The organism is Hymenobacter aranciens, from assembly GCF_030580865.1.
GTDB lineage: Bacteria > Bacteroidota > Bacteroidia > Cytophagales > Hymenobacteraceae > Hymenobacter > Hymenobacter aranciens.
In genome coordinates this window covers 1-57,671 of the sequence record NZ_JAUQSY010000006.1, presented here as the reverse complement: position 1 = coordinate 57,671, position 57,671 = coordinate 1, and the positions used below count along the sequence as shown (strand labels likewise).

Sequence of the window (57,671 nt, the reverse complement as noted above, 5' to 3'; positions counted from 1 at the left end):
TGTAGGTTAGCTGGTAAACGCCGCCCCGGTTATTGGTACTGGGCGGTGTGAAAAAGCCGCCGGGCGTGACGCCGGGGCCGCTCCAGGTGCCACCGCCGGGGCTTTGGCCGCTGAGTTGAAATGCTTGAATAAAGCTGGCGCAGAGTGTAGTATCGGGTCCGGCCACTACGGTAGGCGTAGCCGATACCACCACTTGCTGGGTAATGGTGCCGCTGCCCACAATAGTATCGCACACCGTGTAGGTGAGCAGGTGAGTGCCGGGGCCAGCCGCAGCCGGGTCGAAGCGCCGGCCCGTCACGCCGCGCCCACTGTAGGTGCCACCAGCCGGGCTGGCCTGCATTTCCACGGCCAGCCCGGCATTGCACTGGTCGGCAATGGGAGGGAAGGCCATTGTGGCCGGCGGAATGACGGTGTAATTGACCCGCAGCACGGCCTGGCAAATGCCGGTGGTAGCAACCGTGTACGTTAGCGGATAGACGCCAGGCCCTACGGCGGTGGGCGTAAACTGGTAGCCGCCTCCCGGTGCCGCTTGCACCCCCGTTCCGCTCCAGACGCCCCCGGCCGGGGTGCCGCCCAGCGCCACCGGTCCGCCTTCGAGGCATACGGACCGGCGGGGGCCCGGACTGGCCACGGCGGGCTGAAAATCGATTTTAAAAGCCGCATTGTTGCAGTTCGGGCTGCCATTAGTGGCCGAGTAGTAGCCGGCTCCGCTGGGCGTGGGGAAGCCTTGCCCGCCGCCGCAGCTGGCGCACACGGCCTGATATACCACCCCGCGCTTATCGAAGCGCGAGGTGCCGCCGTCGACGTGTTCGCCGCGTGAGCCAAGCTCGCCGAAGAAGGTCGCATACTCCAGCGTCCGCAGGCCGGGCGTAAACTCGGCCAGGTAGAAGTCGGAGCCGTCGGTATCGGGCTGCCCGGCGTCGGGCGTGGTGGGCAGGGCCGCGATGTTGCCGCCCAGGTATCCGTCGTTGACGTTGCCGCCCCAACCGGCCACGTACACCCGCTCGCAGTCATCCACCAGAAAGGCTGTGGGCACGAGAACGCCGCTGCCATCGCGCTGCCCAAAAGTGGTGCTAAAAACACTGGCCGTGAGGTCGGGGTGCAGCTTCTGGATAAACATTGAGCCATTGGCGTTGCCGTAGAGGCCCAAGGTGCGCGGAAAAGCGCCCATCGTTTGCCCAAACACATACGGGCTGCCGTTGCCATCGAGCTGCAGCAACTGGGCCTGGTCGTAAGCAGTAGTGCCTAAGTAGGTGGCTGCCTGCTGGGTGCCCGCCGCATCGTAACGAACCACAAAGCCGTCAATTTGGCCTTGGTAGCCAGTGTGGTAGGCGCCTGCTGAAGTGCTTAGGTTCGGGCTGTTGGTGCCGCCGCTGGCAAACACCCGGCCCTGCCCGTCAACCTGCACCGAGTACAGCGCGTCGCTACCGCTGCCGCCTACGTAGCTGGCCCAGGTCATGGTGTTGAGCGCGGGCGGCAGTTTGCACAGAATGCCGTCGAGGCCGCCGTGGTAGGCGCGGGGGCCGCTGCTGGGCGCGCCCGGGAAATTGGGCGAAGTAGTGTTGGAAGCCACGAACACATTGCCCGCACCGTCGAGCAGCACGTCGCCCCGGAAAGCATCGCCGTAGTTCACGGCCAGGGCCGAATGGCCTTCCTGCACCCCGTCGTTGCCGCTGCCGCCCAGAAAAGTGCTGGCCTGCAGCTGGCTGCCGCTGGCATTGAAGCGCGTCACGACGAGGTCGGAACCGTTACGCAACGAAAGTTCCGGGTTAGATGAGCCAAAGGGTTCCAATCGGGTGCCGCCCCCAAAGCTCCGCGATAGTGCGCCGCCCGTAGTCGGGTAGTCGGCCGAGCTGGTGCTGCCCAGCAGTACCAATTCGCCCTGCGCGTTGGTTACTAGGCTGTGCGGAAACTCGGTGTTGCCACCGCCCAGGTAGCTGGCCCACACCCGGGATGCCGGCCCGCGGGCCGTGGTGTTGTATTTGATAAGCGCAATGTCGCAGAGAGAGCCAAAGTTGCTGTCGAATGCGCCATTGTTGGTTGGGAAGCCCGGGCCGAACACGATGCCGCCCGAGTACATGTTACCCTGCTGGTCATAGGTGGCCGTGTAGCCCCAGTTGTCGGCCGTCGAGCCGGTGTAGCTCGAAAACACCACTACCGGGTCGATGGTCAGGGCGCGCTGCTTGTCGTAGGTGCCCAGTGCAAAGCTGACGGTCTGACCGTTGAGCACGTAGCGGCAGGCCACGTGCTGGCGCTGGCCGCTGGCGCTGGTTTGCCAGGCGCGGGGCGCCAGCTCAGTCACGGTAGCCACCGATGTGCTGATAATTAGATTACCCTCGCTATCCAGACGTAGGTCGCTGGTACCCTCGTAGCGCAAGGCAATGCGGGCCGGATTTGCCCGGGGTGACAGCAGAAAATCGTACTCCAGGCGTTGGTCAGTGTTCTCGTACAGCTGCATGTCGATGCCCGGCCACACGCCGCCGTAGCGCAGCCGCCGGAAGCTGGGTACTTGGCTGGCCCAGCGCCGCTCGTCGCTGCCCAGGAAGTAGTTGCGCACTTCTGCCGTCGGGGTTTCGGCCGTGAGGCGCGGCTTGGCGGCGCCGTGCTCGAAATGCACGGTGTAGGCGTGGCCCGCCACGCGGCCGTCTGCTTTCGCAGCTTGCTCCTTGGCGTGCTCGCCGGGGTGGCGGTAGGCATCTGATGATAGCAGGCTGTAGGTGAGAGCATTATTTTGCAGAAACAGCCGCCCGCCGGGCATGGCGGCCGCGTAGCGCACCGGCGCCTCCCACTGGCCTTTGTTGGGAATGAACTCCAGACTGAGCGCTGCCGGCGCCGTGGCCCGGGCCGAAACAACGCCGAGCAGCAGCAACAGGCCACTCATCAGAAAACGGGCCCCGGCCCGGTATTCGCAAGGAAAAGGTAGATGCATAGAAACGCGGTGGCCGCAGTGAACTACTGATACTAAGAAATATACTAACCTGACTCGAAACAGCCGCCTAACGTTGCCTCGGGCAGCAGGGCAACCCACGACCGACAAAATTCGTGCAACAAATGTCGGCCTTTTGTTTGTCCTGTTCTTGCCCGGGCCCCGGCTTACCTTTGTGGCTGTCCGTTGCTAGTGCCGTGCGCCGCTCTTTCGCCCTCAAAATTACCTTTCTGATGCTGGCCTGGCTACTGGTAGCCATTGCCTGCCAGCAGATTCCGGCCAGCCTGTTCTGGCCGGCCCTGTTTGGGGCGCTCACGGTGCCGCTGGCGCTGCTGGGCACGGCCGCGCTGGCACTTTATTGGCTGCGGCGCAACTGGCGGGTGGCGCTGCTGCCGCTACTGGCGCTGCTGCTGTGCTGGCCGCACGTGCAGCGCGGGCTGGCCCTGCACCCGTTCCGCTGGGTGTCGGCCCAGGTCGATGCGAAGGCCTTGGAAAACGCGCCCATCGGGCAGATGCCCGGCTTCCTGCCGCCGGTGGCGGGCAGCGTACGGCTGCTGTCGGCCAACGTGCGCATCTTCAACGTGTACGCTCAACTGCGTGACCCCGATTATACGTCCTCCAAAGGCTTCATCCGCTGGCTGGCGGCCAGCCCGGCCGACGTACTCTGCCTTCAGGAGTTTTACCACGAGCCCCAGGGCTCGCGCGAAAACGGCCAGGTATTCCGGGCCGTTGAGCATCTGGGAAAAGCCAGCGGCCGGCAGGCCTTCGTCTCGAAAACCCTCACCAACCGCATCGGGGCCGAGTTCGGTTTGGCCATCTTCTCGCGCTACCCCATCGTGCGGCGCGGCACGGTGAGCTTCGGGCAATTGTCTCAAAATCACGCCATGTGGGCCGACCTCGCCCGCCCGCACGATACCATCCGCGTCTTCAACCTGCATCTGCAAAGCATGAGCCTGGACGAAAACGACATCGTGGATGCCGCCGGCAGCCGCGCGGGGTTCCAGCGCAAGGGCCGGGGCCTGCTGCGCCGCTTCCGCAACGGCGCCGTGGCCCGCGCCACCCAGATTGATACCGTGCTGGCCCGCGTGGCCCGCTCGCCCTACCCCGTGCTGCTGGCTGGCGACCTCAACGACCTGCCCTACTCCTACACCTACGACCAACTGGCCGACCACCTCCAAAACGCCTGGGCCACCGTGGGCATGGGCATCGGCAGCACCTACAACGGCAAGCTGCCCTTCCTGCGTATCGACCAGCAGTTTGCCGGGGCCGAGTGGGAGGTGCTGGGATGTCGGGTGCACCGGGAAATCCCCTGGTCCGACCACTTTCCGGTGGAGGCGCAGTACCGGCTGCGCTGAAAGCTTGAGCCAGGGCTGGTTGTCGTCGTCGTCAGAAATTAATCAATCGGCTTGAGCAAAAACGGGCGCTGGGTTGTTGCGTTTTTTCTGCTGCCTTATTTCACGGGACCAATGCCACCGCGTAGCGCGCCGGCCCCGCTACCTTTGTACCATGTCGCTTTCGCTTTATAATACGCTTACCCGCAAAAAAGAAGAGTTTCAGCCCCTGCACCCGCCCCAGGTGGGCGTGTATCTGTGCGGCCCCACCGTGTATAGCGAGGCCCACCTGGGCAACGCCCGCGGCCCGGTGCTGTTCGACGTGCTGACCCGCTACCTGCGCCACCTCGGCTACACCGTGCGCTACGTGCGCAACGTGACCGACGTGGGCCACCTCGAAAGCGACGCCGACGAAGGCGAGGACAAAATGGCCAAAGCCGCCCGCGCCCGCCAGCTGGAACCCATGCAGATAGCCCAGCACTACGTGAACCTCTACCGCCAGCACATGCTGGCGCTGGGCTGCCTGCCGCCCGATATCGAGCCCCAGGCCAGTGGCCACATTATCGAGCAAATCGGTATGACCCAGGAAATTGTGGCCAACGGCCTTGCCTACGAAGTCAACGGCTCGGTGTATTTCGACGTGCCCCGCTACAACGAGCACCAGCGCTACGGCAAGCTCTCGAACCGCAATATTGAAGACCAGCTGGCCGGCACCCGCGACACCCTGGCCGGCCAGGATGAAAAGCGCAGCCCCCTGGATTTTGCCCTCTGGAAAAAAGCCTCGCCCGAGCACATCATGCGCTGGCCCTCGCCCTGGGGCGAAGGCTTTCCCGGCTGGCACCTCGAATGCTCGGCCATGAGCCGTAAGTATTTGGGGGATATGTCGGACATCCACGGCGGCGGCCTTGACCTGATGTTTCCGCACCACGAGTGCGAAATTGCGCAAAGCCAAGGCAGCCACTCGCACACCGACGAGGCCCGCGTGTGGATGCACCACAACCTCATCACCGTGAACGGTACGAAGATGAGCAAGTCGCTGGGTAACTTTGTTTTGCTCGGCGATATGTTCAAGCAGGCTACTGGCGGGCTCTCGCAGTCCTACTCGCCGATGGTGGTGCGCTTTTTCCTGCTGCAGGCGCATTACCGCTCGCCTGTCGACGTGAGCGACGAGGCCCTGCAAGCTGCCCGCAAAGGCTACCGTAAGCTGATGAACGGCCTGCGCCTGCTCGACAAGCTGGAAGCCGAAAGCCTGTCGAGCGACGTAATCCGCGACCGTACCGTGAACCCCATTGTCAACGGCCACGAACCCGACACCGCCGCCGGCGACGCCGAGCTGCGCAAGCTCACGGCCGACATCTTCGTGGGCATGGACGACGACCTGAACACCGCCCGTGCCATCGCCAGCTTGTTCAACTTGCTGCGTAAGTTCAACGCCCTCACGGCCAGTGTGGCGGCTATGGCCACCGTGTCGGCCCCGGCTATGGCCGAAGCTGCTACGGCCTACCGCGCCATGGTCAGCGACATCCTGGGTCTGCAAGACGAGCCCCGCGCCAATGCCGAGCAGCTACTGGCCCTCACCCTCAGCTTTTACAACGAAGCCAAAGCCACCAAAGCCTACGACAAAGTCGATGAAATCCGGGCGGCCCTCAAAAGCCAGGGCATCGTCATCAAAGACACCCGCGCCGGCGTCGAGTGGGCCTACAGCGAAGAATAAAACGCCTCCACAATCCTAAAAAACAGTCGTCCGGCTCCCCCTCTCCACCAGAGAGAGGGTCGGGGGGTGAGGTTTCACCGTCCGCGCCACATTGCCTGCCGCATGAAACGCATATTCCGCTTCCTTCCGGCCGCGCTGGCCGCCACCTTCCTCCTCACCGCCTGCCCGAGTACAAAGGACACCGAAAAGGCCACGACCACCACCGCCGAAGCGCCCCTGCCCAAAGCCCCGGTGTTCAACGCCGACTCGGCCTACGCCTTCACCGCCAAACAGGTGGCTTTCGGCCCCCGTGTGCCCAATTCTAAGGCCCACGTAGCCTGCGGCAACTGGCTGGTGAATAAGTTTAAAGGCTGGGGCCTGACGGTGAAAGAGCAACCTTTCGAGGCCATGGCCTTCGACGGCACCATGCTCAAGGCCCGCAACATCATTGCCCAGTACCAGCCGCAGGCCGCGCGCCGGGTAGCCATCTTCGCGCACTGGGACACCCGCCCCTACGCCGACAACGACCCCAAAAATCCCAAAGCACCCCTCGACGGGGCCAGCGACGGGGCCAGCGGCGTGGCCGTAGCCCTCGAAATGGCCCGCATCCTGGCCGCCCAAACCGACAGCCTCGCTCCCAACGTCGGCGTCGATTTCATTCTCTTCGACGCCGAGGACTGGGGCTACGACAGCGGCACCCAGCAAGGCCAGAAAAACCTGCTCGAAGGCAGCGGCGACTCCTGGTGCCTGGGCTCGCAGTACTGGGGTAAGAATCTGCTACCGGCCAATTACAAAGCCGAATACGGCGTGCTGCTCGACATGGTAGGCGCCAAAAACGGCAAGTTCAGCCGCGAAGAGCTGTCGCGCAACAACGCCCGCCCGGCCGTCGATAAAATCTGGAATACCGCCGCCCGCCTCGGCTACACCGACTTCTTCCTCTTCCAGGATTCGCCCGGCATCACCGACGACCACGTCTACACCAACGAGGCCGGCATCCCCACCGTCGATATCATCGACCACCTGCCCTACGGTAACGAATATTTCCCGGCCTACCACCACGCCACCACGGATAATATGGACATCATCGACCGCAAAACCCTCAAAGCCGTGGGCCAGACCGTGACCCAAACGCTCTACGTCGAGTAACCCATAGTTCAATTCGCCAGTTGTTTATCGTCAAAAAAACCGCTTGACCCCGTCGGGTCGGGCGGTTTTTTCGTATACTGTCCAGGCTTTCATCCTACTGTTTTGCGCAATTCTTCTCCTGCTCTGCTTCACCTAAGCTGGCTAACGGTAGTTTTACTGTGGCTTGGAAGCGGCATGACTAGCGCGCAGGCTACTCCGCTAACCACCGCCAGCCAGCGGTCGGCCCACCAGCAGCGGCCGTCGCTGAAATTGCCCGCCTACGGCTTCCTGCCCGAAGCCATTACCCCCGAAAGCCCGGCTGTTCATTGCCTTGAAATGCCGGTAACAGGTTCGTCAGCAACTGTCTGCAGCCTGGTACTGCCAGAGTGGTGGCGTAGTTGGTCGCTGTATGGTTGCCAGCTGGCAGAGGGCCATCCAATGCGCTCGTTAGCCACGCACCAGCGGTGCCTATTACGTGTGGCTTTGTCACCCCAGGCTCCTTAGCTGCGGCTTGCTTTCATCCGCCGGCTTCTTGGCTTCGAGCCAATAAAGCCGTGCCATCACCGCTCTCAGATGCGGCGGTGGTAATATGAGCAGGTACCCTGCTGCCTGCCCGCAATTTCCCAGGCTGCTTAAAAATGACGTGTTAATGCCTTCTATTGAACAATCTACATCCGAACAATCTCCCGCTGCTACCAATCGGCAGGAACCCATTCTGGAGCTCAACAAACAGCCTGTACAGGTGCCCTTCGGCGAGAAATCCTTCTTCACCGGCTGGGACCTGCGCCGCAAGCTGGTGCAACTGTCCCTGCTGGTAGCCTCCGTGTTCTCAGCAGCCTTGGGCCTCAAAGGCTTCCTGCTACCCAACGATTTTATTGATGGCGGTGTCACGGGTATGTCGCTGCTGGTCACGCATGTTACCGGCCTGCCATTGTCCCTGTTGATTGTCGTCATCAACATCCCATTCGTGATAATGGGCTACTTCCAGCACGGTCGTGGCTTTGCCCTGCGCACGCTGGTCGTCATTCTGGGTTTGGCCCTCGTGCTGCTGGTCATTTCCTTTCCCACGCTTACCCAAGACAAACTGCTCATTGCCGTGTTCGGCGGCTTCTTCCTGGGAGCGGGCGTGGGCCTGGCCATGCGCGGCGGCGCCGTGCTCGACGGCACCGAGGTGCTGGCCGTGTACATCAGCAAGCGCACGCCGCTCTCTGTGGGCGACATCATTCTGCTTATCAATATTCTCATCTTTGGCGTGGCCGCTTGGCTGCTCTCTGTCGAAACGGCCCTCTACTCCATCCTTGCCTACCTTTCGGCTGCCAAAACCGTCGATTTTCTCATCGAAGGCATCGAAGAATACACCGGCGTCACCATTATTTCCTCGCGCAGCGAAGAAATCCGCCTCATGGTCACCGAGAAGCTCGGCCGGGGCGTCACGGTGTATGCCGGGAAGCGCGGCTACGGTTCCCGCGGCCACATGCGCGACACGGTAGATATTATTTTCACCGTCGTCACCCGCCTGGAAGTCACGCAACTCACGGCTGAAATCAATAAGATTGACGCCCGCGCTTTCGTAGTGATGCACAGTGTGCGCGACACCAAAGGCGGCTTGGTGAAGAAACGCCCGCTGCATTAGCCCATCTATTCCGCAAGGACGTGTACCCCGAATTGAGAATTCGGGGTACATATTCTATAACTTCCCCGCCCCTACATCCACCGCATCGGCCAGACTGCTGCCGCTGTCTGTCACGGTCAGCCGCACCACGCGGCCTACCACCACGGCCCCGTTCTCCGCCTCGTGGCCGATGGGGAACCCGTAAGCGACTGGAAAGTCGTAGAGTTGCGCATAACGGTCAATCACATCATAAGCCGTGGCGCCAAAGGGCACGGCATTATCGCGCATCAGCGAGAAGTGACCCACTACCAGCCCCGCCAAGCCCGCCAGCTGCCCACTCCGGTGCAAGTGTAGCATCATGCGGTCGATGTGGTAGAGGTATTCGTCCAAATCTTCCAGAAAAAGAATGCGGCCTACAAAGCTCACCTGCGAAGGCGTGCCCGTGAGGGTGTGCAGCAAGCTCAGATTGCCACCCACCAACTCGCCCGTAGCCGTGCCGAAGCGGTTGTGCGGCATAGCGGGCGCTTGGTAGTTAATGACTTCGCCAAACAGCGCCCGGCGCAGGCTTTCCACTGCCATTTCGCCGCCAGCCTGGCCGAAGAGCACCGCCATCACCCCGTGGATGCTGGCGTAGCCCAGCCGCAGCAGATGACAGTTGAGCACCGTAATGTCGGAAAAGCCTGCTATCCACTTGGGCTGTTGGGCAAAACGCGAGAAATCCAGCTCGTCAACAATACGGGCAGTACCGTAGCCGCCCCGGGCGCAGAGAATAGCGTGAACGTTGGGGTCGTCGAGCTGCCGCTGGAAATCGCGGCGGCGCAGCTCATCGTCGCCGGCAAACTGATGGAAGTCGCTGGCAATACTTTCACCCAAGGTTATTTCTACGCCCCAATCATTCAAGATATTTTGGGCGTGCGTCAACTCTTCGGCCATAATCTTGCGGGCGGTGCTGACGATGGCCACGCGCTGGCCGCGCTGCAGAGAAGGAGGGAAGTGGAGCGACATAAGCTTGGACAAAGCGGAAACACAAATAAAAGCAGCTACCGATTAGCGGCGCAGAAATATTCTGTCAACCGTCGCACTTTACTGCGTCCTGCATGACAGTTACCTTCACCCCGGATGCAGCGAGAACTCCATAAACGAAAAAAACCACCCCGAAACGGAGTGGCTTTTCTCACCTTTTTTCTGCAAAAAAGTACCTAGAGACTAGGTATCGTTAACACCTGACCTATTTCAATTCGGTCAGGGTTATTACCGATGATGGCCTTATTGGCCTCGTATATCTGATGCCACTTGGCGCCGTCGCCGTAGTGGTGTTTGGCAATTTTGGAAAGCGTGTCACCGCTCACAACTGTATACGTATTGGAGTCAGGTTTGGTTTCGCCGGTGCCGAAAAAATCTGCGTCTTTTCCGGTAGTTGCCGGTTTTGGTGCTGATTCAGCGGGCTTTGTCTCGCCTTTGTCGCTAAGAAAATCAAAGAGTCCCATGGGTTCGAATCGGATTGGAGAAGTGAATTCAACAAAACCACCACCCTATCGGCGGCTGCTTCGAGCCATTTTACGGCCGCAAGTTAGTAATGTTTTGTTATAAACTCTTTTTTTTTCTCACCGTAAGCTCCGGTGTCGATACGTATCGGCAGTAATTCTCACTCAAATCAGCGCTTACACCGATGAAAACCCAGCTTTTTTCTCCGTTTCGCCAGTTTGCAGCTTTTCTGCTGCTGCTTTCCCTTTTCACCGTGGCCTGCGGTAGCGACAAAGGAAAAGTGGAAGGCGTGAACATGCTCTACGGCACCGACCATAAAGTGTGGAAAACCCACAAAGAAGTTGACGCCACTGGCGACAAGGTGAAACAAACCGACGCCCAGGAAGACCAGGAGCTGCACATTTTTGCCAATGGCAATTACACCATGACCAATGGTGGTGGCGGTTCTGTCTCGGGCAAATACACGTTTGACCAGGCTGGTAAAACCATTGCTTTCACTCCCGAAGGCAGCGCCACGCAGAATGTGTTTAACGTGGAAACGTTGACGGATGACAAGCTGACGCTGAAGTCGGCCGCCGGCGCGGCCCTGATGCTGGAGGCAGAGTAAGCTTCGCGGACTTGCCACAAAAAAGGAGCCCCGCACCGAACTGGTGCGGGGCTCCTTTTTTGTGGCAAAACTTCGTATTGCTCGTTGGCCTAGCAACCCTTCGGCAGCGCATATGGGCGGCTGAAAACGCGGGCTACCCAGCGTGGCAGGAAGATGCTGCCCAGCACCAGATACAGATAATAGGTGACGACGCGGTAGAGCAGCACCATGAAGCTGGTGAGCGTGGCTGTGCCGATGAACTTGCCGAAGAAGGTGGGGAACGCCCCTTCGGCAATGCCGGCGCCACCGGGAGTAATGGCTACCAGCAGAATGACTTTGTAAGTGATATTGCGGGCGAAGATGAAGAGGAACTCGTTGGTGTCCATCGGCACAAAGGCGGCGATGAGGCAGCCGATGATGGCGTAGCGGGCCGTCCAGACGAAAGCGGTGCTGAGGGCGGCGCGCCACCAATAACCGGGGCCGTTGCCGCGCAGCTGGGCCGAGGCCTCCACCATTTCCTGGCCGTGGCGGTAGGCGCTGCGCTGCCAGCGCCGCAGCACGGGCAGCGAAAACAGCCGCACCAGAAAACGCCGCACCGAATGCGGATTGACGAACAGGGCGTACATCATCAGCCCGGCGTAGGCGGTGACACCCACGTAGCTGAAGATAAAGGCGTAGCGTAAGGAAGCGATGAAGGTGCTTTGCAGGGCCTCGTGGGGGTAGAGGCCTTTGCCGGCAATAAGCACTACCAGCGGCACCATCAGCACGTAGTAGAGGTTGTCGAGCAGGGCAGTTACCATCACGTAGGCCAGCGACTTGCCTAGGGGAATGCCTTCCTTGTTAAGGATGAAGGAGGCCACAGCGGTGCCGCCCACGGCGGAGGGCAGCACGCAGGAGGCAAACTCCCAAATCATAATGACGTCGAGGCTCTGGCGGTAGCTCAGCTCGCGCTCGGCAATGTGGCGGATGCGGTAGACGTAACCGGCGTCGCGGGCAAGTAGTACCAGCAAAGTCACGAGTAGCCATTCCCACCGGGCGTTGGCCAGGGGGGCGAGGTCGCCGGGCTTATAGCTGCGCCAGAACATGAAGCCCACCACCGCCAGGCCAATGACCACCGGCAACAGAATGCGCGAAGGGCTGAAGCGCTGCAGGAAGCTGGCTTCGGAGCTTTCGGGATTGGTGGGCAGGGGATTATCGGGCATAGGAGGAAGGACGGCCAGCGCAAAGGTACGGGCCCGCCGCCTGGCCGGTTAGGGCCGGCCGCCGGGGCTGCCGGCGGGCGTGGTGCCGCCCGGCGTGGTAGTGCCGGGCGAGGGCGTGCCCAGCGGGGCCGGAGTAGCTGGTTGATTTGATGGCGTCGTGGGTGTGCTGGGATTTACGGTGTTCGGGGCGGCCGTGCCGGGCGTGGCGGTCGAGTCGGCGGGCACAGTGGCGGGGCTACTACCGGTGCTATCGACTGGCATGGCGGGCGCTACAGGTGCACCGGGGCGGCCAGCGGCACCGGGCGCGGCGCCAGCAGGAGCACCAGCCGGAGCACCGGCGGGGCGGGCACCAGCGGGCGGCCCGCCGGCCGGGCGACCACCGCCCATGCCACCACCGGGAGCACCACCACCGCCGCCCATGTCACCATCGCCGCCTTCCTTGAGGTCGTCGTTTTTGATGCTCTTTTTGGGGCCGCTGCCACCTTGGGCGGCTGAGAGCTGGCCGATGCGGTAGCTAAAGTTGATTTTAAAACTCAGGTTGTTGAGCACCGAGCGGCTGCTCTGGTCGAGTAAGGGCGACACGAGGTCGGTGCGAATGACGATGCCGTTGGTACCGAAGAAGTTTTCGGCCCCGAAACCGATGCTGCCGCGCTTGTTGGCGAAGTCGCGTTTCACGCTGAGGCTGTAGATACCGAAGCCGCTTTGGTCGCCCTGCAGCTGCACCTGGCGGCCCCGGTAGAAGCTGAACAGCTGCAAGGCCCAGACCGGCGTGATGTTATAGGAGCCGAACAAACGGCCGGCCATCACGAAACCCTCGTTGCTGGCGCGGAAATTCGCGTCGCTCGCGTTGTTGTCGAGCATGGCGTAGTAGGCATCGACCCCGCCGCTGAGGTTGAATTTGGCGTTGCTGGTGTTGAAGAATACGCTGCCGCCATAGGCGTTTTCCTGGCCGATATTGTCGTAGGTGGTGCGAATGGTGTCGACGCCGCGCACCGTACGCACGGCCTGGATGGAACCGGTAGTGTTGCGGACAAAGGTGCTGAAATTCAGATTAACGCGTTTGACGGCAGTGCTGTAGCTCAACTCGTAGTTGTTGGTGTATTCGGGGGCCAGTAGCGGGTTGCCCTGCGTAATGTTGAGCGGGTTGGCGGCCTGGCGGTTGGGGTTGAGAAACTGGAGTGAGGGACGCTGAATGCGGCGGTTGTAAGCTAGCTTGATGGTGTTGCCGGTTTTGGCGAAGCGGCGCGAGAGGTTGAGGCTGGGCACCAGCACGCCGTAGTCGGGAATATCAACGGCCGGGCTGTTGGCGAAATCGGCGGTGATGGTAGTGTACTCGTAGCGCAGGCCGGGCTTGAGGGTGAAGTTTTTGGGCAAGCCTAGCGTGTAGGCCACGTAGCCGGCGGCCACGTTCTGGTTGTATCTAAAGTTGTTGGACAGCGAGGCGCCGACGATGGGCGTGTAGTCGCCGGTGGCACCAGCCGTGAGCGTGGTGTAATCCGAATTCACGCGGCGCAGGATGTCCTTCACGCCCATTTCCAGAATCTGATTTTTGCCGATGGGATTCTGGTAGTCAAGCTGGGCGGTGTATTCGGTGTTGTCGCTGGGGTTGTCGTTGCGCAAACGGCTGCTCAGGCTACGGGAGTCGTAGTCAAAGATGTTATTGTAAAACGAGTTGTCGCGGTCGTTGCGGCTGTACAACGTTAGCAGGCTGATTTCGTGCTGCGGCTTCTCGAAGCTATGGGTGTAATTGAGGCTGGCGTCGATGGTGCCCGAAAAGTCGTTCACGTACACATCGCGCAGCGAGGCGTTGCGGAGGGTGCCAGTTGCGTCGAGGCCGTCATAGCTCAGCGTCGTGAGGCCGTCTTGGTACGTCTTATTGCTGCGGGTGCCGTATGACAGCGAGCCCGTCAGCGAGTTATGCTTATCGAAATCGTAGTCCATCCCCAGCGTGTAGCGCCCAAACAGCATTTCGGTACGCGTATCCGCGTTTTGCAGAGTCGTTGAAACGTCGCCGCTACCCAAGCTGCGCGTTATCTGCTTGTTGCTGAATTCGCCGGGCATATTGTAGCCAGCCCGGCCGAAGCCGCCCAGCGTGAGGCCCAGCTTGCCCTTGCGGTAGCTGCCATTGAGGCCTAAGTTGCTGCCGCGCAGGCCGGCGCTGAGGTCCACGCCCAGGGTGGCGCCCTGCAGCGGGTTGCCCTTGGTGATGATGTTGATGATGCCGCCCGAGCCTTCGGCATCGTACTTGGCCGAGGGCGAGGTGATGACTTCCACCGTCTTAATCTGGTCGGCGGGGATTTGCTTCAGCGCGTCGGCGATGCTGTTGGCGGCGATGGTCGAGGGCTTATTGTTAATCAGCACCCGGATGTTGCTGGAGCCGCGCAAGCTCACGTTGCCGTCGAGGTCCACGCTGAGCAGCGGCACGCGCTTGAGCACGTCGGTGGCGTCGCCGCCGCGGGTGGTCTGGTCGTTTTCGGCATTGTACACGGTGCGGTCGACCTTCTCTTCGATGAGCGGCTTTTGGGCAATGACGACCACTTCGCCCAGAGCCTTGGCGGCGGTGGCCAGGGTGAGGTTGCCCACGTTGGTGTTGCCGCCAGCGGTAACCACCACGTCGGGGCGGCGCAGGGTCTGGTAGCCGAGGAAGGTGACTTCGAGCGTGTAGGTGCCAACGGGTACGCCCGCCAGCACAAACTGGCCGTCGTCGCCGCACACACCGCCGTTCACGGGCTTGTTGGTGGCGGGGTCGAGCAGACCCACCGAGGCGTAAGAAACGGGCTTTTGATTGCTGCCATCGAGTACAGTGCCGCTGATGCGGCCCGCGGCGCGCGAAACGGCCGGGGCGCCGGGCAGGGCCGCCGGGCGGCCGCTGGGCTGGGCCTGGGCTGGGTTAAAAACGCTGAAAAGAAGTAAAAAAGCCAGAAGCTGGGTAAGGGAGCGCATGGAACGGAAAATAAGAACACAAAGGTCCGGCGCAGGCAACGGACATGCGCCCCCATAGTCGTCCAAATAGCCAGAATGTTGCGGAAGGACGGATAAAAAGGAGGATTTTAAGGAAGTATCGGCTGCTTTTATCGACTTAAACTGCCGGGCTTGTACCGGGGCACAACCGCCCGACGTTTGCTGTCGTACCTTTGCCAACCGCTTGCGCAGTCAGGCGGTTACCCGCTGCCCCCCTATTTTCGCCCGATGATTATTGAACCCGGCCCGCTCCTGGCGGCGATTGACTCGCCCGATGACCTTAAGAAGCTCAGCCCCGAGCAGTTAGTGCAACTCAGCGGGGAGCTGCGCGAGTTCATTGTCGACAGCGTCAGCATCTACGGCGGGCACTTCGGCGCCTCGCTGGGCGTGGTGGAGCTGACCGTGGCCTTGCATTACGTCTTCAATACGCCCCACGACCAGCTGGTGTGGGACGTGGGCCACCAGGCCTACGGTCATAAAATTCTGACCGGCCGCCGGGATAAATTCCCGACCAACCGCCGCTACCACGGCATGTCGGGGTTTCCGAAACGCTCGGAGAGTGAGTACGATGCCTTTGGTGTAGGCCACAGCAGCACCAGCATTGGGGCGGCGCTGGGCATGGCGGTGGCGTCAGATTACAAGGGCGAGAAAGACCGGCAGCACATCGCCGTGATTGGCGACGGGGCGATGACGGCGGGCATGGCGTTTGAGGCCATGAACCAGGCCGGCGTACTCAACAATAACATGATTGTCGTGCTCAACGACAACTGCATGAGCATCGACCCCAATGTGGGCGCACTCAAGGAATACCTCACTGACATCACCACCTCGCGCACCTACAACAAGGTGCGCGACGAGCTGTGGAACGTGCTGGGCAAGCTTTCGAAGTTCGGCCCCAACCCGCAGCAGATTGCCCGCAAAGTGGAGGCCGCCATGAAGGCCACGCTGCTCAAGCAGAGCAACCTGTTTGAGGCGCTGAAATTCCGCTACTTCGGCCCCGTGGACGGCCACGACGTGCAGCATCTCGTGGCAGTGCTCAATGACTTGAAAACCATCCCCGGCCCCAAGCTGCTGCACTGCGTGACGGTGAAGGGCAAGGGCTACGAGCTGGCCGAAAAAGACCAGACCCTGTGGCACGCGCCGGGCTTGTTCGACAAAATCACGGGCGAGATTTACAAGAAGGTGCCCAGCACGCCGCAGCCGCCGAAGTACCAAGACGTGTTCGGCCACACGCTGGTGGAGCTGGCCGAGGCCAACGATAAAATCATGGGTGTGACGCCGGCCATGCCCTCGGGCTCGTCGCTGAACATCATGATGGCCGCCATGCCCGACCGGGCTTTTGACGTGGGCATTGCCGAGCAGCACGCCGTGACGTTTTCGGCCGGATTGGCTACGCAGGGGCTGGTGCCGTTCTGCAATATCTACTCGTCGTTCATGCAACGGGGTTACGACCAGGTGGTGCACGACGTGGCTTTGCAAAATCTGCACGTCGTATTCTGTCTTGACCGGGCCGGGTTTGCCGGAGCCGACGGGCCGACGCACCACGGCTGCTATGACTTGGCCTACATGCGCTGCATCCCCAACATCGTGGTGGCGGCCCCGATGAACGAGCAGGAGCTGCGCAACCTGATGTACACCGCCCAGCTGCCCGAGAATGCCGGGCCGTTCAGCATCCGCTACCCGCGCGGGGAGGGCGTAATGCCGCAGTGGCGCACGCCGCTGCAGCGCTTGGCCATCGGCACAGGCCGGGTGGTGCGCGAGGGCGAGGAAGGCGGCGTGGCCGTGCTCAGCATCGGCCACATCGGCAACTACGCGGTGAAAGCCACCGACGCGCTGGCCCTCGAAGGCATGGACGTGGGCCACTATGACATGCGCTTCTGCAAGCCGCTGGACGAGGAAATGCTGCGCGACGTGGCCCGCCGCTACCGCGCCATCGTGACCGTGGAAGACGGCTGCCTGCCAGGCGGCTTCGGCTCGGCCGTGCTGGAGTTTCTGACGGACCACGGTTTCCACCTGCCGGTGCGCCGCCTCGGTATTCCCGACCGCGTGGTGGAGCATGGCACGCAGGATGAGCTGTATAAGGAATGCGGTTTTGACGCGGCAGGCATTGCCCAGGCCGTGCGTGAGATGGGGCAGAAGGTCGCCGCTGAAGTTCAGGCTACCGTTCTGCTATAACAATCGATTCCAGTCCTTAAAACGACAAAAGCTCTGTGGCCACCGCCGCAGAGCTTTTTTAATTATTCTTTTCTCAGCAAACCTACCAGACCCGGATATCGGTCAGGCCGGTCGGGATGGGCGGTAACTCGCTGAAACCAAGTACGCACCAGTCGGGCTGCACGCCGAAGTTGCCGCCTTGCAGCACGTAGCTCACCCAGCGGGTGATGGCGTGGCCGGTGAAGTCGTTGGCCTCGGGGTCGAACTCGCGCAGAATCAGCATATCGCCAACCTGGAAGTTGCGGTCATTTTCGCGTACGTCGAAGGGCTTGTTGCCCGCAATGACGGCCGCGAAGCAGGCGGGCCAGATTTGCAGCTCGTACGTCTGGCGCTGGGTAGGGTTAGGAGTTTGAAACTGGGGAGCGAAGTGCTCGGGAAATACGGCGGGGGTTGTCATGGTTCTGGTCTTTAAGGGTAAGAATGCACCATTTGACGAGTCTGGTTTTGCGGGCCCGAACGACAATTTTCGGGTCGGCATCTTATCAAAATTACGGAAAATAATACGGTCAATAGGTAACCGCATTAGCGCCAAAGAGTTTCAACGCGGCGCGGTGTCAAACAGTTTCATCCGTTCAGCGTGAGCATCGGCAGGGCGTCCTTGCTGGGCAAAGCCGTCTTACCGGTCAGGAAAATATCGACCTGCCGGGCGGCCTCGCGGCCCTCGGCAATGGCCCACACCACCAGCGACTGGCCCCGGCGCATGTCGCCGGCCACGAATACCTTGGGCTGACTGGTTTGGTAGTCGGCCGTCGAGGCCCGCACGTTGCCGCGCTCATCCAGGGCCACGCCCAGTTGCTCCAGTAGGCCAGTATATTGCGGCGAAGTGAATCCCAGTGCCAGCAGCACCCGCTGGCAGGGAATCTCCCGCTCCGAATTTTCCACCTCCACGAAGCGCAGGCGACGGCCCAGCACGTCCGTTTCCCAGCTTACCTCGCTCACCAACAGCGCGCAGAGCTGCCCATTCTTATCGCCCAGAAACGCCTTGGTATTAACGCCCCAGTAGCGCTGGCAGCCTTCCTCGTGCGAGGTGCTGCTGCGGAAGATGTGCGCCTCCAGTGGCCAGGGCGTGTGGGCGGGCCGCTCGGTGCCAGGCTGGTTCATTAAGGCAAACTGCGTGATGGAACGGGCTTGCTGGCGGTTGGCGGTGCCCACGCAGTCGGAGCCGGTGTCGCCGCTGCCGATGACGACCACGTCCTGGTTGGTGAAGACAAGTGGTTCATCTATAATATCCAGCTTACTTACGCGGCGGTTGTGCTGGGTCAGGTAATCCATCGCAAAATGAATGCCCGCCAGCTCGCGGCCGGGCAGCGGCAAATCGCGCGGCACGCTGGCCCCACCCGCCAATACCACTGCGTCGAAATCGCGCAGCAACTCGGCGGCGGGCAGGTCGCGACCGATTTCCACGCCGCAACGGAATTCGATGCCATCGGCCTTTAACAAGTCGATGCGCCGGTCGATGACCCACTTATCGAGCTTAAAATCAGGAATGCCATAACGGAGCAGCCCGCCCGGCCGGTCGTTGCGCTCAAACACGGTGACGCGGTGTCCCGCCTGCGCCAGCTGCGCGGCCGCCGCCAGCCCCGCTGGCCCCGAGCCCACCACCGCCACCGAGTGGCCCGACTTGAGCAGCGGCGCACCCGGCCGCACATAGCCTTTGGCAAAAGCCGTTTCAATGATGTGCTTCTCAATTTCCTCGATAACCACCGGCGCGTTATTAATGCTCAGCACGCAGGCCGACTCGCAGGGTGCCGGGCAGATGCGGCCGGTAAACTCGGGGAAATTATTTGTTGACGAAAGGATAAGGTAAGCCGCCTCCCAATCCTGCCGGTACACCGCGTCGTTGAACTCGGGGATGATGTTGCCCAGCGGGCAGCCCGAGTGGCAGAAGGGGATGCCGCAATCCATGCAGCGGGCCGTCTGTTGATTGAGCTGCGCCTCAGAATACGCCGCCACGAACTCGTGACTGTGGGCCACGCGCTCCGGGGCTGGCGCTTTGGACGGCAGCTCGCGGGGGAATTGTTTGAAGCCGGTAGGGTTGGCCATTGTCTAAGTGAACTTGTAGAGACGCAATATTTTGCGTCTCGTCGTTACTGATGTTGTTTCGTTGTTAATAATGTGGAGTTGTTCAACGCGAGTCGTTCGACGACGAGACGCAAAATATTGCGTCTCTACCGCGCTTCAGCATACCGTGCCGCCTGCAATACCTTCTTATACTCACTCGGAAACACCTTTACAAACCGCCCCATTTCCTCCGCCCAATTGCCCAGCAGGAAAGCCGCCAGCTGACTGTCCGTAAGCGCCGCGTGCTGCTGCAACAGCGCCAGAATCTGCGTTTCGTCGGTTTCGTCCAGCGGGTCCAGCTCCACCATCTCGGGGTTGCAGTTGGCGGCGAACGAGCCGTCGGGGTCGTACACCCAGGCCAGGCCGCCGCTCATACCGGCGCCGAAATTGCGGCCGGTGCGGCCCAGAATGAGGGCCCGGCCGCCGGTCATGTACTCGCAGCCGTGGTCGCCCACGCCTTCCACCACGGCCGTGGCGCCGGAGTTGCGCACCGCAAACCGCTCGCCCGCCTGCCCGCGCACGAACAGCGCGCCCGAGGTGGCGCCGTACAGCGCCACGTTGCCGATGATGATGTTCTGCTCGGGCACGAACTGCGCGTCAGTCGGCGGAAAAATGGCCAACTGGGCCCCGCTCAGGCCCTTGCCCACGTAGTCGTTGGCCTCGCCTTCCAGCTTAAACGCCAGTCCTTTCACGCAAAACGCCCCAAAGCTCTGCCCGGCCGAGCCGCGGAAAGTGAAGTTGATGGTATTCTCAGGCAGGCCGGCAGCCTGGTAGCGCTTGGTTATTTCGTTGGATAGCAGCGTGCCGATGGTGCGGTCGGTGTTCTGCACGGCGAACTCAGCGAAGACGGGAATGCGCTCGTTTATGGCCGACTGGGCCGTTGCCAGCAGCTGCCAGTCGAGAATATGCGTCAGCCCGTGGTCCTGCGCTTCGCTTTGGTGCAGGGTGCCGCCGCTGGGGTTGGCGCCCGGGTGCAGCAGGCCGCTGAGGTCGAGGGTGCGGGCTTTCCATTGGGGGAGGTGGTCGCGCACTTTCAGAAACTGGCTGCGCCCCACCATTTCCTGCACCGTGTGGAAGCCCAGTCCGGCCATGATTTCGCGCAATTCCTCGGCCAGGAAGCGGAACAGGTTGACGATGTGCTCGGGCTGCCCGGTGAATAGCTTGCGCAATTCGGGGTCTTGGGTGGCTACGCCCACGGGGCAGGTGTTGAGGTGGCACTTGCGCATCAGCACGCAGCCGCCGGCGATGAGAGCGGCGGTAGCTACGCCCCATTCCTCGGCCCCGAGCAGGGCGGCAATAGCTAGGTCGCGGCCGGTTTTGAGCTGGCCGTCAGCCTGCAGCACCACGCGGCTGCGGAGCTGGTTGCGCAGCAGCGTCTGGTGGGCTTCGGCGAGGCCCAGCTCCCAGGGCAGGCCCGCGTGGCGGATGGAGCTGAGCGGCGAGGCCCCGGTGCCGCCGTCGTAGCCCGAAATCAGGATGACGTCGGCGTGGGCTTTGGCGACGCCGGCCGCGATGGTGCCCACGCCCGCCTTGCTCACCAGCTTCACATTGATGCGGGCGGCGCGGTTGGCGTTTTTGAGGTCGAAAATCAGCTGGGCCAGGTCTTCGATGGAGTAAATGTCGTGGTGCGGCGGGGGCGAAATCAGGCCCACGCCGGGCGTGGCGTGGCGCACGCGGGCAATCCATTCGTCCACCTTCGGGCCGGGCAGCTGGCCGCCCTCGCCGGGCTTAGCGCCCTGAGCCATTTTAATTTGCAGTTCATCGGCGTTGGTCAGGTACTGGGCCGTGACGCCGAAGCGGGCCGAGGCAATCTGCTTAATGGCCGAGCGGGCCGAGTCGCCGTTTTCCAACCGCTCGTCGCGCAGCGGGTCTTCGCCGCCCTCGCCGGTATTGCTCTTGCCGCCGATGCGATTCATGGCAATGGCGAGCGTGCTGTGCGCCTCGTGCGAAATCGAGCCAAACGACATCGCGCCCGTGGCAAAGCGCCGCATGATGCTTTCCACCGGCTCCACTTTATCAAGGGCAATGGCCGGGCGGTGCCGGGCAAAATCCAGCAGCCCGCGCAGGGTGAACTGCCGCTCGGGCTGCTCATTCAGCAGCCGCGCATACTTCTGATAGAGTGCGTAATCGTTGGTGCGCGTGGCGTGCTGCAGCAGATGCACCGTCTCGGGGTTAAACATGTGCGCCTCGCCCCGCCGCCGCCACTGGTACACGCCACCGTCGGGCAGCAGGGCCGGCTCGTCGGCCGAGTTAGCGCGGAAGCCCTGGAAGTGCTTGTGCAGCGTTTCGCGGGCAATTTCATCGAAGCCCAGCCCGCCGATGCGCGTCACGGCCCCGGTGAAGCAGTGGTCCACCACGGTCTGGTTCAGCCCCAGAATCTCAAACACCTGCGCGCCGTGGTAGCTCTGCAAGGTGCTGATTCCCATCTTGGAGAAAATTTTCAACAGTCCGTCGCACACCGATTTGACGTAGTTTTTCGCCAGCTGCCCATAGTCCAATTCAGTATGCAGCCGCCCGCTGGCCTGCATGGTCTGCACCGTGGCCAGCGCCAGGTAGGGGTTGATGGCCGTGGCCCCGAAGGCCAGCAGGCAGGCGAAATGGTGCACCTCCCACACATCGCCGGCTTCCACCACCAGGCCCACCGAGCCCCGGTAGCCGTGCCGGATAAGGTGGTGATGGACAGTAGAAACGGCCATCAGCGAAGGGATGGGCGCGTGCTCCGAGTCGAGCGAGCGGTCGGATAGAATGATGACCTCGAAACCATCCTCCACCGCGTCCACGGCGTAGCGGCAGAGGCGGTCGAGGCCGCGTTGCAGTGAACCGGGCTGGCCGTCGGCCTTGAAGTAGGTGAGCAGCGTTTTGGCGTGAAAAAGCCCGGTATCGATGCTGCGCAGCTTCTCCAGCTCGTGGTTGGCGAGGATGGGCTGCGGCAGGTACACGCAGTGGCAGTGCATTTTATCCTCGTCGAGGATGTTGCCGTTGTTGCCGATGAAGGTGGCCAGGCTCATCACCAGCCGCTCGCGGATGGGGTCGATGGGCGGGTTAGTGACCTGGGCAAAAAACTGCTTGAAGTAGCTGCTCAGGTGCTGCGGCTGGTCGGAGAGCACGGCCAGCGGCACGTCCACTCCCATCGAGCCGATGGGCTCCTTGCCATCTAGTGCCATCGGCGTGATGATGCGGTCGATATCCTCGCGGGAGTAGCCGAAAACCTGGTGGTATTTGAAAACCGCCTCAGCCCCAAGGTCGCTGAAAACCTGGCGCGGCTCGGGCAGCTCTTCCAGGCGTATCTGGTACTCGTTCAGCCACGCGCCGTAGGGTTGACGGCTGGCGGCCTGGGCTTTGAGCTGCTCGTCGGTAATAATCTGGCCCGCTTCGGTGTCCACCAGCAGCATCTTGCCGGGCTGCAGGCGACCCTTGCGCAGCACGCGGGCGGCTGGCAGCGGCAGCACCCCTGCCTCCGAGGCCACGATGATGCGGCCGTCGTCGGTGAGAGCGTAGCGCAGGGGGCGCAGGCCGTTGCGGTCGAGCATGGCCCCAATCATCTTGCCGTCAGTGAATAATAGCGCCGCTGGCCCATCCCAAGGCGCCATAAACGTGGCGTGGAACTCGTAAAACGCCTTCTTGAGCGGGTCCATCTGGGTGTTGCCGTCCCAAGCTTCGGGCACCAGCATCATCATCACGTGTGGGAGCGGCCGGCCGCAGTGCAGTAGGATTTCGATTATATTGTCGAGACAGGCCGAATCCGACTGATTTTCATCGATTACCGGCAGTAACATCTCCATTTCCTCTTCTGAGAAATAAGGCGAAGTGTAGGACCGCAGCCCGGCAAAAAACCAGTTCAGGTTGCCGCGCAGGGTGTTGATTTCGCCATTGTGCGCCAGCAGGCGGAAGGGGTGGGCCAGCTGCCAGCTCGGAAAGGTGTTGGTCGAAAACCGCGAATGCACCAGCCCGAAACCCGAAATCACTCGCTCGTCGCTCAGGTCGGGGTAGTAGGCGCGTACCTGATGCGTCTTCAGCTGGCCTTTGTAAACGATGGTTTTACAGGAAAATGAAGGAAAGTAAAAGTCGTCCGCGCCCGGCACCGTGGCCCGCACGTCCTTGCTGATAAGCCGCCGCAGCACGTAGAGCTTGCGCTCGAAGTTCTCGGCCGTAGCCAGCCCCGTCGGCCGCCCCACAAACACCTGCTCGATGGCCGGCTCCGCCGCCAGCGCCGTCTGCCCGATACCGGCCGGGTTGGTGGGCACCGGCCGGTAGCCCAGTAGCGGCAGCCCCAACTGCGCCGCCGCCGCGCCGATGACGACGCGGCAGGCTGCCCGCACCGCCTCATCCTTCGGCAAAAACATCATCCCCACGCCATAAGCTCCCGGTTCGGGCAGGCGGATACTCAGCGCCGTACATTCCTCCAGCAGAAACCAGTGCGGCAGCTGCAGCAGCAGCCCCGCGCCGTCGCCCGAGTCGGGGTCGCAGCCGCAGGCGCCGCGGTGCTCCATGTTTTCGAGCATCGTGAGGACGTCGGTCACCATCTGGTGCGTGGGAGTGCCGCGCAGCGAGGCAATGAAGCCGGTGCCGCAAGCATCGTGTTCAAATTCGGGTCGGTACAGGGTGGGGGAGGCGTCCATCATCTTCTTTTCAACTAGCTCAAGCGGCCGCCCACACCGTGCTTTCCGGCGACCGAAATGGAAATATACAGCCCGCATTCGGCAAATGCCAGCGGGTAATACTCATTTTGCGCAAAAACAGCAGAAAAATAAAATCAACCCCTAAAAATTAGGGGCAATTTCAGACCGACAACTACCTTTAGGCGCAAACTGCCCCCATATGCAAGCCCTATTGCCGATATTATTTGCTTCTGTCGCCGGAATGGGTCACGCTTTTGAACCCGACCACCTGCTGGCCGTGGGCAACCTCATCTCGCGCCGCGACACCCTGGCCGAAGCCCTGCGCGACGGGATTTTCTGGGGCCTGGGCCACACTACAATGCTGGTAATCGTCGGCTCGCTCATCCTGCTGGGCCGCCTCACCTTCCTCTCCTCGCCCTACTTCGAGGCGGCCGTCGGCGCCATGCTCATCGTCATGGGCATCACCCGCCTGGTGAACCAGCGCAACCCCACCAAAATGCGGCCGGGCACCTCGCAGTCGCGGGCAGCCTTCGCGGTGGGGTTGCTGCACGGGCTGGCGGGCAGCGGCGCGCTGGTGCTGTTGGTGATGAGCGGCATCAAGAGCATTGGCCTGAGCTTGCTGTATTTCCTGCTGTTCGGGTTAGGCTCGGTGCTGGGGATGTTTGTGATGGCGGGGCTGTGCAGCGTGCCCTTTACCAAGCGGATGAAGATTAGTCGAACCTTGAAATTCAGTACGATTACGCTATCGTCGCTGCTGTGTATTGGGTATGGCGGGTGGATGATTCATGGGAATGTGCGATGGTGAATCAAGCGTCGTGCGCCCGTCAACCTCACCCCCTGACCCCCTCTCCAAAAAAGAGGGGGCACCGGAAATGCTCCTGACAAATTTTACATTAGAATTACCCTCACGAACCGGTGCCCCCTCTTTTTTGGAGAGGGGGTCAGGGGGTGAGGTTTCGCGTGAACGATAAACGCCCTCCCATGCACCTCGCCCCCAAAGACCTCGACAAGCTCATCCTGCACCAGGCCGGTTTCGTGGCCCAGAAGCGCTACGCCCGCGGCCTGCGCCTCAACTACCCCGAGGCCGTGGCCCTGCTCGCCACGCAGCTGCTCGAGTTCATCCGCGACGGCGAGCGGGTGGCCGCGCTCATGAACAAGGGCAAGCAGCTGCTGGGCTTCGCCGACGTACTGCCCGGCGTGGCCGAGCTGCTGGCCGAAGTCCAAATCGAAGGCACCTTCCCCGACGGCACCAAGCTCGTAACCGTGCATCACCCCATCTGCCGCGAGGCCGGCGACCCCGCTCTGGCCCTCTACGGCTCGGGCCTGCACCGGGCCGTGCCCCCCACCGCGCCGGCGGCCGCCAGCTCCTGCGAGCCCGGCGAATACCTGCTGCGCGAGGAGGATATCATCCTCAACGACAACCGCGAAACGGTGGAAATCGAAGTGGTCAACCTGGGCGACCGGCCGGTGCAGGTGGGCTCGCACTACCCGTTCTTCGAAACCAACACGGCCCTGCGCTTCGACCGGGCGGCGGCCTACGGCTTCCGGCTCAACATCCCGGCGGGTACGGCCGTGCGCTTCGAGCCGGGCGAGCGCAAGCGCGTTACCTTAGTGGCGCTGGCCGGCGAACGGATTGTGTATGGGGGGAATGGGTGGATTAATGGGGAGTTGGGGGAGGAGAATAAGCAGGCGGCGTTATTTAAGACACAAACTCACTAAAAAACCTTACTTTATGCCAGTTTCTTGCCCAGAAGTAGGTATTGCACCTGACCCAAATGCCGTTTTGTGGCGGTATATGGAATTAGACCGTTTCAAATCCTTTTTGGACCAAAAAGCTCTGTTCTTTAGTCGTGCTGATAAATTCTCGGACCCATTTGAAGGCTCTATTCCTAAAAAGGAGCATGATTTTCGGCCTGAGATGCATCGAGCAATGGCTAGGCATTATGGCAATGAGCCTGATGAAGAGCAAATAGCCAAGAGTATTGCGGACTTGGCTTACACTCACATGATGTTTCGGCGCATTCATGTTGTAAACTGCTGGCATAACAACTCTAATGAGTCCGATGCTATGTGGCGGTTGTACTTAAAATCAAATGAAGGAGTAGCCATTCAGACTACTACCGCTCGGTTAATTCAATCACTCGAAGGAACTGCTCAAGACATCGACATTAGTAAGGTAAGATACCTTGACTATGACAAAGGTGTTTTTTATGGTGCAGATTATCCACACCGCAGCTATAACATGTTCATGCCGTTAATTCACAAGCGGAATGAGTTTATTCATGAGCGGGAGGTTAGAATAATTCATCAAGTTAGAGAAGCTGAAAATGACCTTGAATTTTGGGATAAACAGCCATCTGACAAGGGGATGTTTATCAAGTTGGACATTGGCATTCTGGTTGACAAAGTCATTTTACCACCAACCAGCGATGAAAAAGTTAGGCAAGAGGTAGAGTTCTTAATCAAGAGCCGGGGCTACGATTTTGAACTTGAAAAATCTACCCTTTCTAAGTCCGCTTATTTTTAATAGAATATGCCCCTCCCCCTCTCCCGCCGCGCCTACGCCGAGATGTACGGCCCCACCACCGGCGACCGGGTTCGCCTGGGCGATACCGATTTGCTGATTGAGGTCGAGCACGACTACTGCGTGTACGGCGAGGAATGCAAGTTCGGCGGCGGCAAGGTGCTGCGCGATGGCATGGGGCAGGCGGCCGGAATCAGGCCCGACGAGGCGCTGGATTTGCTTATTACCAACGCCCTGGTGCTCGACTATACCGGCATCTACAAGGCCGATGTGGGCCTCAAGGGTGGGCGCATCGTGGGCATTGGCAAGGCCGGCAACCCGCACATCATGCCCGGCGTGACGCCCGGCCTGGTGGTGGGCGTGACCACCGAAGTGGTGGCCGGCGAGGGCCGAATTCTGACGGCCGGCGGCATCGACTGCCACATTCACTTCATCAGTCCGCAGCAGGTGCCGGAGGCGCTGGCCTCGGGCCTCACCACCATGATTGGGGGCGGCACCGGGCCGGCCGCCGGCACCACCGCCACCACCTGCACGCCGGGCGCCTTCTACCTCGAAATGATGCTGCGGGCCACCGACGCCTACCCGCTCAACTTCGGCTTCCTGGGCAAGGGCAATGCCTCGAAACCCGAGGGCTTGCGCGAGCAGGCCGAGGCCGGGGCGCTGGGGTTCAAGCTGCACGAGGACTGGGGCACCACCCCGGCGGCCATCGATATGTGTCTCAGCATCGCGGAGGAATACGACGTGCAGGTGTGTATCCACACCGACACGCTGAACGAGAGCGGCTTCGTGGAAACCTCGACGGCGGCCTTCAAGGGGCGCACCATCCACTCGTACCATACCGAGGGCGCGGGCGGCGGGCACGCGCCCGACATCATCAAAATCTGCGGCGAGCCGAACGTCATTCCCTCGTCCACGAACCCCACGCGGCCCTTCACTGTCAACACCATAGACGAGCACCTCGACATGCTCATGGTGTGCCACCACCTCGACCGCAACATTCCCGAGGACGTGGCCTTCGCCGAAAGCCGCATCCGGGGCGAAACCATTGCCGCCGAGGATATTTTGCACGACATGGGCGCGCTGAGCATCATCTCGTCCGACTCGCAGGCCATGGGCCGGGTGGGTGAGGTCATCACCCGCACCTGGCAAACGGCCCACAAGATGCGCCAGCAGCGCGGCCCGCTGCCCGAAGACGCCGCCACGGGCCGCGCCGACAACTTCCGCGCCCGCCGCTACGTGGCCAAGTACACCATCAACCCCGCCCGCGCCCACGGCATCGCCCACGAAGTCGGCTCGGTGGAGGTGGGCAAGCTGGCCGACCTTGTGCTCTGGAAACCCGCCTTTTTCGGCTCGCGGCCGGAGATGATTCTCAAGGGCGGCATCATCGTGCAGTCGCAGATGGGCGACGCCAACGCCTCGATTCCGACGCCGCAGCCTTCCTTTTCGCGGCCCATGTTCGGGGCGCTGGGCGGGGCCGTGGGGCAGTCGTCGCTGGTGTTCGTGAGCGCCGCCTCGGTGGCGAAGGTGGAGGCCGACTACGGCCTGAGCAAGCGCGTGGTGGCCGTGCGCGGCTGCCGCAGCGTGACGAAAAAGGACATGGCGCTGAATGACTACCTGCCCAATATTGCCGTGGACCCGGAGACTTATCGGGTGACGGTGGACGGGGTGCATCTGACCTGCGAGCCGGTGGCGGTGCTGCCGTTGGCGCAGCTGTATAATTTGTTCTAGCGTTCAACCCCACCCCCCGGCCCCTCGCCGCTTAATGCGCGGAATCCTTCGGGAGAGGGGGAGCCTGACGATTGTTTTGATTATGGCAAACCTTGGTCCGACTGACAGTTCCATTCATACCTTCACTACTGACCGGCTGCGGTGGAAAAATCTGAAGGGTTTCGCGCGCGAAAATCGGAAGAATCCAACTCCGGCTGAGCAGTTATTGTGGCAGGAGTTGCGGGGACATAAGCTGGGGTTCCAGTTTCGTCGGCAACATGCCATTGCGGAGTACATCGTTGATTTTGTGTGTCTGCGAACTTGGCTGATTGTGGAGGTGGATGGAGAAGTTCATGATGGGCAAGAGGCTGTGGAATATGATGGTGGGCGTACGCACACGTTGCAGGAGTATGGTTTCTGGTATTGCGCTTTCGGAATGAAGAGGTGATATATGAAATGCCAAAAGTGCTGGCTGCTATTGCTCATCAGCTGGAGTTATTGAAAGACATTGAGGGCGAGGATGCATGATAGGTTCTGGCGTTCAACCCCACCCCCGGCCCCTCCCCTTCGGGAGAGGGGAGCCTGACGATTTCATAATAATAGAACAAGCCTAAGCCTAACCGACCCTAACCGGCTCCCCTCTCCCGAAGGGGAGGGGCCGGGGGTGGGGTTGAACGCCGGAACGACCACTATGTCCCACTTCGCCCGCCTGCTTCACCTCGTCGATTCGGCCATCCCCACGGGTTCCTTCGCCTATTCCTACGGGCTGGAAAGCAGCATCTCGCTAGACTTAGTGCGCGACGATACCGGCTTGCGCAACTACCTCTACGCCTACTTGCAGCAGGCCGGGAGTTTCGAGCTGCCATTCATCACTTCCTGCTTCCAGACCGAATTAAGCGCATTACTACCCATAGCCGAAGACTATGACGCCCAGCTTCTGGTGCCCAACCTGCACCGCGCCAGCGCCGTGCAGGGCCGTACCTGGCTGCGGCTACTGAATTCCTTTTACCCCGAAGCCAACTTGCCGGAAATCAGCGAGTGGTTTGCCGCACAGGAGCTGCCGCCGCATTTCACGCTGGTGTTTGCCTTGGCCTTGCAGTGCACAGGCTACGCGCTGGCCGAGGTGCAGACCATGTACCTGCATATGCTGCTACGCGACCAGCTGAGCGCGGCCATCCGGCTAGGTTTGCTGGGGCCTTTGGAAGGACACCGCTTGCAGCACGATTTTTACGCGGTGTTTGAGCATGTGCTGGCGGGGCAGGAGGGGAAGGAGTACGGGGAGGCTACCCGCTCGGCCTTCCTGCTGGAGGTGGCGCAGGTGCTGCATGAGGATTTGTACACCAAGCTGTTTCAGAACTAACCCGTCTGTCATGCTGACGAAGGAAGCATCCTATCGCGCATGAACAATCCAGTAAACTCCTTCTGGCGTGAGAGGATGCTTCCTTCGTCAGCATGACAGTTAAGCCCCTAATTTATTATGCCTTTCGTAGAAAAACTTGCCCTGCTCCTCCACGGCCACAGCCACGATGCCTACGAATCTCCCGGCGACTTTGCGCAGCGCGACACGCGCCGGCTGCCATCCTACCGCAACTTCCGCAAGCGGGCTTTCACCGTGGGCATCGGCGGGCCGGTGGGCACGGGCAAAACGGCCTTGTTGAAAGCCCTGTGCGAGCGGCTGCGCCACGAGCACGAGCTGGGCGTGGTCACCAACGACATCTTCACCCGCGAAGACGCGGATTTTCTCATCCGCCACAGCGCCTTGAGCGAGGACCGCATCGTGGGCGTTGAAACTGGGGGCTGCCCGCACGCGGCTATCCGCGAGGATATTTCGCTGAACATGGACGCGCTGGAAACCCTCATGCAGCGCCACGAATACGGGCTGGATTTGCTGTTCGTGGAAAGCGGGGGCGACAACCTGGCCGCCCACTTCAGCCGCGAGCTGGTCGATTATTCCATCTACGTCATCGACGTGTCGGGCGGCGACAAGATTCCGCGCAAGGGTGGGCCCGGCATCACGCAGGCCGATTTGCTGGTTATCAACAAAATTGACCTCGCCGAGCTGGTGCGCGCCGACCTAGGCGTGATGGAAACCGACTCGCGCCGCATGCGCGGCGAAGGGCCGTTTCTCTTCGCCCGCGCCATCGATGGGCATGGGCTGGAGGAGATTATCGGCCACATCCTGGGGGCGAAGGCGCGGGCGCTGGCCTCGGTGCGGGAGGATAGGCGCTAATACTTTCGCGCCAGTGGGTTATACCCCAATAATTCCGGCCCGGCCAGCTCGGCCAGCAGCGCCGCGCATAGCGGCTCCAGGTCCATTCGGCTATTGGCGGCGGCGCGCAGCACCCACACGTTTGGGCGGGCCTGGGTGACGGCTACGGCGCAGGGTTTGCCGCGCAGGGTGAAGTGCGGGCCGTCGGCGCCGGGCATTTGCTGCTGTTGCAGCCGGGCCGCCAGCTGCTGGAAGCTGGTATCATCGGGCGGGCCGATGAGGAAGACGGAAAAGAACGTCTGGTAGCCGGCGAAGTGGGGCGGGGCGCTGGCAACGTGTGCGGCAGGGGCAAAGGCCAGCTTATCGAGTAGCGTGAGACGGCCCGCCACCGTCACCCGCAGCTCGGTGCGCAACTCGTGGAAGGCAAACCGCTCGCCCTGGTCCATGCGGCCGGAGTGAAACCAATCGGCCAGCAGCAGCGTGGCGGTGGAAGCCAGCTGCCAGTGCTGCACTTGCCGGTAGCGGCTCTCGGCCTGCAGCACCACGGGGTCGGGGAAGATGACGGCCAAGCCGCCTTCGGCCACCTCGCCGTGGGTGTGCTGGGCGGCCACCGCCCCATCAATGGAGCGGAAGACCTTGGTATTGGCCTGCGTGCCGAGGAACAGCCGGCTGCCTGCCCCCACCGCCACCCGCAGCCCGATGAAGTCGCCGGCCACCAGGCCGCCGCCGTAGCTGCTCAGCACCACATGGCAGGCGCTGCCGGGCGCGCCGGGCTGCAGGATTTTCAGCGGCTGCACGCCGTGGCTGGTGATGAGCCGCGACTTGCCCCGGACGTGGGCGACGGCGAGGGTGCTCCAGGGGCGACTATCAGGAGTGGCTTTCGACAACTCCATCCGTAAAAATTGTTTGGTCGGTAACGTACAGCTCAACGGCCACATTGGCTTTTACCAATAAGTTAAGCTGCGCTTTCCGGGCATCCAGGGAGGCGTTTTGTGGAGGGAATTCGTCTGTGAATCCGACGCAGATAAAAGCTTGCACTACGGTGCCCTCTGTAATGATACCGTATTGATAAAAGTCATTGATGGTAGCCGCTAGCTGTGGAATACATTTCTCCACACGTTGGGAGCGACGCCGGAAATTGCCGTGCGAAAACTCAACGAACCTAATGTCTTCGGCTTGAATAAGCGCACAGTCGCACCGAGTGGCATCGCCCGAATCATACAAACATGCATCAATGGCTACCAAGTGAACAGGCTGTGCCGTTTGGTTGCCAACTGCGAAATCATTGGGCTGCGGGGCGCCTTCCCGTCGGGTGCAGGGCTGCCGCTTCACCTTGCCTTCGGCGTCGGGTGGAGACAGGGGCGGGTCGTAGATGTGAAACTCGGGGTCGTGGTGCGTGCTGACACACTGCTCAGCGCCTTTTGGATGATTGGCTATAACGCGGCTAATCATTTCACGGCAATGCCTTTCGACAGGCGAATCAGGTTGTCGAAAGCATCGGCCGCATCACCGGACAGGCCGTCCAGTTCGTTGTTGTCTATCAGGCCCAACTCATCATTGACCAATGACTCTACGCCGCCACCTTCCACTTGGTAGCAGGCAAATTCTTTGGGGTCAATCCAACTGGCTTCCGGCACAATGGCCGCCACATCGGCCCGCCGCTCGGGGTGCTGCTCGGCTACCTGGTGGGCGTAGAGCAGCAGGTTGAGATGCGAGAGAATATAAGGGCTGTGCGTGGTTATCGTCAGGTCGTTTTCGCCCTTGGTGCATTTCTCCACCAGCCAGTTCAGCAGGCCCTGCTGGGCGGTGGGGTAGAGGTTGAGTTCAGGCTCTTCGACAACAAAACTGTGCGCAAACTCAGTGTCAGAGTTCAAGTCCTCTAAGAATACCAATAATGGAGTTACAGACTGGAGACCACTAGCGGCTTCACGCAATTGTAGAGCAACATCATCGTCTAGTGAACGAATTATGTTCTGCCTATCTGTACTTTGAAACTCTACGTTCAAAAAAGGCATATTCAAAGTACGAACACTATTAGCAGCTTTAATAAAGCCTTTAGCAAAACTCAGCAAGGGCTTAGGGAGGTCTGCTTTAGCTTCAATCAGAGAAGGCCAAGATGAGTCTAGAATAGAAATAATAATCCTCTCAGCAGGTATGTAATGTGTATGCAAATGGACTCCCAACAGTCCTCTTAAAAAACCTTTACTAAAGGAATTTTCAAATCTTTCCAATAATTCCAATGCGGAGGGAGAAGCATTTTCACCAGATGTGGCATCAAGGAGTATTTTTCCTATACTCTCCGAATCAATACTTTCCAAATGCTTTTTAAACTCCTCTTTCCCTTTCTTCCGGGCTACAGATAAGAGTTTAGGGTCAACGGTTACTTTATCGCCTGTAAATTCTAAAAAGAAGTTTTTTCTACCGATAAACGTCACAGAATAGTTAGGGCGCTTGAAAGATTCCATGCCATAATCATCGAAAGCCGAGGCTGAAATCCCATTCTGAGAAACAACATCACTTTCAGAAACTACCATTTTCAGCTTCGCCAGCGTACTCTTCCCCCCGCCCGTCGGCCCGATGAAAACCGTGACCCGCTTAAAGTCCACCGTGGCCTCCTTGATGGGCCCGAAATTCTTGACAACTAGCTGCTCGTTCATCGCTGAAAACACAAAGAGGATACCCCCAAAAGTAACACGCGGCGGCCCCGCTACCGGAGCCGCCGCGTGAAACAACAACATACAGCTCCTAATAGCTTTCGCGCTGGAAGCCGGCGGCGCGCAGCTGGGCCTTGTATTCGGCCTCGTCGGGGTAGTTGGCGTCGAGGACTTTGGCGATGCTGTAGAGGACTTGGGTGACGAGGGCGCGCTGCGTGTCTTTGTGGGCCACGGCTTTGGCGATGTCGCCGGTGGTATCGGCCAGCAGGGGCACCAGCTCGTTGTAGCGGGTGGCGATGGGCTCCCAGAAGTCGGTGCCCCACTCGCCGCCGTCGATTTTCTCGCTTTTGAGGCCGGCTACCAGGGTGAGCAGGGCGGCGGCGCGGGCGGTGCGCTCGGCGTCGATGATGTACTCTTTGCCGTCCTTGATGATGCCCACGGTGAGGTAGTGCTTGGGGGCTTTTTTCTTGTCGTACTTATCGACGAGGCGGTTTTTGACGCGGTACAGCGTGACGTCGATGAGCTGGTCGAGTTCGAGGATTTCGTCGGCCAGCACGGGGCGGGCGGCCCCAGCCTGCTCGCGGCTGCTCACGGCCGTTTCATAGCCGGTGGCCACGGGCAGAAACAGGTCCGACGTGGTGTAGCGCAGCGTGAGCCAGGGTTGGGTGCCCCAGTACTTGGCCACCAGCACGGCGAGGGCTGCCAATTGGCGGTCACCGCGGGGCAGGAGTGGGGTTTTGCGGGAGGTGGGAGCCGGAGTGGGTTCCATATGATGAAGGAGTTAGGGTGAGTGATGCCGAAAAGTACAGAATCGGCCGGACTTTCGCAAATGGAAGCTGCCGCCGGCTATATAGGAGTCGGTGGAAGGCCCGTAGCGGCGTACGACACCTCTTCCGACTGCGGGGAAAAGCCCGTTGCCGCCCACGCCTGCATCACCGACTTCGGGTGAGCTTTCGGCGCGGCATACGGGGCCGGGGCCGAGCTCTGGAAGGGCCCCGTACGCCGCGCCGAATCTGGCTCCGAATCCGGTGATGCGGGCGGACCCGCGGATGCGGCTATACTTGTAACTGCGTTCGCCACGTTGTCAGACCGGTCACCATTATCCGGCCCATGAAACGCCTCCTCGCCCTGCTATTCCTCCTGTTCCTGGTCCGCCTGGCCGGGGCCGCGCCCGCCCCGCCCGTCGACCTGCTCACGGCCATCGGGCAGGGCCAGGTGACCCTCACCGCCAAGGCACTCAACGGCCTGGGGCCCGAAACGCTGGCCTGCATCCTCACCAACTCCGGCCCGAAGGAACTGCCCGTGCGGGTGCCGCCGGGGCTGCACTTCGTGGCCGCCGATGCCGGGGCGCAGGATTTGTTCACCTTTCAGCAGCAGCTGCTGGTGCTGGCGCCCGGGGCCAGCCGCACCATCCGGCTGTGGGGCTTTTGCATGGAAAAGCACGACTACGTGCCCCGCTCGCCCACGGCCTACACCTGCGCCGGGCGGGCCGAAAAGGGCCTCGCCGCCCTCGGCGACTCCCTCCAGAAATACCCCGGCCTGGCCGGCAGCTACGGCCAAAGCTTCGTGTGGCACCTCTCCGACGGCGAGCCCCTGCCCACCGACATTGAGGTGAGCCCCGCCCAGCTGCGCGGCGCCACCAACATCGTGGCCTACCTGGCCAGCGTCAGCAGCCAGGTCCGCAGCCGGGTGCGCAGCAGCGCCACCGCCCGCGCCCCCCGCCTCAAAACCTTTGCCCGGCGCGTGCCCCTGCTCTACCACAGCCCCACGGCCCAGGTGGCCACGCTGCAGGTGTGCAACGCCCAGGGCCAGCGCCGCTACGACCTCTTTACCAACCGCCGGCTGACGCCCGGCGTGCTGCGCTACACCTTTGGCATGAACGAAACCGTGGACGCCGCCAGCCAGCCCGTGTACGTGTTCCGGCTGGTGGATGCGCAGGGCAAGGTGCTCAAGGAAATGCGGGTGGACGAAAACACCTCGCAGGACGAGCCCGAGCTCCTGCACCAGACCTTTGCGGCCGAGTTTAACCTCGCCAAGCCTATCAAAAACGTGCGCTTCCGGGTGCGCCGGCCCGATGGCACGCTGGTGGAGGAAATCGGGCAGCACCCCTACCTGCCGGCCGGCAAGTTCCGCTACTCCTCGGCCTTCTACCACCTCTACCCGGCGGGCACGGCCTTCACCATCGGGCTGGAAACGGCCGCTGGCGAGCGGGTGGCCTCGCAGCCGGTGGCCGGGCAGTAACCCGCAGTAGCGCGATGGTAACGCGATAGTAGCGCGAACTTTGTAGTTCGCGTCCCCGCGCCGTCAGAACGGCTTTAACGGCGCGGGGACGCGAACTACAAAGTTCGCGCTACTTCGCAGCGCGCCTTGAGCACCGTCAGGATGCGGCCCTGGATTTCGCTCATCACCCAGCCCGTCCACAGGCCCGCGTACCAGTTGAGGTGGGTGCTGAGGCGCTGCCGGCTGTGCAGCACCAGCCGGGTGCGGCCGGGGCCCAGGGGCTGCAGCTCGTAGGTGCCGCGCAGCACGTCGAAAAACCGGCCGCCCACGATAACGTGTTCGTCGAAGGTAGTGGGCGGGATGGTAGCCGTGTTGGGCACGATGCTGAACGAGAGCCGCCGCAGCGGCTGCCATTCGTCCACGGTTTCAATGAACTCCACCCCGCGCTCGAAGGTGGCGTGGCGCACCCCGCCCACGCCCTCGCGGCTCAGCGTGGCCTCCACCGGGCGCGGAAAGCCGATGGCATCGGTGAGGCTGGCGGGCAGCTCGCGCCCCTCGATGGGCGCCACCCGCACGATGTGCTGCCACACCACGGCCGCCGGCGCCTCGATAACCACCGTGTTTTCGACGCGCCGGAAGGTGTCGGGCGCCGCGATGAGCTGCTCCAGCGGCGCGGCCACAAACGGCAGCAGCGCAAAGCCCGCTACCATCAGGGTTTTGTCGCGGGGCTGGTCGAGCGGGTCGGCCAGCGTGGTGTAGAGAATAGCGCCGATAAATGCCTCCAGGAGAAACAGCGGGCAGATAATAATCACGCAGATGAGGCCTTCCAGCTGGAAAAGGAGGGCGGCCACCAGAAACAGCAGTACCACCAGAAACGGCGCCCAGACGCGCCGCCAACTCCAGCTAGCCTCGCGCGGTGTGAAGTGGGCCGTCAGCGCCCCCAGTCCTATCGGCATCAGCCCCAGGAAAGCAATGGAAAGCAGGCCGCCCTGGCCGAACAAATCGATGCCTAAAGAGAATCGGCCCACCAGCGCGTAGACCAGCCCAATGCCCAAGGCGACGACAAACGGAATGCGTTGGCGTGAAATCATACAGTAGATTTGGCAAAAAGAAAACCCAGCCGCCGGTCGCGGGCTTATCAGCCCCGACCGTTTCGCCGCAAGGTAGCATTGCCATGACCACTCCCACTGCCCCCACCATCGTCTTCCTCCACGGCTTCGCCGAAAGCCGCGAAGTCTGGACCGACTTCACCCGCCCCTTCCCCGCCGGCTACCGCCTGCTGGCCCCCAACCTGCCCGGCCACGGCACCCACCGCGGCCCGGTGGCCAACTTCACGATGGAGGCCCAGGCCCGCTACGTCATTGATTATCTCAATGAAAAAGGCTGTCCCGAGCCGGCCCTCTTTGTGTGCCACAGCATGGGCGGCTACGTGGCCCTGGCCCTGGCCGAGCGCTGGCCCGAGCGCGTGGCCGGCCTGGCCTTCATCAACTCCACCGCCCTGCCCGACACCGACGAGAAGAAAGCCAACCGCGAAAAGAACATCGGTTTCGTCGAGCGCCACGGCCTCGAGAAGTTCATGGACAGCTTCATCCGCCCGCTCTTCGCGCCCGTCAACCGCGAGAAATTCACGGAGCAGCGCGAGCTGCTGGAGGAAATCGGCAAGGCCACGCCCGTCGAAACCATCGTGGGGGCCATGCGCGGCATGGCCGCCCGCCCCGACCGCACCAAGGTGCTGCGCAACGCCGAGTTTCCCGTCCTCTTCGTAGCCGGCAAGCACGACGTCGCCGTGCCTTTCGAAGACTCGGTGCAACAAGCCGCAATGGCCAGTGAAGCCCACGCCCTGTTCCTGGAAACCAGCGGCCACCTCTCCTACTTCGAGCACGCCCCCGAAACCCGCCGCGCCGTGCTGGCGCTGGCCGAGGCCGTATTCGGGAAAGGCGAACGGTAGAACGACAAGCTCCCCTCCTTTCCAAGGAGGGGATGTTTTGCCGCAGGCAAAACGGGGGTGGTTCGCCCGGTCGCGCCGTTAGCGCCACCAGCGCTTACCCCCAAAAAAGGGGGCGTGAAGAATATTCTTCACGCCCCCTTTTTTGTCAAATGGCTACCCAGCTTACGGCAGCCGTTCCAGCGACGGCCGCAGGCTCTCCGGCACATCGTTCAGCGACACAATACGCAGGCCATGTTCGGGCTGTGCCGGCCACACAAAGCCCGTGGTGGGCGTCAGCGCCACGCTGACCTCCTTTTGCGAAATGCGGTACATGGCCCCCGTAATCGGGTCGACAATCAGGAAGCCGATAACCCCACCAATGGCAAAATTGCCGAAGTACCAACCATTAATTCCCGCTTCGAGCGTCGTGGTTTTGGGCGCATAACCCGGTGTAGCGAAGGTAAGCGTGTAGATTTCGCGTTTGAAATAAGCCGACCCCGACCGAAGCTCTATTGCCGCCGGCGTAACCCCGGAAAAAACTTCCTTGCCCTTGCGGTTCGTAACCGTGAGTGTGGCCCCAACGGGTACGCTACTGACCGCAACGGGCCAGCGGGTTTTGCTGACAATGGAAGCGCAGCCGCTGCTGCCTACGACACTCAGTAAGGCCAGAAAAAGTAAAGAATGCTTCATGAATGAAGATAAAAGAGGGAAGGTGTGAAAATAGCCTGGCTACTGTCGTTCGCCAGCAGAGCCAAAGGTAGCTGTCGGACTGTAGAACGAGAAACTCCCCTTCTTTCCAAACGGGGGAGTCGCGTTCTACCTTCCTCCTGAACCTACCCCCACACCTTGGTGCCCTCGGTGCAGTTGCGGCACATTTCCACCTGGTCGCGGCCCTTCAGCAGGGCCTTGCGGAAGCCCTGGTACTTCTTACCCTGCCAGAGGCTGGCGAAGGTCTGCTCCTTCAAATCCCCCAGGCGGTATTCGGCATCCTTGTCGAAGCAGCAGGGCACCACGAGGCCGTCCCAGGTGACCACGCACGAGTGCCACATCTTCCAGCAGTGGTTTACGAGTTTGTTTTTCAGGCTGAACGTGCCGTTCTGGTTGTTCTCGTAGCGCGAATAGTAGTCGATGGTGGGGATGAGCGGCGAGCCGTTCTGGTAGTCGTAAATCTGGGCAGTTTTAAACCACACGTCGTCCACGCCCAGCGCCTCGGCCAGCTGCTTGGCGTCGTCAATCTGGTGCTCATTGGGCCGCACCACCAGAAACTGGAAGATGATGCGCGGCGTGCTCGACCGGAGCTCCTTGCGCCATTTCACCACGTTGCGGGTGCCCTCCAGCACCTTCTCCAGCTTGCCGCCCACGCGGTACTGCTGGTACACCTCCTGCGTGGTGCCGTCAAGCGAGATGATGAGGCGGTCCAAGCCACTTTCCACCGTGCGGCGGGCGTTCTGCTCGTTCAGGAAGTGGGCGTTGGTGCTGGTGGCAGTGTAAATGCCTTTCTGCGAAGCATAATTCACCAGCTCCAGAAACTTGGGGTGCAAATATGGCTCGCCTTGAAAGTAGAAAATGAGGTACCACAGGCGGCTGGCTACCTCGTCGATGGTTTTCTTAAACAAATCCTCCTGCATCATGCCCGTGGGCCTTGTGAAGGAGCGCAGCCCGCTGGGGCACTCCGGGCAGCGCAGGTTGCAGCTGGTGGTGGGCTCAAAGCTCAAAGCCAGCGGCATACCCCGGTGCCGCGCCTTGCCCGTGAGCTTACTCAGGATGTAAGAGCCCACAATTTGCGTCGCGTTCCATACCCGGCGCGGCGTGGCTTTGTAGAGGAAGTTGAGTCCGTCGGTGAGGGTGGAGGACATGGGGAGCGGAAAGAATCTGCCGGACCAACCGCCAGTTGAGATGATAAGTTAAAAGTTGAGAGTTAAAAGTTAAAACCCTGACGACACGCCGGCCTTTTAACTTTTAACTCTCAACTTTTAACTTAAACTCCTGAGCTTACTATTACTTGCCGCCCGCCGGGTGCAGCTCAATGGTGCTGCTATACGTGCTGGCCTTGCCAAACGACTGGTTGATTTCGTCCACTGCCGCCCGGCTGCTCAGGCGCTTCGGCTTGGTGTTGAGGAAGGTGCCGTCCTCACCCACCAGCATATACGTGGGCACCTCCTGCAACGCATATGATTGCGCCAGCGCCGAGCGCAGCCCGCCGCCCGCCACGCGCACGTGCACGCCCGGCAGCTTCTTGATGGTCACGAGCTGGCGCCAAGCCTGCTCGTTCTCGTCCAGCGCAATGTTGATGAACACAATGTTCTTGCCCTCAAACTTGCGAATCAGCTCCTGGGCATACGCCAAATCGCGCAGACACAAGCCATTGGTGCTTTTCCAGAAGTTCAGATACACCAGCTTGCCCGTGAAATCGTGCAGATGCACCGTGTCGCCGGTGGCGCTGGTGAGCTTGAAGTTGGGGGCCGGAGCGCCGATGGAAAAGTCCTTGTGCTTATCAAAATCGGTCTTCAGCGTACTGTAATAGTGATTTTTCGGGTCGAAAGTGCGGTAGTCGGCCAGCATGGCCGCCGACTGCTTGACGTGCCCAAAGCGGAACGACTCCTGCAGAATACGCCCGAGAATGATAGGCCGGATGGCCCCATTCAGCTGCTTGCTGGCCAGGGCGTAAGAAGCCATGTAGAAGCTCGGGTCGGAGCGCAGGTGCTTGGCCTGAGCCACGGCATAGTGCACGTAATTAATCAGAAACTCGTGGTACAGCTCATTCTGCACCGACTCGGGCGAGTTCAGCAGCGCCGGGTCGTTGAGGAAGCTGTAGTAGTCAGGCGTCATTTTCAGGCGGCCCTCGGTGTTCACCACCTGCTCGCGCAGGTCCTGGTACATCAGCCTATCGTTGGCGTAAGAGTAGATAACCTCGGCCTTGGCGTAGTTGTAAAACTCTTGAGTGAACGACTGCCTAGCCGCCCGGTCTTCCAGAAAATTCAACTCGTGCTTACGGCGGTACTCCAGAAAGGAAATGTACGGCGCCTCATAAAGCTGAATGTTGTCAGGCAGCGGCTGGAAACCGTCGTTTTCCACAAACTGGGCGTCAAACTCGGCCAGGTAGTTGTTGGCGTTGGCGGCCTGCTGGCGGTGGCGCTGCTCGGTGGTGAGCGTCGAGCCATTGGAAATCTTGGCTTTAATGCCGGTTGGCACATCATTGGGCTTGAATTTCAGCGTACCCGCCATGTCATCGCCCTTGAAGCGCACGTCGAGGTCGGTGCCGGGGTCGAGGTAAAGGGGGGCCACGTCGTCGCCGTACACGAGGTCGGCTTTTGTTGGTACCGCTACGGGCACCGTGATTTTGAATTCGCCGCGGTCGTTGAGAGCAGTGCGGAATACTTTCTCTTTGGGGTCGAGCGGGTTCTCGCGCAACGACACCACTAGTGAGTCGGTAGTAGGCCCACTCACACGCCCCGACAGTATCGCCGTGTTCTGGGCCTGGCCCAGCAACGGCAATAGCAGGAGTATTCCCCCCAGCAACCCACGTAAACAGTCAGAAGTAGAAAAACGCATCATAGCACGGGCCAGCAGCCACGGGAAAGTCGGTAGAAAACAGCGGTGGAAACGGAAAGTTATGGCCGATTAATTCACGGGAAAAGCCTATCAGCACTCCGAAGATACGGCGATTTGGTTTATAAAGTCCAATCCAGCGGCTACTTTTATTCCGGCTGTCCGGGCCTTGGCAATCCGTGACCTACGCCTGAGCGCCGGCCACGGATTGATTGTCAGGGCCGATTTCTCAGACCTCAGCCAAAGAGGCCGTTTAGCACCTCGTCTAGTCGGCTCACCGGCTGCACTTTCAGCCCGTAGCGGGCCAAATCGAGCCCCTTGCCGTTGAAGTGCGACACGTACATCTCCCGAAAGCCGAGCTTTTCGGCTTCGGCCAGGCGCTGGTCGAGCCGCGCCACGGCCCGGATTTCACCGCTCAGGCCCACCTCGGCGGCCAGGCATACGTCGCCGGGAATAGGCAGGTCATTGAGCGACGACACCACGGCGGCGCACACGGCCATGTCCAGCGCCGGGTCATCCAGCCGTAGGCCGCCGGCGATGTTCAGAAACACGTCGTGCTGCCCCAGGCGCAGGCCGGCGCGCTTCTCCAGCACCGCCAGCAGCATCTGTAAGCGCTTGCTGTCGAAGCCCGTGCTGCTGCGCTGAGGGGTGCCGTAGGTGGCCGGAGTCACTAGGGCCTGCACCTCCACCAGCAGCGGCCGGTTACCCTCCAGCGTGGCCCCGATGGCCATGCCGCTCAGGCTTTCCGAGCGCTGCGAAAGCAGAATTTCCGACGGATTGCTTACCTGCCGCAGCCCCGTGCCCTGCATCTCGTAAATGCCCAACTCCGAGGTGCTGCCGAAACGGTTTTTGATGGTGCGCAGAATACGGTAGCTCATGTGCCGGTCGCCCTCGAATTGTAGCACAGTATCTACCATGTGCTCCAGCGTCTTGGGGCCCGCCAGCGAGCCATCCTTGGTGATGTGGCCGATGAGCAGCACCGGCGTGCTGGTTTCCTTGGCGAACTTCAGGAACTCCGTCGTGCATTCGCGCACCTGACTCACCGAGCCCGCCCCGCTTTCGACCAGCGAGGAGTGCATGGTCTGGATGGAGTCGATGACGACGATGTTGGGCTGCACCTGGTCAATCTGCCGGAAGATGTTCTGGGTCTGCGTTTCGGTGAGGATGTAGCAGTTGGGGTGCTGCTGGTCCACGAGCCGCTCGGCGCGCATCTTTATCTGCGCTTCGCTTTCCTCGCCGCTCACGTACAGCACCTTGTGCTTGCGCAGGCTGAGGGCAATCTGCAGCATCAGTGTGCTTTTGCCGATGCCGGGCTCGCCGCCAATCAGCACGATGGAGCCGGGCACGATGCCGCCACCCAGCACGCGGTTCAGCTCGCCGTCGGAAGTGATGATGCGCGGCTCATCCTCGGCCACGATGTCGTTGAGCGGACGCGACTTGGCAGCTTTGGTGCTGCTGCCGCCGGGCGTGGTGCTGGCGGGCTTCCAGGAGCCGGCCTGGGCGGGCTCTTCCTTCTGGATTACCTCTTCGACGTAGGTGTTCCACTCGCCGCATACCGGGCAGCGGCCAATCCATTTCACGGACTGGGCGCCGCAGCTCTGACAGAAAAAAACGGTTTTTGCTTTGGCCATTTCGGCAGGTTTGCTAATATTTTTGGGTAACTTTTTACAAGGCAAAGCAAGCTAAAAAAGTTGCCCAAAAATCTGAAAAGTGAAATGCACCGACCGTTATTCGCCGGCAATGTGCTCGTTGTATTCCTTCACCAGGGCGGGCATGTCTTTAAACTCGGCGCCCTCGCTGCGCTGCCGGATGCGGGCCGCCAGCGCGGGCTGCGCGGCAAAGGCTTTGCTCATGAAGTCAGCGAATTGCTTGCCCGAGCGCGGCACCTCCTGCAGCTCGCCGCCGGCCTGCCGCACGTACCAGTAGTCCTTGTCGTGCGTGCCGGTCGGAATTACTAGCACCGCGCCCGGCAGCGGTATCGGAATGGGCATGTTGCTTTTAGTGATAGCGTAACCGAAAATCTCCAGCGGACCGGGCGCCGCCATGTTTTCGGTCATCACCCGCAATGGCTTGCCTTTCACATATAAGGTTTCCAGCTCGTGCCCTTCCACGCTCATGCTCTTGAGGCGGTCGATGCTCACGGCCTTCAGGGGCGGCGGCGGGATTTGCGCGGGCGAGGATTCGTAGCACGGGATGCGGTCGACGTAAAACCGCTGGTATTGCTCGACGTAGCTGCGCACCTGCTTGCCGCTGCGAAAAGTGAACGTCGCGGGCACGTACACCGGTGGCCCTTTGCGGGCCGCCCGCATGGAGTCGATGTGCGTGGCCGGGCGCTGGTCTGCCTGGGCCGAAGCGTTAGGGGCATAAAATAAAATGCTGGCTAGCAGTAGCGAGAAGCCGAAACTAATGCAACTCATGCGGTAGAAAACCGGGTAAGAATAAAGCGTTCCGCAAGATACCACGTCCTGCCCCAACAAGTGGCGCCCGTGCGGGTTATGCAGCCATGACCGCCACGCCCACCCTCACCACCGCCGATTTAGCCACCGTCACCGCCTTCGCCGGACTGCCCGAGGCGGTGCTGAGCTGGCTGCTCGCCCACGGCGAAGTCCGCCACTTCGCCCCCGGCGACACCATCTTCGAACCCGAGTCGCCCGCTGATTATCTGGTGGCTATCCTGCGCGGCGCCATTCAGTTCTACAGTGGCAACGGCCCGCGCGAGCCCCTGTTCCGCGCCGAGCAGGGCACGGTGAGCGGCGTACTGCCCTACTCCCGGCTGCTCGTCATCAAAAATGCCGGGGTGGCCGTGGGCGACACCCTGCTTTACTTGCTGCACCGCAACCAGTTTCCGGCCTTGGAGCACGAAAGCCCCGAGCTTACCCAGCGCTTGGTGGCCGTGATGAACGACCGCAGCCGTGACCAGGTGCGCGCCCAGGAGCGCGACGACAAGCTGCGGGCCCTGGGCAAGCTCTCGGCCGGCCTGGCCCACGAGCTCAACAACCCCGCCGCCGCCATTGCCCGCGCCGCGCCCGCCCTGGCCGCCCTGGCCACCGCCAAACCCGCCTTGCTGCAGGAGCTGGTGGCCCACTGCCCCAGCCCCGAGGCCATGCGCGCCCTCGCGGCCCTGGCCGTGCCCAGCGCTAGCACCGAGCCCGCCTTCTCGGCCCTCGAATGCGCCGACCGCGAAGACGAGCTGGCCGACTGGCTTGAGGAACAAGGCGTGCCTGAGGGCTACCGCCTCGCCGCCGGCCTCATGACGGCCAACCTTACCCAGGCCCTGCTGGCCCCCGCCGCCGCCCTGCTGCCGCCCGCGGCCCGCCCCGCCGCCTTCGCCTGGCTCGAAGGCCAGCTCACTACCCTACAGTTAATTAAGGATGTGCAGGAGGCCGGCAGCCGCATCAGCAAGCTGGTGAGCGACGTGAAAACCTACTCGCACATGGACCGCGCCACCGCCACCGAGCCCCTCGACGTGACCACCGGCCTCGACAGCACTCTCAACATGCTGGGCTTCCAACTGCGGGCCAAAAACGTGCGTGTGACGCGCGACTACGCCCCCGGCCTCCCCCAGATTAAAGGCCAGGTCAGCAGCCTCAACCAGGTCTGGACCAACCTCATCGACAACGCCATCGATGCGCTGCCCACCCAGGGCGGCGAGCTCACGCTGCGTACCCGGCAGGAGGGCGGCTTCGTGCAGGTTTTTCTGATTGATAATGGCTCGGGCATTCCGGCGGAGGTGCTGCCGCATATTTTTGAGCCTTTCTATACTACCAAGCAGGCGGGCTCCGGCTCCGGGCTGGGGCTGGATATTGCCCAGCGGATTATTCGCCAGCACGATGGGCAGCTGCAGGTGCAGTCGGCGCCTGGGCGCACTGAGTTTTGCGCCTGGCTGCCGGTGGCGGGGTAGGGTTTAACCTGTCATGCTGAACGAAGTGAAGCATCCTCTCACAGTAGAACGGTGCAGTTCTTCAATTCTTCTGGCGTGAGAGAGTGCTTCGCATTGCTCAGCATGACAGTTCTTTGTTATTATTTCCATTCTCACCAAGATTCCCAAAATGGCCGCCAAAAAGCCCATCATTCTCGCCGTTGACGACGACCCACAAGTGCTGGCCGCCATCGACCGCGACCTGCGTAGCGAATTCCGCAAGGATTACCGCATCCTGCGCGTCAATTCCGGCCCCGGTGCCCTCGAAACGCTCCGTGAACTCAAGGCCAAGGAGGAAACCCTGGCCCTGGTGCTGGCCGACCAGCGCATGCCCGACCTCGAAGGCGTGGAGCTGCTGGCCCAAGCCCGTGAGCTGTTCCCGGAAGCCAAGCGCGTGCTACTCACCGCTTATGCCGATACCGAAGCCGCCATCCGCGCTATTAACGCGGCCCGGCTCGACTACTATCTCATAAAGCCCTGGGACCCGCCGGAGCAATTGCTTTACCCCACGCTGCACGACTTGCTGGATGCCTGGCAGGTCAGCCACAAACCGAAATACGACGGCCTGCGTCTCATTGGCTTCCAGTGGTCGCCGGTGTCGCACGAGCTCAAGGATTTCCTGAGCGGCTACATGGTGGGCTACCAGTGGCTCGATTACGAAACCAACCCCGAGGCCAAAGAGCTGGTCGCCGCCAAAGGCTACCTGTCTACCGACCTGCCGCTCGTCATCTGTGCCGATGGCACCGTGCTGCCCAACCCCGATAAGGCTTCGCTGGGCAATCACATTGGCCTCACCCGCACCGAACTGCAGGAAATGTATGATGTGGTGGTAGTTGGCGCGGGTCCCTCGGGGCTGGCCGCCGCCGTGTACGGCGCCAGCGAGGGACTGCGCACGCTCATCGTGGAGCGGCAGACGCCCGGCGGGCAGGCGGGCTCCAGCTCGCGCATCGAGAACTACCTGGGCTTCCCCACCGGCCTCAGCGGGGCCGAGCTGGCCCACCGCGCCTGGAGCCAAGCCACCCGCCTCGGAGCCGAATTCCTGGCCCCGCAGGAGGTGAATAAGCTTTGCGTGCAGGACGGCTATAAGGTGCTGACCCTCACCGATGGCACCGAAATCAACACCAAGGCTGTCATCCTCACCACCGGCGTCAGCTACCGCACGCTCGATGTGCCGGGCATGGACCGCCTTAGCGGCGCCGGCGTGTACTACGGCGCGGCCCGCACCGAAGCCCGCTCCTGCGACCAGCAGGACGTGTACATCGTGGGCGGCGGCAACTCGGCCGGGCAGGCCGCCATGTACCTGGCCAGCTATGCCCGTAAGGTGTTCATTGTCATTCGCGGGGCCAGCCTGGCGGCCTCCATGTCGGCCTACCTCATCGAGCAGATTGCCCAGACGCCCAACATCGAAATCCTGCCCCACGCCCGGGTAACCGAAGTGTGCGGCGGCGACCACCTCGAAGCCGTGGTGCTCGACAACAACGGCACCACCGAAAAGCGCGACGCCCGCGCCCTCTTCGTCTTCATCGGCGCCAAGCCCAGCACCGAGTGGGTGGCCGACCAGGTGCTCTGCGACCCCAAAGGATTCCTGCTAACCGGCCGCGACCTCGTGACCGACAGCCGCTACGCCACCTCCTGGAAGAAAGACCGGGAGCCCTTCCTGCTCGAAACCTGCGTGCCCGGCATCTTTGCGGCCGGCGACAGCCGCGCCGGGGCTATGGCGCGGGTGGCCTCCGCCGTGGGGGAGGGTAGCATGGCCATTAAGTTCGTCCACCAGTATTTAGACGAGTAGAAACCAGAGCGTCATCCTGAGCCGAAGGCGAAAGGGCCTCGCCCGCTTCTCTGTGGTAGTAACTTTTGATTACTGCCGCACGAGGCGTGGGCGAGGTCCTTTCGTCTCCGCTTGATGCGCGGAATGCTCAGGATGACGTTCTTTGCCTATCGTTCTATGAACCCAGTACCAGCTGTTCCGGCAGGTTCATCAGGTAATCGCCATAACCGCTCTTGCGGAGCGGGGCCGCGATTTCGCGCAGCTGGTCGGCGTCGATAAAGCCCTGGCGATAGGCCACTTCTTCAATCGAGCCGACTTTCAGACCCTGGCGCTGCTCAATCACTTTCACAAACTCGCCGGCCTGCATCAGGCTTTCGAAGGTGCCGGTGTCGAGCCAGGCGGTGCCGCGGCCGAGGATACCTACTTTCAGCTGGCCGCGGCGCAGGTATTCCTGGTTCACGTCGGTGATTTCGTATTCGCCGCGGGCGCTGGGCTGCAGGTTTTTGGCAATTTCCACCACACTGTTGTCGTAGAAATAGAGGCCGGGCACGGCGTAGTTGCTCTTGGGCTTGGCGGGCTTCTCCTCGATACTAAGGGCCTGACGGTTGGCGTCGAATTCTACCACGCCGTAACGCTCGGGGTCGTGCACGTGGTAGGCGAAGACCACGCCGCCGTCGGGGCTGTTGTTGCTTTTCAGCAGCTCTTCCATGCCCGCGCCGTAGAAGATATTGTCACCCAGCACCAAAGCCACTTTGTCGTCGCCAATGAAGTCGGCGCCCAGCACGAAGGCCTGAGCCAGCCCATTGGGTACTTCCTGCACCACGTACTCGAAGCGGCAGCCCAGCGGCGTGCCGTCGCCGAGCAGCTTTTTGAACTGCGGCTGGTCGTGAGGCGTGGTGATAATGAGGATTTCACGGATACCCGCCATCATCAGAATCGACAGCGGATAATAAACCATCGGCTTGTCGTACACGGGCATAAGCTGCTTCGAAACGGCCAGCGTGAGCGGGTGCAAGCGGGTGCCGGAGCCGCCGGCGAGGATAATGCCTTTCATTTAGGGTGGGATTGTCATGTTGAGCGTAGCGAAACATCTTATCACGTTCGCGCCGTTCGGGTTCAGAGGTTCTGACGAAAGTGGCCGTGATAAGATGCTTCCTGCGTCAGCATGACAGTTAATTAATTACGCTCCGCAATAAACGCCTGATTTTCCTTAAACCACGCCAGTGTCTGCTTCAGCCCTTCCCGAATGCGCACCTGCGGGTCGTAGCCCAGCAGGCGGTTGGCCTTCGAGATGTCGGCCAGCGAGTCGCGGATGTCGCCGGCGCGGTCGGGGCCGAATTTCGGGGCGAGGTCCGAACCCGCTTCTTCGCGCAGAATGTCGTACATCTGCACCAGCGAGGTCCGGTCGCCCACGGCGATGTTATACACCTGGTTAACGGCTTCGGGATTCTCCACCAAGGCGGCGCGGATGTTGGCCTGCACGCAGTTTTCCACGAAAGTGAAGTCGCGGGTCTGGCCGCCGTCGCCATTGAGGGTCGGGGCCTCGTTTTTCAGCAGCGCGTCGATGAACAACGGAATCACGGCCGCGTAAGCTCCGCCCGGGTCTTGGCGCGGGCCGAAGATGTTGAAGTAGCGCAGGCCGATGATTTCCATGCCGTAGGTGCGGCCGAACACGTCGGCGTACAGCTCATTGGCATACTTCGTCACGGCGTAGGGCGAGAGCGGCTTGCCGATGCGGTCTTCCACTTTGGGCAGGCCGGGGTGGTCGCCGTAGGTTGAGGAAGAAGCCGCGTACACGAAGCGCTTCACGCCTGCGTCCTTGGCGGCGGTCAGCATCTGCACGAAGCCGCCCACGTTCACATCGTTGCTCAGCACCGGGTCCTTGATGGAGCGGGGCACCGAGCCGAGCGCGGCCTGGTGCAGCACCACGTCCACGCCGGCGCAGGCGGCGGCGCAGGTGGCGGCATCGCGGATGTCGCCCTGCATGATTTCCAGCGCCGGGTTATCGGCAAACAGCGCCAGGTTTTTGTGGAAGCCGTTGGAATAGTCGTCCAGCGTCCGCACCTTGCCCACGCCGTACTTCAGCAGGTACTCCACGAGGTTGGAGCCGATGAAGCCCCCGCCACCGGTGACGAGGAAAGTGAGGTCGGAAAGCGGGCGGGAGTGGAAAGGGGTATCGTACACGATGGGGAGTTATGAGTTTTGAATTATGAGTTTTGAGTTCTTAATCGGCGGAGATAGTATCCGTCAACTCAAAACTCAAAATTCATAACTCATAATTTAAAAAAGCCTAGCGGCCCGCGTATTGCTGCTTATTATAGTCTTGGTAGGCGCCGCTGGTCACGTGGTTGAGCCATTCTTCGTTGGCGAGGTACCAGTCCACGGTCTGGCTGAGGCCCTGCTCGAAGGTCACACTAGGCTTCCAGCCGAGCTCATTCATGATTTTGGAGGAGTCGATGGCGTAACGCATATCGTGGCCGGCGCGGTCGGTCACAAACTTGATAAGCTTACGCGAGGTACCGGCTTCCTGGCCGGTCTTTTCGTCCACCACGTCGCAGAGCAGCTCGATGAGCTTCAGGTTCTGCCACTCGTTCACGCCGCCGATGTTGTAGGTATCGCCATTTTTGCCCTGGTGGAAAACCGCGTCAATAGCCGTGGCGTGGTCCTTCACAAACAGCCAGTCACGCACGTTCTCGCCCTTGCCGTACACCGGCACCGGCTGGCCGGTGCGCAGGCGGTGAATGGCCAACGGAATGAGCTTCTCGGGGAAGTGGTTGGGGCCGTAGTTGTTCGAGCAGTTCGAGAGCTTGATGGGCAGGCCATAGGTGTGGTGCCAGGCCCGCACAAAGTGGTCTGACGATGCCTTCGAGGCCGAGTAGGGCGAGCGGGGGTCGTAGGACGTTTCTTCGGTAAACAGCTCGGGGCCAAAGTCCAGTGAGCCGTACACCTCGTCGGTACTCACGTGGTAGAACACGTGGCCGTCGTAGCCGCCGGGCTGCCAGAGCTGACGGGCTGCGTTCAGCAGATTCACGGTGCCGATGACGTTGGTTTTCACAAACGCCATCGGGTCGGTGATGCTGCGGTCGACGTGCGACTCGGCCGCGAGGTGAATTACCGCGTCGGGCTGCTCATGGGCAAAGAGCTGGTCGATAAAGTTTTGGTCGGCAATATCACCCTTGATGAACCGGTAGTTCAGCGCGGTTTCAATATCGCGCAGGTTCTCCAGGTTGCCGGCATAAGTCAGGGCATCCAGGTTCAGAATCTGGTAATCGGGGTACTTCGTAACGAAGAGCCGAACGACGTGGGAGCCGATGAAGCCGGCACCGCCGGTAATGAGGATTTTCATGTTTAGCTGTTGGCTAATAGCCTTGGCTGTTAGCTTTTTAATAAACGAAATGAACGACGCTGTCAGCTAAGGACTGCATAAAAGCTGCAGCTATTGGCTATCCGCTAAAGCAACCTGCCATTTCCAGGCGCTGGCCAGCGAATCGGCCAGTGAGGTTTCGGTTTTAAAGCCCAGCACCTGCTCCGCCTTCGTAGCATCGGCATAAATAGCCGGCACGTCGCCGGGCCGGCGCGGGCCGATGGCGTAGTTCAGCTGCTGGCCGCTCACCTTCTCAAAGGTTTGCACCACTTCCAGCACCGTGTTGCCGCGGCCGGTGCCCACGTTGAATACTTCCACGGTATCAGTGGCTTGCTTGTCGAGCAAACGCTGCACCGCTACTACGTGCGCCTTGGCCAAATCCACCACGTGAATGTAGTCGCGGATGTTGGTGCCGTCGGGCGTGTCGTAGTCGTTGCCGAAAATGGTGAGCTTCTCACGGATGCCGGCGGCCGTCTGGGTGATGAAGGGGACCAGGTTGTTGGGGGTGCCCAGCGGCAGCTCGCCGATTTTGGCCGAGTCGTGCGCGCCGATGGGGTTGAAGTAGCGCAAGAGGATGGTGCGCACGGTGTTATTGGGGGCGCCGGCCACGTCGCGCACTATGTCTTCGCACATCTGCTTGGTGCGGCCGTAGGGCGAATTGGCGGGCTTGGTGGGCGTCTCTTCGGTCACGGGCAGGGCATCGGGCACGCCATACACGGTGCACGACGATGAAAACACCAGGTTTTCAATGCCAAACTCGGGCATCACTGCCAGCAAAGTCAGCAGCGAGCCCACGTTGTTCTGAAAGTAAGCCAGGGGCTTGGCTACCGACTCACCGACGGCCTTGAAAGCCGCAAAGTGAATAACCCCCGCTACTTCACCTTCCTGGCGTAGCACCTGGCGCAGGGCCTCGGCGTCGCCGCAGTCGATGCGGTGGCAGGTTACGTCGTGCCCCAGGATGGCGCGCAGCCCGGCCAGTGCCGATTCCTGCGAGTTGCTGAAATTATCGACAATAACCGGCTGAAAACCGGCCTGCTGCAGCTCCACTACGGCGTGGGAGCCAATGTAGCCGGCCCCGCCGGTAACGAGAATCTTCTTCATGTTTTAAGCTGTTAGCTATTAGCTGCTAGCCAATAGCTTTTTGTGAATGCCAGTGGCTAATAGCTAGCAGCTATTAGCTAACGGCTAAACCTACAGGCTCCAGTATTGCAGGTTGTTAATTTGGCCCCGGTACAAGCCTTTCAGGTCTACCAGCACGGCATTGTCGGCGGTAATCGACTCGAAGTAAGCCTCGTTCTTCTCGGCGTAGGGCTTGTGGCTCACGGCTACAATCACGGCGTCGTAGTCGGTGCGCAGGTCATCGTTGTGGGTCAGGCGGAAGCCGTATTCGTGGTGCAGCTCGTCGGAGTCGGCGTGCGGGTCCACGATATCGACGTTGACGCTGAAGTTCTTGAGCTCCTGGATGACGTCGGCCACTTTCGAGTTGCGGATATCCTCCACGTTTTCCTTGAAGGTGGCGCCCATGACGAGCACGCGGCTACGGGCCACGTCCTTGCCTTTCTTAATCATCATCTGCACCGTCTTGCGGGCAATGTAGGCGCCCATGTTGTCGTTGGTGGTGCGGCCGCTTAAAATAACCTTGGCGTCGTAGCCCAGCTCTTTGGCTTTGTAGGTCAGATAGTACGGGTCGACGCCAATGCAGTGGCCGCCCACCAGGCCGGGGCTGAACTTGAGGAAGTTCCACTTGGTGCCGGCGGCTTCCAGCACCTCGTAGGTGTTGATGTTCATGCGGTCGAAAATCATCGACAGCTCGTTCATCAGGGCGATGTTGACGTCGCGCTGGGTGTTTTCGATGATTTTGGCGGCCTCGGCTACGCGGATGCTGCTGGCGCGGTGCACGCCGGCCGATACCACCAGCTCGTACACCTTGGCGATGATGTCGAGCGACTCGTCGTCGCAGCCGGCCACCACTTTCACGATGCTGGTGAGGGTGTGCTCCTTGTCGCCCGGGTTGATGCGCTCGGGCGAATAGCCGACTTTGAAGTCGTTGGGGAATTTGAGGCCGCTCAGCCGCTCCATCACCGGGATGCAGTCTTCCTCGGTGCAGCCGGGGTACACGGTGCTTTCGAACACCACGTAGTCGCCCTTTTTCAGGACCTTACCCACCGAGCCGGAGGCGCCGAGCAGCGGCTTGAGGTCGGGCTGGGCGTGCTCGTCGATGGGCGTGGGCACAGCCACGATGTAGAACTGCGCCTGCCGCAGCACGTCGAGCGAGTCGGTGAAGGTGATGTCGCAGCCGTCGAAGGCGGTTTTGTCGAGCTCGCCGCTGGGGTCGATGCCTTGCTTCATCTGCTCGATGCGGCCGGCGTTGATATCGAAGCCGATAACCTTCAGCTTACGGGCAAATTCGAGGGCGATGGGCAGGCCCACGTAGCCGAGGCCGATAACGGCCAGCGTGGCCTCTTTGCGCAATAGTTCGTTGTACACGTTGGGGACTTGAGACTTGGAAACTTAGCTGATGGGGTGAACGGCTAAGCCGCCGTCGGATAATTCATACTGTTCGCCGCTTTCGGGGCAGGTAGCGCGGTTGTTTTCATCGAAGGTGAGGCGGTGCCCGAAGGCACTCATCCAGCCCTGCAGGCGGGCCGGGGCGCCGAAGACCAGCGCGTAGGCGGGCACATCCTTGGTTACCACGCTGCCGGCGCCCACGAAGGCGTAGCGCCCCAGGCGCACGCCGCACACGATGGTAGCGTTGGCGCCCACGCTCACGCCCTGCTCGAGGTAGGTGGTCTGGTAGTGGCCGGCGCCCTTGCGGGGCACGGCACTGCGCGGGTTTTTGACGTTGGTGAAGACCACCGAGGGGCCCAGAAACACGTCGTCTTCGCAGATGACGCCGCCGTAGAGGCTCACGTTGTTTTGCACCTTCACGTTGCGGCCCAGGGTCACGCCGTCGGCCACGAACACGTTCTGACCCAGGTTGCAGTCGTCGCCAATGTCGGCGCCGGCCGACACGTGGGTGAAGTGCCAGACGCGGCTGCCGCGCCCCACGTGGCAGCCCTCGTCGAGGATAGCCGTGGGGTGGGCGTAGTAATCAGCAGAAAGATGGGGCACGGACAGAAAAGGCGGAATTCGAAGGACAAAGGTAAGGCCCCGGGCGGGGTTGGGGTCGTAGTTTTGGGTAATTCACTCTATTTGTCATTCACTGTGAGCCCGTCGGCACCCACAAACCCCGCTTCTGTGCGGGTATCGCCCGAAGAATAGTTGCGCCTGGAACGCGGGGCGGAACACAAACACGAGTACTTCGATGGGGCAATCCAGCCAGTGCATGAAAGTGGCTACGCGCACAACCTGATTTGCGCAAACCTCACCATTCTGCACGGTCAACTAAGTGGTAAAAACGGCACTGCGGTCGGTAGCAGCCAGCGTCTGCAAATTATGAGTGGGCAGGCTTTTACTTACCCCGCTTTGGCGGTTGTATGCGGGAATCCGGAGTTCAGAGCGGCTGAGGAAACGGACACGCTGCTCAATCCCACGCTGCTGATAGAAGTTACCTATGCGTCCACCACTAGCTACGACTACGTCGACAAGTTCATGCTCTACCGCCAGGTGCCCAGCCTGCAGCAGTACCTGATGATTGACTCCACTACCGTCTACGCCGAGCTTTATACCCGTGATGAGCTGAACCGCTGGGTACTTACCGAAACCCGCGACCCCGCTGCCGTGCTCGACCTGGGCAGTATCGGCTGCGCGGTGCCGCTGGCCGAGGTGTACGCTGGCGTGGGCTTCTAAACAGGAGGACGCGCGACGGCTAACGACCGAATAATAGAATTGTAGTTATTTTGCGGGGGCCGGGGCAGCCCCCTGCTGCTTCTGAGTAGCCTCCGCGCCATGCCTCATGCCACTATTCGGGTGCTTGCCGTGGAGGATGACCCGGTGCAGGTGCTCGCAATGCAGCTGATAATACGTAGTTTGGGGTATGAGCTGGTGGGGACGGCGCCGACGGCCGACGAGGCCCTGCTGCGCTTCCGGGAGGAGCAGCCGGATGTGGTGCTGCTCGACATTGGCCTGGCCGGGACGCGCGATGGCATCGAGCTGGCGCACGAATTGGTGGCGTTGCGGCCGGTGCCGCTCATCTTTCTCACGGCTTACCCCGACTAGGCGACGTTTGCGCGGGCCCGGCAGGTGGGACCCTTCGCCTTTATGGGAAAACCCTACAACGGGGCGCTGCTGGGGCACACCATTGAGCTGGCCTTGCAGCACTTTGCCACGGCGCTGGGGCTGCCGCCCGATGCGACGGGCGACGCATTGCCCGATGGGGCGGTGCTGCTGGGCGGTGTGTTTGTGCGCGAGGGCAGCCGCTTGCTGAAGGTGCGCTTTGGGGAGCTGCTGGCGGTGGAAGCCGACAACTCGTACCTGCATTTGCACACCAAGGGCCGGAAGTACACGGTGCGTAGCAGCTTGCGCGAGCTGGAGGAGAAGCTGCCGGCCGAACAGTTTGTGCGCACGCACCGGAGCTACCTGGTGCAGGTGGCTGCCATCGAGGCCTACGACTACCAGGCGGTGTGCATTGGGGGGCAGCGCTGGCCGCTGGGGCGCGTGTACCGCGAAGAGGTGCTGGCGCGGCTGGCAACGCTGCGCTAGGCAGCGCCGGCGGCCTGCTGGTCGTTCGGGCACGTTATCCGGTCGTTGGCAGAAGTGGGGCTGGCGCGCAGTGGCGCGACCGGGTAATCTTGTGGCGCGGCTGCGGGACGGCCGGTACCCTTCATTTTTCTGAAAATGGCCGTCTGAAAACGATGATTGGCACCAATCAGCCCTAAAAGGAGGCCAACATGGCATCCGCGGAGGCCAACATGCAACCCGCGGAGGCCAACATGGCATCCGCGGAGGGCAACATGTAACCCGCGGAGGGCAACATGCGACCCGCGGAGGATAGTCAGTGACCCGCGGAGGCTAACAGGGCATTCGTGGAGGATATTATGCGACCCGCGGAGGCCAACAGGTTATGCGTGGAGGTCAGTAAGCTAGCTGTCGATGATTATAAGCGGCATTGGAAGGGCACTGAAAAACCTGAGGGGGCGACGCCGCTGGCCGGGCTGGCTGACAAGGGCGCTGCGGAGGCCAGGTATAAGAACTAAAAGAACCCTATTTTTACCACTATGGACATACGTTACGGAAAGGGGGCTGGAAAAGGGGGGCGGGGGTGGGGGATGCTGCTGGCGGGGCTGCTGCTGACGGCGCGGGTGGCCGCTGCGCCCGCCGATTCGCTGCGCGCCGTGCTGCGGCAGTCCGGCCTGGCCGATACCACGCGCATTAACCTTACCACGAGGCTGGTGCGGGCGCTGGATGAGGCCGGCGGGCCCGTAACGGAGCGCCGGCAGCTGCTACTGGCGGGCTTGGGGCTGGCCCGGCGCATCAAATGGGTGCCCGGGGAGCTTGAGATGCTGAACGAGCTGGGCGGCCTGGCGGCCCAGAACAGCGACGACAACACCGCCCAGCCTTATTATACGGCGGCGGTGCAGCGGGCGCGCCAAACGGGGGAGCGGCGCTTCCTGGCGGAGTCGCTGCAAAGCCTGGCGGGGATGGCTTTTAACCGGCAGGACGCGGCACTGGCGACCCGGCTGTACCGGCAGGCCATTCGGGAGGCCGAGGGGCTGCCGCCTTACTACCAGGGGCGTACCTTGTTGATTGCACTGGGCGGCTTGTCGGCTGCTTACCTCGAATTGCAGGAGCTCGACTCGGCCCGGGGGCCGTATCGGCGGCTCCTGGAGCTTAGCAGGCAGCGCCGCGACCGGCTGACGGAGTTTGTGGCGCAGGCGCGCTGGGGCTCGGGGCTGCAGCATTACCCCGCGAAGCTCGATTCGGCTGCCCTGGTGCTGACGCAGGCCGTGCGGCTGGCCGATGGGCTGGGCGCTTACTACCAGGCCTTTGCTACGATGGGCCTGATGGAGGTGCGGGAGCAGCAAGGCCGCTGGCCCGAGGTGCAGCGCGTGGCCACGGAGGCCCTGCGCTACGCCCGGCAGAGCCACACGCCCGACTATGAGGCCGATGCCCTGCGCGGGCTGGCCCGGGCCCTGCACGCGCAGGGCCGCAGCGCGGCCGCGTTCGACACCTTGCGGCGCGCGCACGCCTTGCTCGACACCCTCTGGAGCCATCAGAAACGCGCCGAGCTGCTGGAGCAGCAGGTGAAGTTTGACGTGGGGGAGAAGGAGTTCCACATTCGCACGCTAGAGCAGCAGCGGCGCGTGGCGGAGCTGCGGGCGCAGCAGCAGCGGCTGCGGTTGTGGGGTTTGGGGGGCGGGCTGCTGCTGGTGGGGGGGCTGGCGGGCCTCTTGTGGCAGCAGCGCCGCCGCTTGCAGGCTTCGGAACGGCAATTGACGCAGGCCAACCGCACCAAGGACCAGCTTATCCGCATCATCGGGCACGATTTGCGCTCGCCCATGGCCAGCTTGCAGCAGCTGACGCCCCTGCTGCACGAAGTGATTGAGCAACCCGAGCGCAGCACGGCCCACAGCCTCATCCGGACGCTCGATGCGGGCGCCCAGCACCTGGGCAACATGGTGGATAACCTCTTTCAGTGGGCCCGGGCGCAGGGTGGGCAGCTCATTAACAACCCCGAGCGGCTGCGGGTGGGCTTCGTGCTGCAAAGTATGGCCGCGCTCTACGCGCCCACGGCCCAGCTCAAGCACATTGCCTTCAGCACCAGCGCCCCGCCCGAGCTACTGGTGTGGGCCGACCTCGGCTTGCTGACTACAGTGCTGCGCAACCTGACCGGTAACGCCCTCAAATTTAGCCCGAAGGGCGGAGCGGTGCAGCTGACGGCCACGGCCCGGGCCGATGGCGCGGTGGAGTTTGCGGTGGTGGACGCGGGGCCGGGAATTGACCCCGCACAGCTGGCCGAGCTGCTGACGGCGGACCGGTTGCCCTCCACTGCGGGCACCAACGGGGAGCCGGGCACGGGCCTGGGGCTACCACTCAGCGCCAAGTTTGTGGGCATGATGGGCGGGGAGCTGCATGTGGAAGCCGGGGAGGGCGGCGGGACGCGGGCGTGGTTCCGGTTGCCGGGCAAGGAGTAGAATGAGCGGGCGGGGCAAACCGTCGTTCGCACACGGTATTCGGTCGTTCGCATAACTGGGCCTGCAAAGGGGGAAAAGACGCCCGTAACCTTGCAGCACGGCTGGCCTGCAGGGGCCGCGCCGGGGTTCACGCTCTTCCTTTTGTGCGATATGAAACACGTTTCCTCCTTCGTCGGCAGCTTGCTGCTCAGTATGGTGCTCCTCGGCCCCGCTCTCGCCCAGACTGTGGGCATCGGCACCAGCACGCCGGCCGCCTCGGCTGCCCTCGACGTGACGGCCCCGGCCAACGACAAGGGCTTTTTGCCCCCGCGCCTCAGCGAGGCACAGCGCAACGCCATTGCGAGCCCCGCCGCCGGCCTCACCATCTTCAATACCGACAGCAAACACCTCAACGTGTGGGACGGCACGGGCTGGACGGCCCCCATCAGCAACACGGAGGCGGCTTACGTGCCCGGTGCCCAGACATTTGGCTTCACGGGCGGCCCCCAGACCTATACGGTGCCGCGGGGCGTCACGAGTATCGTCATCGACGCTGTGGGGGCCTCGGGCATGGCCGGCAAGGCCAACCCATTTCCGCCCGCCAGCAAGGGCGCCCGGGTGGTGGCCACCCTGGCCGTGACCCCCGGCGAGGTGCTGACGGTGGTGGTGGGCGGGGCGGCCAGCACGCCGCTCATCAACTGGTATGCGGGGGTGGGCGCGCCGCCGGCGGCCGTGGGGGGCGGCGGCTACAATGGCGGCGGCAACGTGAAGTACACCAACATTTACAGCGCGCCGGTGCCACCGCCGCAAAGCTACTGGTACCAGGCCGAATACCACGGCGGGGGCGGCGGCGCCACCGACGTGCGGCGTGGCGGCACGGCCCTCGGCCACCGCGTGGTGGTGGCGGCGGGCGGCGGCGGGGCCAGCCTGGGCGCCCCGGGGGGCGATGGCGGCGGCCTGGTG

46 protein-coding genes (1 of these 46 running past the window's edge) are annotated in these 57,671 nt (G+C 61.7%); 22 read left to right on the top strand and 24 right to left on the bottom strand.

Annotated features, from left to right (window positions below; all coding sequences use genetic code 11):
* Positions 1–2,929, bottom strand: the 5' portion of a protein-coding gene (locus Q5H93_RS10005; RefSeq protein WP_305006385.1) for a DUF7948 domain-containing protein. The gene continues 566 nt to the left of window position 1, outside the view; 2,929 of the gene's 3,495 nt are visible here — the first part of the coding sequence; it begins with the start codon at positions 2,927–2,929; the stop codon falls past the left edge of the window.
* Positions 2,930–3,123: 194 nt separating this feature from the next.
* Between Q5H93_RS10005 and Q5H93_RS10000 the strand changes: the two genes are divergently transcribed.
* The 4 genes from Q5H93_RS10000 to Q5H93_RS09985 all read left to right on the top strand — a co-directional run bounded on the left by Q5H93_RS10000 (position 3,124) and on the right by Q5H93_RS09985 (position 8,708).
* Complete coding sequence (locus tag Q5H93_RS10000) at positions 3,124–4,281, top strand: endonuclease/exonuclease/phosphatase family protein (RefSeq protein ID WP_305006384.1); 1,158 nt, start codon at positions 3,124–3,126, stop codon at positions 4,279–4,281.
* 151 nt (positions 4,282–4,432) lie between these two features.
* Positions 4,433–5,971: a cysteine--tRNA ligase gene (gene cysS / locus Q5H93_RS09995; protein ID WP_305006383.1), complete on the top strand. Its 1,539-nt coding sequence runs from the start codon at positions 4,433–4,435 to the stop codon at positions 5,969–5,971.
* A gap of 102 nt (positions 5,972–6,073) precedes the next feature.
* Entirely contained in the window at positions 6,074–7,096 is a 1,023-nt protein-coding gene (locus Q5H93_RS09990) for a M28 family peptidase (protein WP_305006382.1), read from the top strand.
* A 628-nt stretch (positions 7,097–7,724) separates the two neighbouring features.
* On the top strand, positions 7,725–8,708 hold the full coding sequence (locus tag Q5H93_RS09985) for a YitT family protein (RefSeq protein WP_305006381.1): 984 nt from the start codon (positions 7,725–7,727) through the stop codon (positions 8,706–8,708).
* A gap of 54 nt (positions 8,709–8,762) precedes the next feature.
* Here Q5H93_RS09985 and Q5H93_RS09980 read toward each other — a convergent pair whose 3' ends face one another.
* Together Q5H93_RS09980 and Q5H93_RS09975 are read right to left on the bottom strand one after the other, a co-directional pair.
* Positions 8,763–9,692, bottom strand: a complete 930-nt coding sequence (locus tag Q5H93_RS09980; RefSeq protein ID WP_305006380.1) for a S66 peptidase family protein — start codon at positions 9,690–9,692, stop codon at positions 8,763–8,765.
* A gap of 194 nt (positions 9,693–9,886) precedes the next feature.
* On the bottom strand, positions 9,887–10,174 hold the full coding sequence (locus Q5H93_RS09975; RefSeq protein ID WP_305006379.1) for a LysM peptidoglycan-binding domain-containing protein: 288 nt from the start codon (positions 10,172–10,174) through the stop codon (positions 9,887–9,889).
* Between the two features lie 182 nt (positions 10,175–10,356).
* On the opposite strand from Q5H93_RS09975, the gene Q5H93_RS09970 reads away from it, so the two are divergent.
* Positions 10,357–10,779, top strand: coding sequence for a hypothetical protein (locus Q5H93_RS09970; protein ID WP_305006378.1), 423 nt, complete (start codon positions 10,357–10,359; stop codon positions 10,777–10,779).
* A gap of 89 nt (positions 10,780–10,868) precedes the next feature.
* Here the strand turns inward: Q5H93_RS09970 and Q5H93_RS09965 are convergent, their stop codons facing one another.
* Both Q5H93_RS09965 and Q5H93_RS09960 read right to left on the bottom strand, forming a co-directional pair.
* On the bottom strand, positions 10,869–11,960 hold the full coding sequence (locus Q5H93_RS09965; protein ID WP_305006377.1) for a lysylphosphatidylglycerol synthase transmembrane domain-containing protein: 1,092 nt from the start codon (positions 11,958–11,960) through the stop codon (positions 10,869–10,871).
* Positions 11,961–12,008: 48 nt separating this feature from the next.
* The gene (locus Q5H93_RS09960) at positions 12,009–14,903 is read right to left on the bottom strand and encodes a TonB-dependent receptor domain-containing protein (protein ID WP_305006376.1); all 2,895 of its coding nucleotides are present in this window, start codon (positions 14,901–14,903) and stop codon (positions 12,009–12,011) included.
* A gap of 246 nt (positions 14,904–15,149) precedes the next feature.
* Here Q5H93_RS09960 and dxs point away from each other — a divergent pair, with 246 nt between their 5' ends.
* Positions 15,150–17,096 carry a 1-deoxy-D-xylulose-5-phosphate synthase gene (gene dxs, locus Q5H93_RS09955; protein WP_305006375.1) on the top strand — a complete coding sequence of 649 codons (1,947 nt, stop codon included), beginning with the start codon at positions 15,150–15,152 and terminating at the stop codon, positions 17,094–17,096.
* A gap of 82 nt (positions 17,097–17,178) precedes the next feature.
* Here dxs and Q5H93_RS09950 read toward each other — a convergent pair whose 3' ends face one another.
* The 3 genes from Q5H93_RS09950 to gltB form a co-directional block, all read right to left on the bottom strand.
* Positions 17,179–17,532, bottom strand: coding sequence for an ASCH/PUA domain-containing protein (locus Q5H93_RS09950; RefSeq protein WP_305006374.1), 354 nt, complete (start codon positions 17,530–17,532; stop codon positions 17,179–17,181).
* Positions 17,533–17,699: 167 nt separating this feature from the next.
* Positions 17,700–19,178 carry a glutamate synthase subunit beta gene (locus Q5H93_RS09945; protein WP_305006373.1) on the bottom strand — a complete coding sequence of 493 codons (1,479 nt, stop codon included), beginning with the start codon at positions 19,176–19,178 and terminating at the stop codon, positions 17,700–17,702.
* A 125-nt stretch (positions 19,179–19,303) separates the two neighbouring features.
* Positions 19,304–23,818 (bottom strand): glutamate synthase large subunit, encoded by a 4,515-nt coding sequence (gltB, locus tag Q5H93_RS09940; protein ID WP_305006372.1) that lies wholly within the window; start codon positions 23,816–23,818, stop codon positions 19,304–19,306.
* Positions 23,819–24,056: 238 nt separating this feature from the next.
* On the opposite strand from gltB, the gene Q5H93_RS09935 reads away from it, so the two are divergent.
* The 7 genes from Q5H93_RS09935 to ureG all read left to right on the top strand — a co-directional run bounded on the left by Q5H93_RS09935 (position 24,057) and on the right by ureG (position 30,276).
* A complete protein-coding gene (locus tag Q5H93_RS09935; protein WP_305006371.1) occupies positions 24,057–24,620 on the top strand; it encodes an urease accessory protein in 564 nt (187 codons plus the stop codon).
* Between the two features lie 176 nt (positions 24,621–24,796).
* Complete coding sequence (locus tag Q5H93_RS09930; RefSeq protein WP_305006370.1) at positions 24,797–25,534, top strand: urease subunit beta; 738 nt, start codon at positions 24,797–24,799, stop codon at positions 25,532–25,534.
* 13 nt (positions 25,535–25,547) lie between these two features.
* Complete coding sequence (locus Q5H93_RS09925; RefSeq protein WP_305006369.1) at positions 25,548–26,342, top strand: hypothetical protein; 795 nt, start codon at positions 25,548–25,550, stop codon at positions 26,340–26,342.
* Positions 26,343–26,348: 6 nt separating this feature from the next.
* The gene (ureC, locus tag Q5H93_RS09920; protein ID WP_305006368.1) at positions 26,349–28,067 is read left to right on the top strand and encodes an urease subunit alpha; all 1,719 of its coding nucleotides are present in this window, start codon (positions 26,349–26,351) and stop codon (positions 28,065–28,067) included.
* Between the two features lie 82 nt (positions 28,068–28,149).
* The gene (locus Q5H93_RS09915; RefSeq protein WP_305006367.1) at positions 28,150–28,494 is read left to right on the top strand and encodes an endonuclease domain-containing protein; all 345 of its coding nucleotides are present in this window, start codon (positions 28,150–28,152) and stop codon (positions 28,492–28,494) included.
* A 243-nt stretch (positions 28,495–28,737) separates the two neighbouring features.
* Complete coding sequence (locus Q5H93_RS09910) at positions 28,738–29,406, top strand: urease accessory protein UreF (RefSeq protein WP_305006366.1); 669 nt, start codon at positions 28,738–28,740, stop codon at positions 29,404–29,406.
* Between the two features lie 117 nt (positions 29,407–29,523).
* Entirely contained in the window at positions 29,524–30,276 is a 753-nt protein-coding gene (gene ureG / locus Q5H93_RS09905; protein ID WP_305006365.1) for an urease accessory protein UreG, read from the top strand.
* Here ureG and Q5H93_RS09900 read toward each other — a convergent pair.
* From Q5H93_RS09900 to Q5H93_RS09885, 4 genes are read right to left on the bottom strand one after another with little or no spacing between them, the layout of a single operon-like run.
* Complete coding sequence (locus tag Q5H93_RS09900) at positions 30,273–31,148, bottom strand: urease accessory protein UreD (RefSeq protein ID WP_305006364.1); 876 nt, start codon at positions 31,146–31,148, stop codon at positions 30,273–30,275. The two genes, ureG and Q5H93_RS09900, sit on opposite strands and share 4 nt — an antisense overlap.
* On the bottom strand, positions 31,123–31,707 hold the full coding sequence (locus Q5H93_RS09895) for a hypothetical protein (protein WP_305006363.1): 585 nt from the start codon (positions 31,705–31,707) through the stop codon (positions 31,123–31,125). Before Q5H93_RS09895 ends, Q5H93_RS09900 begins: the two co-directional genes overlap by 26 nt.
* The gene (locus Q5H93_RS09890) at positions 31,704–32,993 is read right to left on the bottom strand and encodes an ATP-binding protein (protein WP_305006362.1); all 1,290 of its coding nucleotides are present in this window, start codon (positions 32,991–32,993) and stop codon (positions 31,704–31,706) included. Before Q5H93_RS09890 ends, Q5H93_RS09895 begins: the two co-directional genes overlap by 4 nt.
* 7 nt (positions 32,994–33,000) lie before the next feature.
* A complete protein-coding gene (locus tag Q5H93_RS09885; RefSeq protein WP_305006361.1) occupies positions 33,001–33,678 on the bottom strand; it encodes a hypothetical protein in 678 nt (225 codons plus the stop codon).
* 341 nt (positions 33,679–34,019) lie between these two features.
* Here Q5H93_RS09885 and Q5H93_RS09880 point away from each other — a divergent pair, with 341 nt between their 5' ends.
* Complete coding sequence (locus Q5H93_RS09880) at positions 34,020–35,150, top strand: hypothetical protein (protein WP_305006360.1); 1,131 nt, start codon at positions 34,020–34,022, stop codon at positions 35,148–35,150.
* A gap of 95 nt (positions 35,151–35,245) precedes the next feature.
* Here Q5H93_RS09880 and Q5H93_RS09875 read toward each other — a convergent pair whose 3' ends face one another.
* The gene (locus tag Q5H93_RS09875; protein WP_305006359.1) at positions 35,246–36,220 is read right to left on the bottom strand and encodes an SRPBCC family protein; all 975 of its coding nucleotides are present in this window, start codon (positions 36,218–36,220) and stop codon (positions 35,246–35,248) included.
* Between the two features lie 83 nt (positions 36,221–36,303).
* Between Q5H93_RS09875 and Q5H93_RS09870 the strand changes: the two genes are divergently transcribed.
* Positions 36,304–37,077 (top strand): alpha/beta fold hydrolase, encoded by a 774-nt coding sequence (locus tag Q5H93_RS09870; RefSeq protein ID WP_305006358.1) that lies wholly within the window; start codon positions 36,304–36,306, stop codon positions 37,075–37,077.
* Between the two features lie 162 nt (positions 37,078–37,239).
* Here the strand turns inward: Q5H93_RS09870 and Q5H93_RS09865 are convergent, their stop codons facing one another.
* From Q5H93_RS09865 to Q5H93_RS09845, 5 genes are all read right to left on the bottom strand, one after another.
* Positions 37,240–37,746 (bottom strand): hypothetical protein, encoded by a 507-nt coding sequence (locus tag Q5H93_RS09865; protein WP_305006357.1) that lies wholly within the window; start codon positions 37,744–37,746, stop codon positions 37,240–37,242.
* A 143-nt stretch (positions 37,747–37,889) separates the two neighbouring features.
* Entirely contained in the window at positions 37,890–38,912 is a 1,023-nt protein-coding gene (locus Q5H93_RS09860) for an SPASM domain-containing protein (RefSeq protein ID WP_305006356.1), read from the bottom strand.
* Between the two features lie 142 nt (positions 38,913–39,054).
* Positions 39,055–40,503, bottom strand: a complete 1,449-nt coding sequence (locus Q5H93_RS09855) for a TlpA family protein disulfide reductase (protein ID WP_305006355.1) — start codon at positions 40,501–40,503, stop codon at positions 39,055–39,057.
* A 338-nt stretch (positions 40,504–40,841) separates the two neighbouring features.
* Positions 40,842–42,236: a DNA repair protein RadA gene (gene radA / locus Q5H93_RS09850; RefSeq protein WP_305006354.1), complete on the bottom strand. Its 1,395-nt coding sequence runs from the start codon at positions 42,234–42,236 to the stop codon at positions 40,842–40,844.
* A 96-nt stretch (positions 42,237–42,332) separates the two neighbouring features.
* The gene (locus Q5H93_RS09845; RefSeq protein ID WP_305006353.1) at positions 42,333–43,022 is read right to left on the bottom strand and encodes a hypothetical protein; all 690 of its coding nucleotides are present in this window, start codon (positions 43,020–43,022) and stop codon (positions 42,333–42,335) included.
* Between the two features lie 86 nt (positions 43,023–43,108).
* Here Q5H93_RS09845 and Q5H93_RS09840 point away from each other — a divergent pair, with 86 nt between their 5' ends.
* Together Q5H93_RS09840 and Q5H93_RS09835 are read left to right on the top strand one after the other, a co-directional pair.
* Entirely contained in the window at positions 43,109–44,506 is a 1,398-nt protein-coding gene (locus Q5H93_RS09840; RefSeq protein WP_305006352.1) for a sensor histidine kinase, read from the top strand.
* 148 nt (positions 44,507–44,654) lie between these two features.
* Complete coding sequence (locus Q5H93_RS09835; protein ID WP_305006351.1) at positions 44,655–46,313, top strand: NAD(P)/FAD-dependent oxidoreductase; 1,659 nt, start codon at positions 44,655–44,657, stop codon at positions 46,311–46,313.
* A 154-nt stretch (positions 46,314–46,467) separates the two neighbouring features.
* Here the strand turns inward: Q5H93_RS09835 and rfbA are convergent, their stop codons facing one another.
* The 6 genes from rfbA to Q5H93_RS09805 all read right to left on the bottom strand — a co-directional run bounded on the left by rfbA (position 46,468) and on the right by Q5H93_RS09805 (position 52,767).
* Positions 46,468–47,346 (bottom strand): glucose-1-phosphate thymidylyltransferase RfbA, encoded by an 879-nt coding sequence (rfbA, locus tag Q5H93_RS09830; protein WP_305006350.1) that lies wholly within the window; start codon positions 47,344–47,346, stop codon positions 46,468–46,470.
* Positions 47,347–47,468: 122 nt separating this feature from the next.
* Positions 47,469–48,476: an SDR family oxidoreductase gene (locus Q5H93_RS09825; protein ID WP_305006349.1), complete on the bottom strand. Its 1,008-nt coding sequence runs from the start codon at positions 48,474–48,476 to the stop codon at positions 47,469–47,471.
* A gap of 106 nt (positions 48,477–48,582) precedes the next feature.
* Positions 48,583–49,638: a dTDP-glucose 4,6-dehydratase gene (rfbB, locus tag Q5H93_RS09820; protein WP_305006348.1), complete on the bottom strand. Its 1,056-nt coding sequence runs from the start codon at positions 49,636–49,638 to the stop codon at positions 48,583–48,585.
* A 90-nt stretch (positions 49,639–49,728) separates the two neighbouring features.
* Complete coding sequence (gene galE, locus Q5H93_RS09815; RefSeq protein WP_305006347.1) at positions 49,729–50,757, bottom strand: UDP-glucose 4-epimerase GalE; 1,029 nt, start codon at positions 50,755–50,757, stop codon at positions 49,729–49,731.
* A gap of 90 nt (positions 50,758–50,847) precedes the next feature.
* A complete protein-coding gene (locus Q5H93_RS09810) occupies positions 50,848–52,143 on the bottom strand; it encodes a nucleotide sugar dehydrogenase (protein WP_305006346.1) in 1,296 nt (431 codons plus the stop codon).
* Between the two features lie 24 nt (positions 52,144–52,167).
* On the bottom strand, positions 52,168–52,767 hold the full coding sequence (locus Q5H93_RS09805) for an acyltransferase (RefSeq protein WP_305006345.1): 600 nt from the start codon (positions 52,765–52,767) through the stop codon (positions 52,168–52,170).
* Positions 52,768–52,917: 150 nt separating this feature from the next.
* On the opposite strand from Q5H93_RS09805, the gene Q5H93_RS09800 reads away from it, so the two are divergent.
* The 5 genes from Q5H93_RS09800 to Q5H93_RS09780 form a co-directional block, all read left to right on the top strand.
* Entirely contained in the window at positions 52,918–53,445 is a 528-nt protein-coding gene (locus Q5H93_RS09800) for a Uma2 family endonuclease (RefSeq protein WP_305006344.1), read from the top strand.
* A 99-nt stretch (positions 53,446–53,544) separates the two neighbouring features.
* Entirely contained in the window at positions 53,545–53,814 is a 270-nt protein-coding gene (locus tag Q5H93_RS09795) for a response regulator (RefSeq protein ID WP_305006343.1), read from the top strand.
* A 42-nt stretch (positions 53,815–53,856) separates the two neighbouring features.
* Entirely contained in the window at positions 53,857–54,297 is a 441-nt protein-coding gene (locus tag Q5H93_RS09790) for a LytR/AlgR family response regulator transcription factor (protein WP_305006342.1), read from the top strand.
* A 515-nt stretch (positions 54,298–54,812) separates the two neighbouring features.
* The gene (locus Q5H93_RS09785) at positions 54,813–56,729 is read left to right on the top strand and encodes a sensor histidine kinase (protein ID WP_305006341.1); all 1,917 of its coding nucleotides are present in this window, start codon (positions 54,813–54,815) and stop codon (positions 56,727–56,729) included.
* A gap of 150 nt (positions 56,730–56,879) precedes the next feature.
* Positions 56,880–57,671, top strand: a 792-nt coding sequence (locus Q5H93_RS09780) for a phage tail-like protein (RefSeq protein WP_305006340.1), incomplete at its 3' end; no start/stop codon positions are given.

What these genes read in the sequence shown, in the direction of transcription:
- Q5H93_RS09895 (WP_305006363.1), bottom strand. Translation starts at nt 31,707, where the DNA reads ATGATTAGCCGCGTTATAGCCAATCATCCAAAAGGCGCTGAGCAGTGT.
- Q5H93_RS09795 (WP_305006343.1), top strand. Translation starts at nt 53,545, where the DNA reads ATGCCTCATGCCACTATTCGGGTGCTTGCCGTGGAGGATGACCCGGTG.
- Q5H93_RS09950 (WP_305006374.1), bottom strand. Translation starts at nt 17,532, where the DNA reads ATGACAACCCCCGCCGTATTTCCCGAGCACTTCGCTCCCCAGTTTCAA.
- cysS (WP_305006383.1), top strand. Translation starts at nt 4,433, where the DNA reads ATGTCGCTTTCGCTTTATAATACGCTTACCCGCAAAAAAGAAGAGTTT.
- rfbB (WP_305006348.1), bottom strand. Translation starts at nt 49,638, where the DNA reads ATGAAAATCCTCATTACCGGCGGTGCCGGCTTCATCGGCTCCCACGTC.
- Q5H93_RS09965 (WP_305006377.1), bottom strand. Translation starts at nt 11,960, where the DNA reads ATGCCCGATAATCCCCTGCCCACCAATCCCGAAAGCTCCGAAGCCAGC.
- dxs (WP_305006375.1), top strand. Translation starts at nt 15,150, where the DNA reads ATGATTATTGAACCCGGCCCGCTCCTGGCGGCGATTGACTCGCCCGAT.
- Q5H93_RS09915 (WP_305006367.1), top strand. Translation starts at nt 28,150, where the DNA reads ATGGCAAACCTTGGTCCGACTGACAGTTCCATTCATACCTTCACTACT.
- Q5H93_RS09975 (WP_305006379.1), bottom strand. Translation starts at nt 10,174, where the DNA reads ATGGGACTCTTTGATTTTCTTAGCGACAAAGGCGAGACAAAGCCCGCT.
- ureC (WP_305006368.1), top strand. Translation starts at nt 26,349, where the DNA reads ATGCCCCTCCCCCTCTCCCGCCGCGCCTACGCCGAGATGTACGGCCCC.
- Q5H93_RS09840 (WP_305006352.1), top strand. Translation starts at nt 43,109, where the DNA reads ATGACCGCCACGCCCACCCTCACCACCGCCGATTTAGCCACCGTCACC.
- galE (WP_305006347.1), bottom strand. Translation starts at nt 50,757, where the DNA reads ATGAAGAAGATTCTCGTTACCGGCGGGGCCGGCTACATTGGCTCCCAC.
- Q5H93_RS09790 (WP_305006342.1), top strand. Translation starts at nt 53,857, where the DNA reads ATGGGAAAACCCTACAACGGGGCGCTGCTGGGGCACACCATTGAGCTG.
- Q5H93_RS09985 (WP_305006381.1), top strand. Translation starts at nt 7,725, where the DNA reads ATGCCTTCTATTGAACAATCTACATCCGAACAATCTCCCGCTGCTACC.
- Q5H93_RS09970 (WP_305006378.1), top strand. Translation starts at nt 10,357, where the DNA reads ATGAAAACCCAGCTTTTTTCTCCGTTTCGCCAGTTTGCAGCTTTTCTG.
- Q5H93_RS09910 (WP_305006366.1), top strand. Translation starts at nt 28,738, where the DNA reads ATGTCCCACTTCGCCCGCCTGCTTCACCTCGTCGATTCGGCCATCCCC.
- Q5H93_RS09845 (WP_305006353.1), bottom strand. Translation starts at nt 43,022, where the DNA reads ATGAGTTGCATTAGTTTCGGCTTCTCGCTACTGCTAGCCAGCATTTTA.
- Q5H93_RS09890 (WP_305006362.1), bottom strand. Translation starts at nt 32,993, where the DNA reads ATGTTGTTGTTTCACGCGGCGGCTCCGGTAGCGGGGCCGCCGCGTGTT.
- ureG (WP_305006365.1), top strand. Translation starts at nt 29,524, where the DNA reads ATGCCTTTCGTAGAAAAACTTGCCCTGCTCCTCCACGGCCACAGCCAC.
- Q5H93_RS09990 (WP_305006382.1), top strand. Translation starts at nt 6,074, where the DNA reads ATGAAACGCATATTCCGCTTCCTTCCGGCCGCGCTGGCCGCCACCTTC.
- Q5H93_RS09880 (WP_305006360.1), top strand. Translation starts at nt 34,020, where the DNA reads ATGAAACGCCTCCTCGCCCTGCTATTCCTCCTGTTCCTGGTCCGCCTG.
- Q5H93_RS09835 (WP_305006351.1), top strand. Translation starts at nt 44,655, where the DNA reads ATGGCCGCCAAAAAGCCCATCATTCTCGCCGTTGACGACGACCCACAA.
- rfbA (WP_305006350.1), bottom strand. Translation starts at nt 47,346, where the DNA reads ATGAAAGGCATTATCCTCGCCGGCGGCTCCGGCACCCGCTTGCACCCG.
- Q5H93_RS09980 (WP_305006380.1), bottom strand. Translation starts at nt 9,692, where the DNA reads ATGTCGCTCCACTTCCCTCCTTCTCTGCAGCGCGGCCAGCGCGTGGCC.
- gltB (WP_305006372.1), bottom strand. Translation starts at nt 23,818, where the DNA reads ATGATGGACGCCTCCCCCACCCTGTACCGACCCGAATTTGAACACGAT.
- Q5H93_RS09945 (WP_305006373.1), bottom strand. Translation starts at nt 19,178, where the DNA reads ATGGCCAACCCTACCGGCTTCAAACAATTCCCCCGCGAGCTGCCGTCC.
- Q5H93_RS09860 (WP_305006356.1), bottom strand. Translation starts at nt 38,912, where the DNA reads ATGTCCTCCACCCTCACCGACGGACTCAACTTCCTCTACAAAGCCACG.
- Q5H93_RS09870 (WP_305006358.1), top strand. Translation starts at nt 36,304, where the DNA reads ATGACCACTCCCACTGCCCCCACCATCGTCTTCCTCCACGGCTTCGCC.
- Q5H93_RS09785 (WP_305006341.1), top strand. Translation starts at nt 54,813, where the DNA reads ATGGACATACGTTACGGAAAGGGGGCTGGAAAAGGGGGGCGGGGGTGG.
- Q5H93_RS09900 (WP_305006364.1), bottom strand. Translation starts at nt 31,148, where the DNA reads ATGGAGTTGTCGAAAGCCACTCCTGATAGTCGCCCCTGGAGCACCCTC.
- Q5H93_RS09930 (WP_305006370.1), top strand. Translation starts at nt 24,797, where the DNA reads ATGCACCTCGCCCCCAAAGACCTCGACAAGCTCATCCTGCACCAGGCC.
- Q5H93_RS09875 (WP_305006359.1), bottom strand. Translation starts at nt 36,220, where the DNA reads ATGATTTCACGCCAACGCATTCCGTTTGTCGTCGCCTTGGGCATTGGG.
- Q5H93_RS09935 (WP_305006371.1), top strand. Translation starts at nt 24,057, where the DNA reads ATGGGTCACGCTTTTGAACCCGACCACCTGCTGGCCGTGGGCAACCTC.
- radA (WP_305006354.1), bottom strand. Translation starts at nt 42,236, where the DNA reads ATGGCCAAAGCAAAAACCGTTTTTTTCTGTCAGAGCTGCGGCGCCCAG.
- Q5H93_RS09960 (WP_305006376.1), bottom strand. Translation starts at nt 14,903, where the DNA reads ATGCGCTCCCTTACCCAGCTTCTGGCTTTTTTACTTCTTTTCAGCGTT.
- Q5H93_RS09865 (WP_305006357.1), bottom strand. Translation starts at nt 37,746, where the DNA reads ATGAAGCATTCTTTACTTTTTCTGGCCTTACTGAGTGTCGTAGGCAGC.
- Q5H93_RS09885 (WP_305006361.1), bottom strand. Translation starts at nt 33,678, where the DNA reads ATGGAACCCACTCCGGCTCCCACCTCCCGCAAAACCCCACTCCTGCCC.
- Q5H93_RS09925 (WP_305006369.1), top strand. Translation starts at nt 25,548, where the DNA reads ATGCCAGTTTCTTGCCCAGAAGTAGGTATTGCACCTGACCCAAATGCC.